This is a genomic window from Euryhalocaulis sp. (genome assembly GCF_013911995.1).
Classification (GTDB): Bacteria; Pseudomonadota; Alphaproteobacteria; order Caulobacterales; family Maricaulaceae; genus Euryhalocaulis; species Euryhalocaulis caribicus.
This window is the reverse complement of sequence record NZ_JACESD010000026.1, coordinates 1-41,472: the sequence shown is the minus strand read 5'-3', so window position 1 is coordinate 41,472 and position 41,472 is coordinate 1. Positions and strand designations below refer to the sequence as shown.

36 protein-coding genes are annotated in these 41,472 nt (G+C 65.1%); 9 read left to right on the top strand and 27 right to left on the bottom strand.

Annotated elements, in window-relative coordinates:
* Positions 1-261: 261 nt before the first annotated feature.
* Positions 262-822, top strand: a complete 561-nt coding sequence (locus H2040_RS08565) for a response regulator (protein ID WP_022697543.1) — start codon at positions 262-264, stop codon at positions 820-822.
* On the opposite strand, the gene H2040_RS08560 is transcribed toward H2040_RS08565, so the two are convergent.
* Together H2040_RS08560 and H2040_RS08555 are read right to left on the bottom strand one after the other, a co-directional pair.
* On the bottom strand, positions 819-1,670 hold the full coding sequence (locus H2040_RS08560) for a C40 family peptidase (protein WP_287156796.1): 852 nt from the start codon (positions 1,668-1,670) through the stop codon (positions 819-821). The two genes, H2040_RS08565 and H2040_RS08560, sit on opposite strands and share 4 nt — an antisense overlap.
* Positions 1,663-3,042 (bottom strand): leucyl aminopeptidase family protein, encoded by a 1,380-nt coding sequence (locus tag H2040_RS08555; protein WP_287156785.1) that lies wholly within the window; start codon positions 3,040-3,042, stop codon positions 1,663-1,665. Before H2040_RS08555 ends, H2040_RS08560 begins: the two co-directional genes overlap by 8 nt.
* A gap of 139 nt (positions 3,043-3,181) precedes the next feature.
* Between H2040_RS08555 and H2040_RS08550 the strand changes: the two genes are divergently transcribed.
* Positions 3,182-3,973, top strand: coding sequence for a tetratricopeptide repeat protein (locus tag H2040_RS08550; RefSeq protein WP_287156783.1), 792 nt, complete (start codon positions 3,182-3,184; stop codon positions 3,971-3,973).
* A gap of 914 nt (positions 3,974-4,887) precedes the next feature.
* On the opposite strand, the gene H2040_RS08545 is transcribed toward H2040_RS08550, so the two are convergent.
* The 11 genes from H2040_RS08545 to H2040_RS08495 all read right to left on the bottom strand — a co-directional run bounded on the left by H2040_RS08545 (position 4,888) and on the right by H2040_RS08495 (position 16,557).
* Positions 4,888-5,868 carry a type II secretion system F family protein gene (locus H2040_RS08545; RefSeq protein WP_022699261.1) on the bottom strand — a complete coding sequence of 327 codons (981 nt, stop codon included), beginning with the start codon at positions 5,866-5,868 and terminating at the stop codon, positions 4,888-4,890.
* Between the two features lie 9 nt (positions 5,869-5,877).
* Complete coding sequence (locus H2040_RS08540; RefSeq protein WP_022699260.1) at positions 5,878-6,873, bottom strand: type II secretion system F family protein; 996 nt, start codon at positions 6,871-6,873, stop codon at positions 5,878-5,880.
* Positions 6,874-6,879: 6 nt separating this feature from the next.
* The gene (locus H2040_RS08535; protein WP_287156777.1) at positions 6,880-8,430 is read right to left on the bottom strand and encodes a TadA family conjugal transfer-associated ATPase; all 1,551 of its coding nucleotides are present in this window, start codon (positions 8,428-8,430) and stop codon (positions 6,880-6,882) included.
* Position 8,431: 1 nt separating this feature from the next.
* On the bottom strand, positions 8,432-9,850 hold the full coding sequence (locus tag H2040_RS08530; protein WP_287156776.1) for an AAA family ATPase: 1,419 nt from the start codon (positions 9,848-9,850) through the stop codon (positions 8,432-8,434).
* Between the two features lie 9 nt (positions 9,851-9,859).
* Positions 9,860-10,552, bottom strand: coding sequence for a CpaD family pilus assembly protein (locus tag H2040_RS08525; protein WP_287156775.1), 693 nt, complete (start codon positions 10,550-10,552; stop codon positions 9,860-9,862).
* Positions 10,553-10,564: 12 nt separating this feature from the next.
* Positions 10,565-12,118: a type II and III secretion system protein family protein gene (locus tag H2040_RS08520; protein WP_022699256.1), complete on the bottom strand. Its 1,554-nt coding sequence runs from the start codon at positions 12,116-12,118 to the stop codon at positions 10,565-10,567.
* Between the two features lie 3 nt (positions 12,119-12,121).
* Positions 12,122-12,949 carry a Flp pilus assembly protein CpaB gene (gene cpaB, locus H2040_RS08515; protein WP_027068601.1) on the bottom strand — a complete coding sequence of 276 codons (828 nt, stop codon included), beginning with the start codon at positions 12,947-12,949 and terminating at the stop codon, positions 12,122-12,124.
* Positions 12,950-13,035: 86 nt separating this feature from the next.
* Positions 13,036-13,536, bottom strand: coding sequence for an A24 family peptidase (locus H2040_RS08510; RefSeq protein WP_287156773.1), 501 nt, complete (start codon positions 13,534-13,536; stop codon positions 13,036-13,038).
* A gap of 136 nt (positions 13,537-13,672) precedes the next feature.
* Positions 13,673-15,460 carry a hypothetical protein gene (locus H2040_RS08505; protein ID WP_287156772.1) on the bottom strand — a complete coding sequence of 596 codons (1,788 nt, stop codon included), beginning with the start codon at positions 15,458-15,460 and terminating at the stop codon, positions 13,673-13,675.
* Between the two features lie 101 nt (positions 15,461-15,561).
* The gene (locus H2040_RS08500; RefSeq protein WP_022699252.1) at positions 15,562-15,726 is read right to left on the bottom strand and encodes a Flp family type IVb pilin; all 165 of its coding nucleotides are present in this window, start codon (positions 15,724-15,726) and stop codon (positions 15,562-15,564) included.
* Positions 15,727-15,879: 153 nt separating this feature from the next.
* Positions 15,880-16,557: a cyclic nucleotide-binding domain-containing protein gene (locus tag H2040_RS08495; RefSeq protein ID WP_287156769.1), complete on the bottom strand. Its 678-nt coding sequence runs from the start codon at positions 16,555-16,557 to the stop codon at positions 15,880-15,882.
* Between the two features lie 188 nt (positions 16,558-16,745).
* On the opposite strand from H2040_RS08495, the gene H2040_RS08490 reads away from it, so the two are divergent.
* A complete protein-coding gene (locus H2040_RS08490; RefSeq protein WP_161624643.1) occupies positions 16,746-17,225 on the top strand; it encodes a pilus assembly protein N-terminal domain-containing protein in 480 nt (159 codons plus the stop codon).
* 80 nt (positions 17,226-17,305) lie between these two features.
* On the opposite strand, the gene H2040_RS08485 is transcribed toward H2040_RS08490, so the two are convergent.
* Entirely contained in the window at positions 17,306-18,904 is a 1,599-nt protein-coding gene (locus H2040_RS08485) for a TadE/TadG family type IV pilus assembly protein (RefSeq protein WP_287156766.1), read from the bottom strand.
* 289 nt (positions 18,905-19,193) lie between these two features.
* On the opposite strand from H2040_RS08485, the gene H2040_RS08480 reads away from it, so the two are divergent.
* Positions 19,194-19,670: a TadE family protein gene (locus H2040_RS08480; protein ID WP_287156763.1), complete on the top strand. Its 477-nt coding sequence runs from the start codon at positions 19,194-19,196 to the stop codon at positions 19,668-19,670.
* Positions 19,670-20,191 carry a TadE/TadG family type IV pilus assembly protein gene (locus H2040_RS08475; protein WP_287156762.1) on the top strand — a complete coding sequence of 174 codons (522 nt, stop codon included), beginning with the start codon at positions 19,670-19,672 and terminating at the stop codon, positions 20,189-20,191. The genes H2040_RS08480 and H2040_RS08475 overlap by 1 nt, the downstream gene beginning before the upstream one ends.
* Before the next feature lie 3 nt (positions 20,192-20,194).
* Here the strand turns inward: H2040_RS08475 and H2040_RS08470 are convergent, their stop codons facing one another.
* Genes H2040_RS08470 through H2040_RS08460 form a run of 3 tightly spaced genes read right to left on the bottom strand, consistent with a single transcriptional unit; the run spans position 20,195 to position 23,033 of the window.
* Positions 20,195-21,010 (bottom strand): aminotransferase class IV, encoded by an 816-nt coding sequence (locus H2040_RS08470; RefSeq protein ID WP_287156761.1) that lies wholly within the window; start codon positions 21,008-21,010, stop codon positions 20,195-20,197.
* Positions 21,007-22,254: an anthranilate synthase component I family protein gene (locus tag H2040_RS08465; RefSeq protein ID WP_287156759.1), complete on the bottom strand. Its 1,248-nt coding sequence runs from the start codon at positions 22,252-22,254 to the stop codon at positions 21,007-21,009. Before H2040_RS08465 ends, H2040_RS08470 begins: the two co-directional genes overlap by 4 nt.
* Entirely contained in the window at positions 22,254-23,033 is a 780-nt protein-coding gene (locus tag H2040_RS08460; RefSeq protein ID WP_022699244.1) for a tyrosine-protein phosphatase, read from the bottom strand. Before H2040_RS08460 ends, H2040_RS08465 begins: the two co-directional genes overlap by 1 nt.
* A gap of 89 nt (positions 23,034-23,122) precedes the next feature.
* On the opposite strand from H2040_RS08460, the gene H2040_RS08455 reads away from it, so the two are divergent.
* Positions 23,123-24,277, top strand: a complete 1,155-nt coding sequence (locus tag H2040_RS08455) for a type III PLP-dependent enzyme domain-containing protein (protein WP_287156756.1) — start codon at positions 23,123-23,125, stop codon at positions 24,275-24,277.
* A gap of 207 nt (positions 24,278-24,484) precedes the next feature.
* Here the strand turns inward: H2040_RS08455 and H2040_RS08450 are convergent, their stop codons facing one another.
* Positions 24,485-24,703: a hypothetical protein gene (locus H2040_RS08450; protein ID WP_022699242.1), complete on the bottom strand. Its 219-nt coding sequence runs from the start codon at positions 24,701-24,703 to the stop codon at positions 24,485-24,487.
* A gap of 251 nt (positions 24,704-24,954) precedes the next feature.
* Here H2040_RS08450 and H2040_RS08445 point away from each other — a divergent pair, with 251 nt between their 5' ends.
* Together H2040_RS08445 and H2040_RS08440 are read left to right on the top strand one after the other, a co-directional pair.
* Positions 24,955-25,989 carry a ribonucleotide-diphosphate reductase subunit beta gene (locus H2040_RS08445; protein WP_027068598.1) on the top strand — a complete coding sequence of 345 codons (1,035 nt, stop codon included), beginning with the start codon at positions 24,955-24,957 and terminating at the stop codon, positions 25,987-25,989.
* A 92-nt stretch (positions 25,990-26,081) separates the two neighbouring features.
* Positions 26,082-26,846, top strand: a complete 765-nt coding sequence (locus tag H2040_RS08440; RefSeq protein ID WP_287156752.1) for a hypothetical protein — start codon at positions 26,082-26,084, stop codon at positions 26,844-26,846.
* Positions 26,847-26,854: 8 nt separating this feature from the next.
* On the opposite strand, the gene H2040_RS08435 is transcribed toward H2040_RS08440, so the two are convergent.
* From H2040_RS08435 to rimK, 7 genes are all read right to left on the bottom strand, one after another.
* Entirely contained in the window at positions 26,855-27,502 is a 648-nt protein-coding gene (locus H2040_RS08435; protein WP_022699239.1) for a TetR/AcrR family transcriptional regulator, read from the bottom strand.
* Between the two features lie 53 nt (positions 27,503-27,555).
* Entirely contained in the window at positions 27,556-28,551 is a 996-nt protein-coding gene (locus H2040_RS08430; RefSeq protein ID WP_287156751.1) for a lipid A-modifier LpxR family protein, read from the bottom strand.
* Between the two features lie 124 nt (positions 28,552-28,675).
* Positions 28,676-29,509: a lipid A-modifier LpxR family protein gene (locus H2040_RS08425; protein ID WP_287156750.1), complete on the bottom strand. Its 834-nt coding sequence runs from the start codon at positions 29,507-29,509 to the stop codon at positions 28,676-28,678.
* Positions 29,510-29,730: 221 nt separating this feature from the next.
* Positions 29,731-31,611, bottom strand: a complete 1,881-nt coding sequence (locus H2040_RS08420) for a ribonucleoside-diphosphate reductase subunit alpha (protein WP_022699236.1) — start codon at positions 31,609-31,611, stop codon at positions 29,731-29,733.
* A 926-nt stretch (positions 31,612-32,537) separates the two neighbouring features.
* The gene (gene putA, locus H2040_RS08415; protein WP_287156748.1) at positions 32,538-35,663 is read right to left on the bottom strand and encodes a bifunctional proline dehydrogenase/L-glutamate gamma-semialdehyde dehydrogenase PutA; all 3,126 of its coding nucleotides are present in this window, start codon (positions 35,661-35,663) and stop codon (positions 32,538-32,540) included.
* 117 nt (positions 35,664-35,780) lie between these two features.
* A complete protein-coding gene (locus H2040_RS08410; protein WP_022698833.1) occupies positions 35,781-36,851 on the bottom strand; it encodes a succinylglutamate desuccinylase/aspartoacylase family protein in 1,071 nt (356 codons plus the stop codon).
* A complete protein-coding gene (gene rimK, locus H2040_RS08405) occupies positions 36,811-37,716 on the bottom strand; it encodes a 30S ribosomal protein S6--L-glutamate ligase (protein ID WP_022698832.1) in 906 nt (301 codons plus the stop codon). The genes H2040_RS08410 and rimK overlap by 41 nt, the downstream gene beginning before the upstream one ends.
* Positions 37,717-37,875: 159 nt before the next feature.
* On the opposite strand from rimK, the gene H2040_RS08400 reads away from it, so the two are divergent.
* Positions 37,876-39,012 carry a glycosyltransferase family 4 protein gene (locus H2040_RS08400; protein WP_287156747.1) on the top strand — a complete coding sequence of 379 codons (1,137 nt, stop codon included), beginning with the start codon at positions 37,876-37,878 and terminating at the stop codon, positions 39,010-39,012.
* Between the two features lie 58 nt (positions 39,013-39,070).
* On the opposite strand, the gene H2040_RS08395 is transcribed toward H2040_RS08400, so the two are convergent.
* Positions 39,071-40,225, bottom strand: coding sequence for a substrate-binding domain-containing protein (locus H2040_RS08395; protein ID WP_287156745.1), 1,155 nt, complete (start codon positions 40,223-40,225; stop codon positions 39,071-39,073).
* Positions 40,226-40,338: 113 nt separating this feature from the next.
* Positions 40,339-41,472: OprO/OprP family phosphate-selective porin (locus tag H2040_RS08390; protein ID WP_287156744.1), on the bottom strand; the 1,134-nt coding region annotated here is incomplete at its 5' end.

Sequence of the window (41,472 nt, the reverse complement as noted above, 5' to 3'; positions counted from 1 at the left end):
AAGCCGCGCTTTTCGGTAACCGTTCGGAAACGCGAAACGCATAAGATCACGGCCTTCGTCGAGAGGGCCGTGATTTTTTTTTGCGCGCGCGCGCCACTGCTCAGGGTTCTTTTCACGAAACCGCGTCGTACGGCGCGCCAACGGACAAGCGACGCCGCCCGGGTTTTGTCGTTTCGCTCTGACTGGCGGCCGGCCTTGAAACCCGTCCGCGCGAAACGCTAGCCGTGCGGCGTAGCACTATGAAATCTGGGCGGACAACCGATGGCCAACGCTTCGAAAGATCTAGACGAGAAGCTCGTTCAGAAGGGGCTGGAATCCGCCTCCGTGCTGCTCGCCGACGACAGCGCCTTCATGCTCGAACTGATGACCGCCATGCTGAAGGCCTTCGGCGTATCGCAAATCGACAAGGCGCCGGACGGCGAGCGCGCGCTGGCGATGATCAAGGAGTTCGATTTCGATCTGGTCATCGCCGACTGGCAGATGGAGCCGATGGACGGCCACGCCTTCCTCAAGACAATCCGCCACGACATGCGCGGCGCCGATCAGCGCATGCCGGTCGTCATGTGCACCGCCCACACCGACCGCAAGCGCGTCCTGATGCTGCGCGACGCGGGCGCCACGGAGATTCTCACCAAGCCGGTTTCCCCGGCCTCGGTCTATGACAAGGTGGTCAGCGCGCTGTTCAAGCCGCGCCCCTTCGTGGTCAGCGACACCTATGTCGGCCCCTGCCGCCGCCGCCGCCAGGCCCGAATCGACTTCACGGACCGCCGCCGCCGCAACCTGGCGGAGACCCCGAACCTCAAAGAGCGCCTGTTTCTCTAGACCCGCTTGATCCGGCCGAGCGGCGTTCCCTTGGCGCCGATGCGATCCACCGCCTCACGCAGGGGCTCAATCGCCGTCATCATGTGATGCGCGTTGGCGTGAATCAGACGTGTCTCGTCCAGCATGATCCCGACATGGCCCGGCCAGAACACCAGATCGCCGCGCTTCAGGCCTGACACGGCCTCATCGGTTTCCACGTCCCGGCCCAGCGCCGCTTCCTGCATGTCCGTATCGCGCGGCGCGGCCACGCCCGCGGCTTCCAGACTCATCTGCACCAGCCCCGAACAGTCCAGCCCCAGGCTCTCCTTGCCGCCCCAAAGATAGGGCGCGCCCAGGAATTGCTCGGCCACGGCGGCATGGTCGCTGACCGTCTCGTCCAGCGCCCCGGCATGCGCGGCAATAATCCAGCCCGCCTCCGCGTCGCGCACGAACCGGCCTTCTTCTTCCGCGATCGCGATTTTCGCATTCAGGCTCAACAACCTGTCGGGGCGCGACTTGATATCGGGGCGGGAGAACGCATAGGTCCGCAGGGCGGTAATCCGCCGGTCCGGCGCGGCCCCGGCCTCGCCCAGATGGCCGCTGCGGACATAGCCGACATAGGCATCGCCCGCCGCCTGCCCCCAGGCCCAGCCGTCCTTTTCCTCATAGACATCGAACCGTTCGCCGAACAGAAGCTGGTCATCCATCGCCGCCTCGCCGTCCGGCGCTTTCACGATGGGCGCGGCGGGGACCCGGCACGCCTTGCGCACAGGCTCCGCATAGCGCGCGGCCTCGACCTTTCCTTTCAGGGAGGCCGCCGCAAGATCAGCGCGGAATGGCGTGACGCGGGGGTCCAATTCTTCAGCCATAACGGGCCTTCAACATGCGATAGACCGCCCGCGGGCCCTGCGCCTCGCCGCCCGGCGGGCGGCCCGGACGGGCGTCGGGATTCCACGCATAAATATCGAAATGCATCCACGGCCCCTCGCCGGCAAACCGGCTGAGAAACAGCGCCGCGGTGATTGAGCCGGCAAACCCGCCGGAGGCGGAATTCACCATGTCCGCGATCGGGCTATCCAGCATCTCGAAATAGGGCTTGTGCAGCGGCATCCGCCATACCGGGTCGCGCATCTCGCCCGCCGCGCTTTCCAGCGCGTCCGACAGGTCCTGGAAATCGGTATAGTAAGGGGCCAGTTGCGGCCCCACCGCCACGCGCGCCGCGCCCGTCAGGGTGGCGAAATCAATGATCAGGTCCGGGTTTTCCTCCGCCGCCAGCGCCAGCGCGTCGCCCAGGACCAGCCGGCCTTCCGCGTCGGTATTATCCACCTCCACCGTCAGCCCCTTGCGGCTTGTCAGCACGTCGCCGGGGCGATAGGCGCCGCCGTCGATATTGTTCTCCACCGCCGGTATCAGCAGGCGCAACCGCACGTTCAGCCCGGCGTCCATGACCAGCCGCGCCGTGGCCAGCGCATTGGCCGACCCGCCCATATCCTTCTTCATCAGGCGGGAGGACGAGGCCGGCTTGATGTTCAGCCCGCCCGTGTCAAAGCAAACCCCCTTGCCCACCAGCGTCAGTTTCGGCGCGCTCTCATCGCCCCATTGCAAATCGATCAGGCGCGGCGCCTTGGCCTTCGCCGCCGCCCGTCCGACCGCATGGATCATCGGGAAATTCTCGGTCAGCAGATCGTCGCCAACGATGGTTGTCACCCCCGCGCCAAACTCCCTGCCCACGCGCTCCACTTCCGCCTGCAGGGCGTCCGGCCCCATATCCTCGGCCGGCGTGTTCACAAGGTCGCGCGCCAGGAAGGTCGATTTCTGCAGCCGCCGCACCTCGTCCAGGTCCGCGCCCTCCGGCGCAACCAGGCGCGGGTCTTTCCGCTCGCTCTTCTTGTAGCGGGTGAAGCGATAGGTCCCCAGCAGCCAGAAAAGCGCGATCTCGTCGGGCGTTACGCCGTCCACCGCGCCCTCGACGCGGTAATCTCCGGGCGGCAGCTCCGCCGCCGCGCCGCCAAACAGCCACGGATCGCCGCTGCTCCCCAGCCCCAGCGCCACGCGCTCCAGCGCGCCGTCCTGCGACGGGAACAGAAGGATCTCCCCCTCGCCCGCCTTGAACCCCGCGGCGCGGGCAAAGGCCGCCGCCGGGGCCGGTTGCGCGTTCAGCCAGTCTTCCAGACCGTCCTTGCGAACCGGATGGATGGGAACGGCATGGGCGGGCGCTTCGGTCAGGATGATGTCGGACAAGGGAATTGGCCTCTCGGATTGCTTGATAACCGCCATATAGGCGCCTGCGCGGACGCTTTCATTGTTAACGCATTCTTGAACCGGTTACAGCAAACTGCGCCCCGAACTCTGCAGATCGCACGACGAAAGGCGCGGTTTCATGCTTCGTATTTCGATCCTCGCTCTCAGCATGGCGCTGGCCGCCTGCGCCACCACCTCCGGCGACGAAAAAGCCTCGGCCATGCCGGAGACCGCAGCGGCGCAACAGGCCCCGGCGCCGGCCACGCCCGCCGCCCGCGCGGCGATGGAACAGCGCCCGCCGCTGGAGCGCGCCACCTTCTGGACCCGCGAATACGAACTCAATCCGGCCGACAAGCAGGCGGCGACGGAATTCTCCCGCGCCCTGCGCCAGATCGGCAATCCGGAAAAGGCCGCAAGCGTGGCCGAACAGGCTCTCGCCCTTTATCCCGGCCACGCCCCGCTGCTGCTGGCCTTCGGTTCGGCCCGGCTGGAAGAGGGCCGCGCCCCCGCCGCCATTGACCCCCTGAAACAGGCCGCCGCCGTCGCCCCCGGCGACTGGCGCCCGTGGTCGGTTCTGGGCATCGCCCATGACCTGATGGGCGATTATCCGGCCGCGCAGGACGCCTATCGCCGCGCACTGCAGCTCTCGCCCGAGAACCCGCGCATCCTCTCCAATTATGCGATGAGCTATACGCTCTCCGGCCAGCCGGCCGAGGCGGAGCGCCTCCTCCGCAAGGCCACCGCGCAGGAAAACCCGCCCGCCGAGGCGCGGCAGAATCTGGCGCTGGTCCTGGCTCTGCAAGGCAAGTTCGACGAGGCCCGCAACCTCTCCCTGATCGATGTGCCCGCCGGCACCGCCGCGGCGAATATCGACTATATCCGCTCCATGCTCACCCGCACCCGCAGCTGGGACGACATGCGCGGCGGGTAAACTCCGCCGCTTTTCCTCGGTAAACACCCGCGCTTCTGACCCCGCCTTCGAGACGCCCTTGCGGGCTCCTCAGGCTAAGGGCCGGAATAAAGTTTCTACTTTTTCAAACGCTTATATCACCCTTTCCCTGAGGAGCCGCGCCAAAGGCGCGGCGTCTCGAAGGGCCAGAAAAGCGGGCGCCCATCATTAAATATCAGACCGGGCGCCAACCTCCCCCATAATCCTCCCTGTTCGCCGTCACGAGGGGCCATGAGCTCAGGTCGCATGGGACGGATCGAACGCGGCGCTGGAGCCGGCGCGGACTTGACCCTCCGCTATTGGTCTCCAGCCTGTCGCCGGGAACTGCGGAGGAAAACGGCCGCAAACCCACCCGGTCAGGCAGGTCAAACGCCGCCCGGCGCGTGTTCGTGAGGTCGCGAACAAAAAAACACTACCCATAGGCCTGCGTCTTGCGACACGCGCCGTCCCCTCACCCTCCGGCTCGCCCGGAGGATCACCCGAACCTCCGATGGCAAGGCCATGCGGAGCTTTCGGTGTATGTCGCCTTCGCCCCGAGAGTCCCCGGAATTGGCGCAGCCAATATCCGGGGTCCAGAGACAGCGGAGACTGGGTCCCGGACATCCGCTCACGCGGATTCCGGGAGCTATTTGAAGAAGAAAAGAAGTCCCCTCGCCCCCGAGAGGGGGAGAGGGTTTTGAGCGCCCAATCTCTGATTGGCTGCGCGAAAGGGTGAGGGGGAGGCTCTCAGAACAAAGCGCCTGCCTCCAACGCCTCCCCTCATCCGGCCCTCCGGGCCACCTTCTCCCCTCCACAGGGGAGAAGGGACTTCAAATCAGCAGCGCGCTACGCCTCCCACACCCCTGACGCAAGGGCGGCGTTTTCGATGCAACTGTTTCGAGGCGGCGCGCCAGCTCTCACATCTGCTGGAAGCGGATGATGGCCGGGCCGAGGATGACGATGAACAGCACCGGCAGGAAGAACACGATCATCGGCACGGTCAGCTTGGCCGGAAGGGCCGCGGCCTTCTTCTCGGCTTCCGCCACCCGCATATCGCGGTTTTCCTTCGCCATCACGCGCAGGGCGCTGCCCAGCGGCGTGCCGTATTTCTCCGCCTGCACCAGCGCCGTCGCCACGGCCTTCACGCCGGGATGGTTGGTCCGGCGGGCCAGATTTTCGTAGGCCTTGCGGCGTTCCTGCAGATAGGCCAGCTCGGCGGTGGTCAGGTGCAGCTCCTCGGCCAGCTCCATGGACTGGCTGCCAACCTCGGAGGCCACCTTCTGGAACGCCGCCTCAATGGACATGCCCGCTTCGACGCAGATCAGCAGCAGGTCGAGGGCGTCCGGAAACGCGCCCATGATGGACTCGCGGCGCTTCTGGCCCAGATTGGTCAGCCACAACCCCGGCAGATAGAAGCCGATCCCCAGCGCCAGGATGGAGGCGCAGATGCGCAGCAGCGTCGTCAATTCGTGGCTGTTGACGAAGAACAGGTAAAACGCGGCCCCCGCGCAGAGGACAATCGGCAGAATGGCGCGCGCGAAATAGAAGGTCACGACCGGGGTTTGTCCGCGCAGCCCGGCCTGTTCCAGCTTGCCGTTCAGGCTCGGGTCTTCCAGCAGTTTCTGGAGCTGCAACCGGTCCACGATATCGCGCATCAGGCCTTTGGACTCGGCCTTCCGGATGCCGCCCTTGCGTTCCGCCTGCATCGCTTCGCGGCTCTTGCGGCGCAGTTGTTCGCGATGGGTGGAAACCGCCTTCAGGCGCCCGGCGAAACGGTCGCCCTGAAGCATCGGGCCGACAATCGTGAAAACGGTCGCGAACACCAGGATCGCGGCCAGACCGCTGATCAGGTTCGTAGGATCGGCGACGACATTGGCGAGGTCTGCGAGGAAATCCATGCCGTCTCCCTAGAACTTGAAGTTGATCATGCGCTTCATGATGAAAATGCCGATCCCCATCCAGGTCGCCCCGGCCAGCAGCATCATGTGTCCCATCCGCTCAGTGAACATCAGGCCCATATAATCGGGCGATGTCAGGTGAACGATCAGCATCACCAGCGGCGGCAGCGAACCGATGATCATGGCGGAGGCCTTGGCCTCGGACGACAGCGCCTTGATCTTCTCGCGCATCATTTTCCGCGCGCGCAGCACGACGGACAGATTGTTCAGCGTCTCGGCGAGGTTGCCGCCCGTCTTCTGCTGGATGACCAGCACGATGGAAAAGAAGTTCAGCTCCGGCAGCGGCATGCGCTCATACATGCGCGCCAGGCCTTCATCAATCGGCACGCCGACCGCGGAATTATCCACCAGACGCTTGAATTCGGAGCCCACCGGATCGGCCACTTCGGAGGCGATGATCTTCAGGCATTCGCCCAGCGGCAGGCCGGTCTTCACGCCGCGCACGATAATATCGATGGCGTTCACGAACTCGGCGCCGAACTTCTTCATGCGCCGCCCGCGCAAGAAGCCGATAACCCAGCGCGGCAGGCCCAGCGTCGCGACAAATGTCACCGCCCCGACGATCAGTAGCGGCCGGCCCTGCAGGAACAGCACCGCGGCCACCATCGCGCCAAAGCCCAGCGAGGCCAGATAGAATGTCGTGACGCTGATCCCCAGCCCTGCCTGCTCCAGCTTGGCCTTCATGGTCAGGCTGCGCTTGCGTTGTTTCTTCTGTTTTTCCTCCAGGTCCTTCAGCGTTTCCTGGACCTGCTTGCGCCGCTGCGCGGCCTGGTCCAGCGCGGAGACCTGACCCTTCTTGCGCACCACGCGGGACGTCACGTCGCCGGACACCGCCTTGACGCGCTTCTTCTGCATGCCGCCGCTATTCCCCGCGAACACCCAGCCCACTCCCGCGACCGAGAGAAAGGCCAGACCCGCGACCAGATAGAGCATCATGCCGTCCATGGCGCCTTAGCCCTCCGCCGCGTCGAGCGCCGCGGCGAGCTGTTGCTCCAGCCCGAAATAGCGCGCACGGTCCCAGAATTTCGGACGGGCAATGCCGGTCGAGCGGTGCTTGCCCTGGATATTGCCCTGAGCATCTTCGCCTTCGATTTCGTAGACGAACAGGTCCTGGGTGACGATGACGTCGCCCTCCATGCCCAGAACCTCGGTGACCTTGGTGATCTTCCGCGACCCGTCCCGCAGGCGGGCGGCCTGAATGACCACATCGATGGAGCCCACGATCATTTCCCGGATCGTCTTGGACGGCAGGTTGAACCCGCCCATCGTGATCATGGATTCCAGACGCGACAGCGCCTCGCGCGGAGAGTTGGCGTGAACCGTGCCCATCGAGCCGTCATGGCCGGTGTTCATGGCCTGCAACAGGTCGAAGGATTCCGGTCCCCGCACCTCGCCCACGATGATCCGCTCGGGACGCATCCGCAGGCAGTTCTTCACAAGATCGGTCATGGTGACCTGACCCTGCCCCTCGAGGTTGGCGGGGCGGGTTTCAAGGCGCACCACGTGTGGCTGCTGCAGCTGCAATTCGGCGGCGTCTTCGCAGGTCACGATGCGCTCGGCCGGGTCGATATAGCCGGTCATGCAGTTCAGCAGCGTCGTCTTGCCCGAGCCCGTGCCCCCGGAGATCAGCGTGTTACAGCGCGATGCGCCGATCACGCCCAGCACTTTCGCGCCCTCGGGCGAGACGGAGCCGAACTCGACAAGGTCCTTCATGCGGAGCTTGTCTTTCTTGAATTTCCGGATGGTCAGCGTCGGCCCGTCCAGCGACAGCGGCGGGGCGATGACGTTCACCCGCGATCCGTCGGCCAGACGCGCGTCGCAGATCGGCGAGCTTTCGTCGACCCGCCGGCCGACCTGGCTGACGATCCGCTGACAGATATTCATCAGCTGGCCGTTGTCGCGGAAGCGGATATTGGTCCGCTCCACCTTGCCGCCCGTCTCGATAAAGACGTGGTGCGCGCCATTGACCATGATGTCGGCGATATCGTCGCGCTCCAGCAGCGGCTCCAGCGGGCCGTAGCCGAGCACGTCATTGACGATGTCCTGCAGGAGTTGCTCCTGCTCGGCGATCGACATGACGACATTCTTGATCGAGATGATCTCGGTGACGATGTCGCGGATTTCCTCCGCCGCGGCGTCCCGGTCCAGCTGCGCCAGCGTGCCCAGATCGATGGTGTCGATCAGGGCGTTAAAGATCGTCGTCTTGATGGCGTAATATTCGTCCGAGCGCTCACCGATTTCGACGGGCTGGCGCTTGGGGCGCGGCTTGGGCGGTTCCGGCGCGATGGAGGCCCGGCGCGCGGCGGCCTTGCGTCCGCCCAGCTGCGCCGCAGGCGCCGGCGCGGCGGGTTTTCTGGGCGCAGGCGGGGCTTCCGGCGCGGGGGCCGCGGCCTTCGCCTCGGCCATCGCGTCAGCCAGCTCTTCCTTTTTTTCTTCCGGCGCGGCGGGACGCGGCGCTTCCGCCGCTGTTCCGCCCGTCGTCCCGGTCCGTTTGCCGAACATGTCAGCCCCGGCCTAGCAGCTTGGAAAACAGCGATTTCGAATTGGATTCGACATGCCGCCCGGTGATCACCCGCGCCAGGTGCAGCATGCCTTCGGCGGCCTTGGAGTCGCCGCGCATCTCGTTGACCATCTGGCCGTTATTGGCGGCCGCGCCGAAGATTGCCGGCTCATAGGGCAGCACCAGGCAGGGCTCCGCGCCCAGCGCCTCGCAGAAATCCTTCACCGGGATTTCCGGCCGCTTGGGCACGCCCACCTGGTTCAGCACAATTTTCGGCGGTCCGTCATTGGGGCGTTGCGCGCGCACCAGGTCGAACAGATTCTTGGCGTTGCGGAGCGAGGCCAGGTCCGGCGTCGCCGTCACCACGATCTCGTCCGCCGACAGCAGCGTGTTGCGGGTCCAGCGGTTCCAGCCATGCGGAATATCCAGCATGACATAGGGGACGGATCGGCGAACGGTGTCGATCACCTGCTCATAGGCCGCCGCATCCATTTCCCATTCGCGGTCCAGCGTGCCGGGCGCGGAGAACAGGGTCAGGCGGTCCGTACAGCGGGACAGAAGCCGCTCCAGCAGAACATCGTCCAGACGCTCCGGCTCGCGCAGCGCATCGGCGACGCCCTGCGTCGGGTCCTGATTGAAGTCGAGCCCCGCCGTGCCGAACGGCAGGTCCAGATCCACGATGGTGGCGTTCACATGCGCGTTCTCAGCGATGCACCAGCCGACATGGTGAGCGATGGTGGAGCTGCCCGCCCCGCCCTTCGCGCCCACAAAGGCCACGGTGCGGCCGGCGAACGGCGCTTCCGGATCGACATAGATGCCGGCGATGGAGGAGATCAGCTGAACCGGGCTGAGCGGCGGCACCAGATATTCGCTGACGCCCTTGCGCATCAGTTCGCGGTACAGGCTGATATCGTTCGCCGCGCCAATCACGATGACATTGGTTTCCGGGTCGCAGACCGAGGCCAGCTCATCCAGCTGGCTGTACAGGCCCTGCCCCTGCATGCCGGATTCGACGATGATCAGGTGCGGCGTGGACTTGTCGTGGAACGTCTCGATGGCGGTCGGAAGGCCGCCCATATTCACCGTCACCTGCGCCTTGGCCAGACGGCGGTCGCCGGCGGAGCGCTGGATCAGCTTGGCGGTCTCGGGCCGTTCGCAGAACGCCTGGATGGCGATGCGCGGCACTGGCTGGTCGGTGGGGGCGCCATTGTCGAAGCTGGACATGTCCGGCAGCACCGGATGCTCCGCCTCGCCCTGCAGGCCATCCTCGAAATCCCCGAAATCATCCAGATCCGCAGCGCCGCCCGCCCGGGCGTCGCCGTCCTCGGGCATGCCGGGATCGTACGGGTCGCGCTCATCCGATGCGTCGATATCGGCGGCTTCCAGAAGTTCGTCCGCGTCGTAGGAATATGCTTCGCTCATGGCCGGTCCCTATTCGACTGCGCTGCTGACTGTGCCGGTTTCGTTATCAGCGCGTTCGGCGCCGGTCGCCTCGCCCGCCCGGTAGGCTTCAAGCACGGCGGCGCGGCGGCCCGGATCCGGCGGCCCCATCGGCGGCGGCGGGCCGATCAAGTCGGACGGATCGGCCACCATGGCGGCGATATTGGCGTTCACCGCGCAACCGAAATTCGGGTGCGGTTCGTTCATCGCGGTCTTGGTCAGACTGGCCCAGTTGGTCCCGCATTCGGGAATTTTCGCCTCCAGCCGGGCGAACCGGATGGACATGGGCGCGCGGTTCTGGCCCGAAGCCTCATAGGGCTGGGCCTGAATATAGGCCGGATCGACGCCATAGGCGGGCGCCATGGCCCGCATCTCGGCCAGCGCCTCGGCGGCGGCCTTGGCGTTGTCGGAATTGCGCGGATAGGACACCACCATGGAGCCGCGGCCGGACTGGGCGTACATCGCCATCTGGCGCGCCACCATGGAACGGTCGGACGGGCTCATGCCCCCGGCATAGGAGGCCGGGGCGAAGTCATAGGCTTCGTCCACCTGAACCACTTGCGGGGCGTAACGGTCGGACGCGAAATCGAACTTCTGCTCGTGCACCGTGGTTTCACACGCGGCCAGACTCAGTCCGACAAGAGCGGGAACAATCAGTTTCATGCGGGAGACAGAGCGTTTCATCCTGATCTCCTCCTATTCCATTACGTAGCCGTAGGGACCGCGCCAGGCCTGACCCTCGACATCGGCGCCCGGCGCCTTGTAGACGCGGTTCAGCTGGCCCAGCAGGATCGTGTTGGCGTCCGGCGCGGTGCGATATCCATCAGCCGGGGTCTGCAGCCGGTCCGCGCTGGTCGGATTGACCAGGTACGGCGTCACGATCACCACCAGTTCGGTTTCCTGGGATTCATAGTCGCGGGAACGGAAAAGCTGCCCCAGCACCGGGATATCCTTGACGCCCGGCAGGCCTTCGAGGTTCTGCCGCGTCTCTTCCTGGATCAGCCCCGCCATCACCAGCGAACCGCCGCTGGGCAGTTCGACCGTGGTTTCCGCCCGGCGCACGTTCAGCGCCGGAATGGTCAGGCCGGGCACCACGAAGGTCTGGCCTTCGTCATTGGTCACGGTCGACCCTTGGAAGGTCAGCGCGCCCTGATTGGTCAGCTCCGACACTTCCGTAGAAATTTTCAGCGAGATGCGGTCCTCGGACACCACCAGCGGCGTAAAGCCGAGGCCAACGCCGAAGGGCTTGAATTCGATCAGGATATTGCCTTCGTCGTCACGCCCCACCGGCACCGGGAACTCCCCGCCCGCCAGAAAATTGGCGGCTTCGCCGGTGATCGCGGTCAGGTTCGGCTCGGCCAGCGTGCGGACAATGCCGACGCGTTCAAACGCATCAAGCTGCGCGCTGATGGAGCTTTGCAGGACGCCGTCGACAAAGTTTGTGGCGTTCAGCCCGGCAGCCAGCCCGCCCAGCGCGCGGCCGGCAATCGCGTAGCCATTATCCGTGCCGTAGGTCTGCTGATTGCGGAATCGGCCCGGCTGGATGACCTCCAGAATGGGATCGCCATTGGGCCCCAGTATCGGCGCGCCGGTATCGTCCATCGCCTGCGCGCGGACCGGGGGCACGAACTCCCCGAAATTCGTCGTGCTGTCGATATTCACGCCCAGCTGCTTGAGCACCGTGCGCTGCATCTCGACCACGCGGACCTTCAGCATCACCTGCTCGTTGCCGCTGATCGAGACCATGGAGAACACGCTCTCCGGCGTCTCGACCCAGCGCTGGGCCAGTTTCAGGGCCTGATCGGCGGTCGCGGCGGATTCCACCGCGCCGGTCAGGACAATCTGGTCGTCCACCGCTTCCGCGCGGACATTGCCGTTGCGGATATAGCGGTCCAGCATGGACTGGAGCTGGCTGACATCGGTCGCGACGCTGACTTCCAGGTCCAGGATCTCGTTGCCGTTGCCGTCGAAGAAGAAGACATTGGTTTTGCCCACCGTCATGCCCAGCAGGTAAACCTGCCGCGGCGTGCGGATGACGGCGTCGGCGATATTCGGATTGGCGACCAGCACATCGCGCGCATCGCGCGGCAGCTCCACCACCGCCGCCTTGTTCAGCGGCAGGTCGATGGAGTCGCTGAAAGCGCCGTCGCCCGGGCCGGTGATGCGCACGCGCATCGGCTCCTGAGCGGCGGCCACCCCGGCAAACAGTGAGGCCGCGACGAGGGCGGCGAGAATTCGGCGTACAAACATGTCCTAGTTCTCCTGCACCGACACCTGGCGGGTATTGCCGTAGCGGATCACCCGCACCGTCGGCGTAGACGCCACGCGGTTGAGGCTGTTCTCGTTGCGCATCGGGCCCGTGTAGGCGATATCGGCGACGCTGCGCAGCGACAGGGCGATGTCGCCCATCGCCTCGGCCAGCGTCAGGGTTTCGGCCTCGGCCGGCGCCAGTTCCAGCGTGGCGGTCGAACCGACCACCACCTGATCGTCGCCGACCTCCTTGAAGGTCTGGTCGATGGCCAGCACGCGCACATTCTGCAGAACCGTGCGGCTGACATGCTGCTCGCGCATGGAGCGGCCGTCATCGATCTGGGTTTGCTGGGTCAGGATCACGTCCACCCGGTCATTGGGCAGAATGAACCCGCCCGCGCCCGTTTCGGCGGAGATCGGCACGGCGATGGCGCGCATCCCCGGCTCCAGCACCGCGGCCATGAAGCCCGCCGCGCCCGGATTGACCATTTTCTTGCCGTTCAGCGGCTCGCCCTCGGCGACCTCGACGCGCACGATCGCGCCGACATAGTCTTCCTTGGCGTCCGGAAGCTGGCTCTGGGTCAGGAAGGAGCTGTGAATGGCGTCTTCCGGCCATTCGCGCCACGTCAGGTCGGCCTCGGTCACCCGGTGCCCGACTTCCATGTCGGCGGTGGAGACCAGGACGCGCGCGGTCTCGGCCTGCGGCGGCGGCGCGGCCGCCGGCTGCACAGGATCGTCGCCGCCTCCGCCCGACATGGCGCGGATCAGCACCACGGCGGCGATCGCCGACAGAGCGGCCAGCACAAGAACTGCAATACGAGCCGGCGCCATCTTTTACCCCTTACCCTCTTCAGGCCGCATGTCGGCCTTTACCCGTAAACAACAGAAATCCCTCAAGGCATGGTTAATTCCGGGTGTCATGCCGCCACCCCCGCCGCAAAAATTTCGCTGCCCGGAAACACGGTCAGCGCCCCCAGAGCCAGCGCGACGCCATAGGGAATTGCCGCATCCTGCTGGAACAGCTCGTTCGGCCATGCGCCGATCAGCCGGGGCGGCGCATATTTGCGCGCCATCAGCAGAAGCACCGTGAACAGGCCGCCAAACAGGGCGGTCACCAGCACGAAAGCCACCACGCCCGGCCAGCCGAACCACAGGGCCGCCGCGGCGAACAGCTTGGCGTCGCCGCCGCCCAGCCAGCCCAGCGCAAACATCGCCATGCCAATGAAAAGCGCGCCAAAACCGACCGCCAGATGCAGGCCGATCGCGGCCCAGCCCAGCCCGGCAAGCGGCGCGGCGACCAGGAAAACCCCGGCCAGCGCCAGCGGCATCCAGTTGGGAATGGTGTAGGAGATCGCATCGCGAACCCCCGCCGCCGCCATCAGCAGCGGAAACACCAGAACCGGTAGAAAAGACAGCATCGGCCCGCCCGAAACAGGTTTGATAAATCCTTATCCCGATTGTCCAACAGTGCAGGTTAAGATCGGATGACTAATGGCCCCGCATCCGAAGCAGTTTGTTAGATTTTGATAAGACGTTGTCGCCGCGCGGTCCGGATCAGTCTTGCAGGCGGTAAACGCGCAGGGGGCCGTCCGCCCCTCCCGCCGGCCTGACCCCCGGCGGCGTCTCGCCATTTTCCAGCCGCGGCATCAGCCCTTCAGGATAGCGCCGCCCGATCTTTCCGGATTCGCTGGCGCCGGGACAGGTCACGATATAATCGACCTCCAGCATCCGCGCGCGCTCCAGCGCCTCCGCCGGCTCCGAAGCCAGAATGGCGTAGGCGGCGATGGAGCCATCCAGATTGGTGGAATAGGGGGCGGCCAGAACGCTGTGCGGCGTATGGGTCAGCAGGAACGGGCCCAGATTGATGGGCGCCGCGATGCGGCCGGGCGGCAATTCCGCCAGATCGCTCATTGCCTCTGGCGCGACACAGGCATCATGGGCCGCCTGTTCGTCCGCCTCTCTTGTTCTTTCACTGTCAGACGCGGGCAAAACGCCGGGAAGCAGAATATAGGTCATCCCGTTCAGGGCGATGACCGCCGCCACGAGCGGAGCGTAAGCGGCGCCTTTTTGCCGCCGCGCATGGCTCAATAGATGGGTCAGGTATCCGGCCGCCGGCGGAACCGCCAGCATTTGAGAGAACATCGCGCCGCGGTTCTGGAACACGGAAATCAGGAACGCGACGCCAAGGAAAATCGCGCAGGCCATGACCTGCGGGCGCAGATCCGGCCGCGCGCGCGCCAGCAGCCCGGCCGCAACCAGCCCGGCCAGCGGGAAACCGTAAGTGATAAACAGCAGGCCATAGTCGCGCCGCGCCATCTCCGCCGCGTTCAGGGTCTCGCGGATGCCGCCCAGCCACAGCCGGGCCAGATCCCTTTCGTAACCGTCGGCGGTCAGATTGCGCCCCTCCGGCGACCAGGCCATGGCGGGACAATGCGGATAAAGCGCCAGGAAAGCCGCCAGCGCCGCCGCGCCAATCGCCGCCCCCGCGGCCAGCCGCAAGCGCCAGTCGCCAAGCCGAGGGAAAACAAAGGCGCACGCCGCGCAGCCCGCGCCCAGCAGAATCCCCGCGCTTAGATAAACATTGGAAAACGCCACGCAGGACTGCGCATGACCGGCCAGCCACAAACCGCTTTGCAGATAGAGCAGCCCCAGCGCGCCCGACAGCGTCAGGCCGTATAGCGCCAGCGTATCGCGCGAACGCCGCCCGCCATCCAGCGCGGATAGCGCCAGGATCAGCGCCGCCGCCGCCGCATAGGGAACCCCCTCCACCCCGATCGCGATGGCCACCGCGCCGGACAGCCCCGGAAGAATGGCCCAGCGCGCGCGCCGATACGCGCCCAGAACCCCGAACAGGGAAACCGCCGCCAGGACAATCTGGATATTGTGATGATCGATGCGGCCCGGATCGAACTGGTGAACGCTGCGATAGGCGGTGATCAGCAGGATCGCGGCGATCACCGGGGCGGCGCGACCCAGCCGGAACTCCGCGGCCGAGAAAGAAACCGCCAGGAAAAGAACCAGCAGCAGGATCAGCGGCCACAGCGTCACCGCCACCCCCTGCCCGCCCAGCGGCCCCAGAAACGGCGTGAACAGGAAGGTCAGCATCGCCAGCGGCAGATCCGGCAGGCGCGACCAGTGAAAAACCAGGCCATCCACGCCCAGCCGCGGCTGGGTCAGGTCCCACCATGCGCGGCCGCCCAGCCATTCCCGCAGCTGCAGCAGCCGCATCTGGTCGTCCGGCCCCGGAAGGTTGAATTGCATCGCCTTGCCCGCGCGGGCCAGCAGCAATGAAGCCGAAGCGGCCAGCCAGACGAAGATCACAGAGAGAAAGGTCAGGCGCATGACCGCAAGGCGTTACGCGGTCATCGTCTAAAATCTGCTTAACAAGCAAAAGGGCCGCCCCTTTCGGAGCGGCCCTTTCGTCAAACAATCCGGCTAAAGGATTAGCCCATGTTGTTCGCGACGCTGTTGAACGTCGTGCCGGCGTTCGTACCAACGAGGCTGACGGCCCCGATGATGGTGACCGCGATCAGAGCGGCGATGAGGCCGTACTCGATGGCGGTGGCGCCGGATTCGTCATTGGCGAACTTCGAGAAAAATTTCGTCATTTGGTCTCTCCCATGTGCAGCTAGCGACACTGTTAGGTCCAGGAGCTTTTTCCATTCATAGCCCCCCTGAACTGTCAGTCACTTTACGCAAGCCAGATTATTTCTGAGTTAAATTCGATAGTTAGCGGGCAATTAAAGTGATGCTTAAAATTTTCAGGTAACCGCTAAACGTCTTAGTGACTCATAGTCGAGGATCTCCAGACCGGGGAAATCACGCCGCGCCACGCCGGTGGAGATCAGGTGCGCCACGGCGTTGGCCGCGTCCTCTTCGCTCATGCCCGCGCCGGACGCCAGTTCGCGGTGACGGGGCATCTTGGCGATCTTCCAGAAACCGTCCGCGCCGTTCGGCTGGGCCAGCATGGCCAGCTGGCCATAAAGCTTGCGCGCCGGACTTTCGTCATCGCCGCGCTCCTCGCGGATCAGGCGGCTGGCGAACCAGGCGGCCAGCGGCGCGGCCAGCGACCGGCCGCGCGCGGCCTCGTCCGCGATCGCGGACGCCGGGATCACCGCAAAAATGGATTCATAGAGCGCCGCGCCCGCGTATGCGGGAACGCTGCGCCGGGCGACGGCCTCTTCGAGAAAGCGCATCTCGCCGCCGGGAACATCCTGAAAACGGGCCCCGCCGATCAGCCGGACCATGCCGCTGACACAGGCCAGAACCGCGTTGGCCGGCAGTTCGAACGCCTGCCCCGGCGCCACCTGGCGCCATTCGGCCGCCTGCGCCAGACGCTGGAGCGGGGCCTCGGCGGCTTCCGCAAACGGCCCGAAGGCGCGCAGCGATCCGGCGCGGTCCGCCATCGGGTCCGCTATGTTTTCCTGGGTTTGGCTCATCGTGACGCCCTCTCGATACCCGTTCGTGAGCGGCGATTAGACACGCAATCCCTTTCAGCCCGCTTAAAGGGATGCTTAAGAACGTGAACGATTTTCAGTCCGATTTAGGGTTTCCTTCACGCATGGCGCGTTATGCCTGCGCCCAAAGCAGACGTGCGGTAAAAGGACTGAAAGTCATGCGCGGGCATATGAAAACCCTCTTCACGGCCGGCCTCGCCGGCGCGGCGCTGTGCGCCGCCGCGGCCACCGCGGCCCAAGCGGCCGAGGTCCGGGTCGAAATCGACCAGGCCAAGCCGGTGCGTCTGGCCAATTCGGCCGCGACGTTGGTGATCGGCAATCCGCTGATTGCCGACGCGGTGATCCATGACGACGGATTGCTGTTCGTTTTCGGCAAGACCTACGGCCAGACGAACCTGATCGCCCTCAACGAATACGGCGAGACGATCTATTCCACCAATATCATGGTCACGCATGTCGACGACCAGGGCGCGGGCTCCGCGGTCTCGGTTCATCGCGGCCCGGTGCGCTACACCTATAGCTGCGCCGGACGGTGCGAAGACCAACCGACCATCGGCGACGACGACACCTGGTATCAGGCCCGCGTCTCGCAGCAGCAGGCCAAGGTTAGCGGCGGCGCGACCCAGGCCCAGGGCGGCGGCGAGAACTGATCCGCGCCGGCGGCTCCATCACTTGAAAAAGGGCGGCCCCGGGAGGCCGCCCTTTTTCTTTGCCTTCAATCGCGACCGGCCTAATGCGCGATGCGCAATTCGGTCAGCTGCTTGGCGATCGTCTGGAAATGCTCTTCCAGCTCCCCGTTGGAGGTGGAGTCGAAATAATATTCCGGATAGGTCGCGCAGGACCGGAACACGTCTTTCAGGTCGCCCGAGCTGAGACGGAACGTGATCGTGTAGATGGTGATCCCCTCCGCCTTGATATTCTCGCAAAGCGTGGACATGCGGTCATTGATCCGCCCCTTCGCGGTGTTCCGGTTATTGGTCCCCAGCCGCATCTCGGACAGATAGCCATATCCGGAATAGTTGGACTTGTTGTGGCTGTCCCAGCCGCCATGAATCTGGTTTTCGCCGTCCGTCATCAGGACCAGCGCCTTCTTTACATCCGGGTCGTCATAATCGCCGCCCTGGGTAAACGGCGCGGACGGCGACAAGGCCCGCCAGCTCCAGGACAGACCGATCGCGCCGTTCGTGCCGGACCCGTTCCAGGGCTGCATCGCCGAGATCTCGCCCAGAATGGCTTCCTTGTTATTGGTCAGCGGCAGCAGCGGACGCGCGCACGACATGTTCGGGCCATTGGTGTTGGACGGCCATTCATCGAAACTTGGCACGTCCAGCGAGCCATAGAAGGCGTCGACATATTTCTGAAGATTGCGCTGTTGCTCGGCCGGCGTGCTGCCATAATCGGAATCATCGCCCAGATAATTGTTGTGGTAATCGCCGCCGTTGGACGGTTCGTCCGGCCAGAAATAGGGCACGAACAGCGTGTCCGGATTGGCGGAATTGGGGGAATGGTCCGTGACGTCGAACGGCGCCGCCCGCGCTTCCACGCACCCTTTCCAGGATTGTCCCAGCGCCCCGAACAGCGCGCCGTGGGGCATCCGGTCGCCATTGCTCAGATTATAGGTATGCCCGTCGAAGCTGACGCGCGCGGGGCCGGCCGACCAGGTATCGAAATTCTCGCCGTGATGCTCCGCCCTCGCGTCCCAGTCGATCCAGCCTGAGGAATAGCCGGCGCTTTTCACATTGACGGTCGTCACATATGGCACCACCGAAATGCGCACCAGCGGGTGCTCGTCCTCGTCCCCCATCAGGATATTGACCAGGTCGGACGAAGCGTTGCGCAGCGCGCCGATCTTGCCGCCGCCGCTCATCGAACCGGTATTGTCCAGCGCCAGCGCGACTTCCAGCCGTTTCGTCTCGCGCACGATGTCCGCCTCCACGCCCAGCGGGATGCGATAGACATTGATCAGGTCCAGGATCATCGGAACCGAGGCGGCGTCGAGGTCCACATGGATGGTCTCGTCGGTCAGCGTCAGCTGCAGATTCTCGACCTGCGCATATTCGCCCGCCGTCAGATTGGCCTTCAGGAAATCATCGGCGATCCCGGTCAGCTCCTCCTCGTCATCGGACCCGCTCACCCCCGCCGCCAGACCGGCGGCGTCGACCGCGTGAACCAGCTTCTGCCGCAAGGCGTGCGCGCGGCCCAGATCCACCGCGATACCGATGAGTATGGCCATGGGAATGGCGGCCAGCGCGAACAGCACCAGCACCTGGCCGCGCTGGTCTTTTCCCGCGCGGCGAACGAAACGGGTCATCGGAAACAGGCGGCTCATGATTCTTGCGGCTCCCCCGGCAAACCAGTCGGCGCGCCGGCAGCGGCGGGCCACCGCCAAATCTGTCAGGAAGTTTCCAATAAAAATTCAAAGACTTGCGCGACGTTCTCTCTTTTCCGGCAAGGTCTGTTTAACCCTGACCTTTAAAGCGTAATTAAGCGGGATCGGGTTAGGTTGCGCCCCTCTTCGGCCAAGGGTGGGTGGTGAAGCCATGACGCGGCGCGCGTCTCTTCGACAAGCCTTCGACAAAGCAATCCGGGCGGCCCGCGACACGCGCGGGGCGACCGCCGTGGAATTCGCCATCGTGGCGGGCCCCTTCTTCCTGCTGCTGTTTGCGATTATCGAGGTCGCCATCGTCTTCTTCGTCTCCGTGACGCTGGAAAACGCCGTGGCCGAGGCTGCGCGCGACATCCGGACGGGGGAGGTTCAGAATGGCGGCGGCCAGGCGCAGTTCGAGGATACGGTCTGCAGCCTCATCCAGCCGCTGATGGAGTGCGGGGCGAACATTTCCTTCGATGTCCGCACGTTCGAGGATTTCGCCACCGCCGGCGACCTCTCCGACCCCATCGGGGATGATGACGAGCTGGACGATTCCCAGTTCGGTTTCGATCCGGGCGAGGAGCGCGAGATCGTGCTGGTGCGGGTTTATTATCAATGGACGATTTTCACGCCCATGCTGGGCCGCTCGCTGGCCAATCTCAGCGGCAACAAGCGCCTGATCGCGGCCTCGGCGGCGTTCCGCAACGAACCCTTCGGTGATTCCTGATGCTGCGCCGCTTCCTCATGGACGAAGACGGGGTGTCGGCGCTGGAATTTGCGCTGATCGCTCCGGTTTTCATCATCCTGTTTTTCGGGACGGTGGAGGTTTCCAACCTGCTTTCAGTCAACCGCAAGGTCACCCGCGTGGCCAGCACCGTCGCCGACCTGGTGGCGCAGGACTCGCTGGTGAACAAGGACGAGCTGGACGGTATTTTCGACGCCTCCGAAGCCATCGCCACGCCTTTCGACACGGACAGCCTGACCATCGTGGTTTCCAGCGTCTACAAGGATTTCGACGACGATGTCGAGGTCGAGTGGTGCTACGCCCGCAACGGATCGGGCGATGACGACGTCAATGTCCCCGATGACCTGCTGGAACAGAATTCCAGCGTCATCCTGGCGGAAGTCAGCTATGATTATCAGGCGGCCTTCTCGGTGATCCTGAACGCGAGCTACCAGCTCAGCGACGAATTCTATCTGCGCCCGCGCCGCTCGGTCCGCGTGAATTGCGAAGATTGCGACTGCTAGAGCCTAGCCGCCCGCTTTCGCCTCCGCCGTTTTCAGCTTCACCAGCATGGGATGGCCTGCGTTCAGGCTGCGCCCGCCGATGCCTGCGACCGGCCGCACCCCGGTCAGCGCATTGGTCAGGAAGGCCGCCTCCGCCGACTGCAGCGCCGCAGCCGGAAACCGGCCCGCCTCCACCGGGATTTTCAACGCGCCCGCCTGCCGCATCACGCAGGCCCGCGTGATCCCGGCCAGCGCGCCGCAACTCAGCGCGGGCGTGTAAAGCCGCCCCCCGGCGATCCAGAAAATATTGGCCGCGCTGGCGCAGGCGATATCGCCCTGCCCGTTCAGCATCACCGCGTCATCGGCGCCCAGCGCCCGCGCGCGCCGCCGCGCCTCCACATTGTCGATATAGGAGAGCGTCTTGTGGCGAGAGGACACCGCCCGCACTGATCGCGTGACATCGCTGATCACCAGACGCGCCGGGGCGTCCTGAACCTGATATGGCGCGGTCGAAAGCAGCGCCGCGGGCTCCAACGGCTCCGGCAAATCCAGCCCGCGTCCGCCCGGCCCGCGCGTCACCGTCAGGCGCGCGGCCCACAGCCCCGCTTCCCCCGTCAGCGACAGGATGCCGGCCTTCACCGCTTCGGCGCTGACTGGAACAGGCAGGTCCAGCGCCCGCGCGGAGGAGGCCAGCCGCCGCATGTGCCGGCTCAGCCGCCGCGGCGCGCCGTCTTCCACCCGGATCGTCTCGAACAGGCCATCGCCCAGCAACAGTCCCCGGTCCGCCGCGGAGATCCCTTTCGCGCGGGCAAACTCGCCGCCATTCCAGACCAGAATCATCGCCTCAAATCCCCGGTCGAGCCGCCCAGCGCACGCACGATGGAGCCCGCCTTGGCCAGCGTCTCCTCATATTCCGCCGCCGGGTCGGAATCGACGGTGATCGCGCCGCCGGAGCGGAATTGCACCCGCCAGCGCCCGTTTTCCCGCGCCAGCGCGACGGTACGGATCAGCACGGAAAACTGCGCCGCCCCGCCCCGGTCAATAAAGCCGAACGCCCCGCAATAGGGGCCGCGCGTTTCGCCCTCCAGTTCCGCGATGATCTCCAGCGCGCGGGATTTCGGCGCGCCCGTGACCGATCCCGGCGGAAACGCCGCGGCCAGCGCGTCGAACACGGTCTTGCCAGGCAACAGCCGCCCTTCGACTGTGGAGACGAGGTGGTGAACATTGGCCAGCGCCTCGGCCTCGAACAGCCGGGGCGCGCTGATCGTCCCGGCGCGGCAGACGCGGGACAGATCGTTCCGCATCAGGTCCACGATCATCAGGTTCTCGGCGCGGTCCTTCTCGCTCTCCGACAATTCCTTCTGCAGCCGCGCATCCTCGTCCGGGGTGGCGCCGCGCGGGCGCGTGCCCTTGATCGGCCGCGTGCGGATGCGGCCATCCGGCGTGGCGGACAGGAACAGCTCGGGAGAATTGGAGACCACGGCGTGATCGTCGTCCAGACGGGCATAAAGCGCGTGACTGGCCGGGCTGGCGGCGCTCAGGCGCCGGAAAAAGGCGAACGGGTTGTCGCCTTCGGCCAGCCAGGCGTCGAAGCGCTGGCTCAGATTGACCTGGAATACATCCCCGGCCCGGATATAGGCCTTCGCCTTTTCGATTTTCGCCTCATAGGCGGCGCGGCTGTCGGCGGCGCGGATCTCCGCCCCTTTCGGCGCGGGCGCAAGGGATTCCGAAGGCCCGGCGGGCCAGGATTCCACGCTGTCATAATCGGCGATCCAGTAATCGGGCCAGTTGGCGAGGGCGGGCGCGGGCGCCGGCGCGCCCTCGGTCAGCGCGCCCAGCTCATAGCCCCACAGCCCGGCCACCCCGCGGGAGAAGGCCTCCCCGCCCCGTCCGGCGAAAAACCCGGCGCGGGCGCGGAACGCCTCGTCCAGCGCGCCCGGCCCGTCCGCCCGTCCGGCTCGGATTCGTCCCGGCGCGCTCAGCGCATAGCTCATCCGCGAAGTGTCGGACCGCGCGGCGCCGGACAGCAGCAGCGCCGCGCCCGGTACGTCCGCATGCGGGGCGAACGCCGTCAGCGCGTCCATTAGTCTTCCAGAAGGGCCGCGCGCAGGGCGGCAATCGCCTCGCGGTCCTGACCCAGCGCGCTTTCCAGATAGGCCTCGACCGATCCGGCCTTCGTCTCGATCTCGTCAAAGGCGGCGTGGATATAATCACTGTCCACGCCGATCATCGGCCGCAGCGCCTCCGGCGAGGCATTGAGATTCAACGCCGCGTTCATCCGCTCGGCCACCTTGGGCAGAACGGAATCCACGCGCACCGCCTCATTGGTCATCAGATAATCTTCCAGCACCGCCTCGCGCGGCGTTCCCAGCGCCTCCAGCACCAGCGCGCACAGCACGCCCGTGCGGTCCTTGCCCGCCGCACAGTGGACCAGCGCCGCGCCCTCGCCCTTTTCCGCGGCCTCGAAGAATTGCCGGAACAGCGCCTGGTGCCCGGCCTCGAACGGGATGCGGCGATAGCTGCCCATCATGTAGCCGCGCGTCGAATCCTCTGTGATTTCGGATTCCTTGAGGAAGGTGATGTGCGGCGCCTCGCCCAGATTGGCGTCATCGCTGGCCAGCACCTGCACGCGCCAGTGTTCCGGCCAGGCTGACGGATCGCGGTCCCGCTCCGTTGAGCGGCGCAAATCGGTCACCGTTTTCACGTTCAGCGCCTCGATCTGGCTCCAGTCCGCGGCCGTCGCCGCGGAGAAATGCCCGGAGCGATACAGCCGCCCGCGCCGCACGCGCCGGCCGTCCGCCGCCTCCCAGCCGCCGAAGTCACGGAAATTGCGCACGCCTTCAAGGGGTAGAATCCGGTCCATGCCTGAAAGACTTAATGACCGGCGCGCCTGCGTCAAAGCCCTTCCGCTATCTATGGCCGAGCGGGAACAGATGGCTTAAACCGCAAATCATGACCCAGACCGATCCTTCCGCCCCCTGGTGGGCCGCCTCGCGGGAGCGCCTGATTGCGGCGCTTGAGAGCCGCGATTGCCTCTATGTCTATCACCTTCCGACCGTGCGCCAGCGTGCGGCGGAGCTGAAACAGCTGAAAGCGGTCAAACGGGTCCTGTACTCCATGAAGGCCAATTCCCATCCGCAAGTTCTGCGCGCCGCGCACGAATCGGGTCTGGGGTTCGAATGCGTGTCATGGGCGGAGGCCGAGGCCCTGTTCGAAGCCGTTCCCCATGTCGCGCCGGGCGATATCCTGTTCACGCCCAACTTCGCGCCGCGCCGCGAATACACCGCCGCGCTGGAGCGCGGCGCGCGGGTCACGGTGGACAGCCTCTATCCGCTGCAAGCCTGGCCGGAGACCTTCAACGGGCGCGAGATTTTTCTGCGCTTCAACCCGGACCGCCCGCGCGGCCATCACCGCCATGTCCACACCGCCGGCCCCAAAGCCAAGTTCGGCCTGCCCCTGCACGACGCGGAAGAGGCCGCGCGGCTGGCGCGGGCGGCCGGGGCGAAAGTGGCCGGTCTGCACGCCCATGCCGGGTCCGGCGTCGATGTCGCCACCCACTGGCATGAGCTGGCGACCGTGCTGGCGGAAGTCGGCCACCTGTTCCCGGACGCGAAAATTCTCGATGTCGGCGGCGGCGTCGGCGTGCCGCGCGAAGCGGGCGAACCGCGCATAGACCTGGCCGCGCTGGACGCGGCCCTGACCGCTTTCAGCGCGGAATTCCCGGAATACGAGCTGTGGATGGAGCCGGGCCGCTATATCTCCGCGGAATGCGGCGTGCTGCTGGCCCGCGTGACACAGGTCAAGCAGGCGCACGGCGTGCGCTTTATCGGGGCGGCGACCGGCATGAACAGCCTGATCCGCCCGGCGCTCTACGAGGCGCGGCACGAGATCGTCAATCTCACCCGTCTCGGCGAGGAGTCCGCCGGACTGGCTTCCATCGTCGGCCCGATCTGCGAGTCCGCGGATGCGCTGGGCGTCGACCGGCCCATGCCTGAAACCCGGGAAGGCGATGTTCTGCTGATCGCCAATGCCGGGGCCTATGGCCGGGTCATGGCGTCCCGCTACAACATGCGTGAGCCTGCCGGCGAGACGGCGCTGGAGGCCTGACGCCGTTCGCGCCGGTTAACATAAGTGATGATCAAGCCGGACTGACCGGGGGAACGCCGTGCGGGAGACGGCGTTCATCGCCTTGTCGAACGGTCACCTCCCCCCCGCCGACCGGCGACGAAGAACAGACCGCTCGAAGAAAGCGGACCTTGCAAGCGCCCCCTTTGACCAGGGGGCGCTTTTTTCTTTAGCAGGCGGCGGCGGGGTCTAGCCCTCGCGGCCTTCCTTGACGAAGGTCACGGAGAAGATCGGCTCGCCGTCGAACATCGCGCCCCGCTGGCCGTCATCGTCCAGCATTTCATAGCGCGCGGAATCGATCCGCCCCTCGAGGCGATAGCCCTTCTCCGCCATTTTCCCGCGATGGAATTCCAGCGCGGCGGCCGAGAACGACTTGGCGAGAATGGTGACGCGGTGCGGATCGCTCATGATGTTCGGGCTCCGTATGGCTCGGGCGGACGGCTGCCGCCCGCCCCGTTTGAAGGATTCGTCCCATGCTGGCGGCGCCGCGCCGCAATGTCGAGTGGCGCCGCGCGGCGGGTTCTCATCCCCAAGTTTTTGCGTTTTTCGCTGACACGAGGGCTAGACGTTCAGCAGGCTTTTACCACAAGATGTTGGGGTTGGGTCGCGCCGGAATCGGGCGCACCCTTTAGGGACGTAAAACACGGGGCATGAAATCCATGACTGCTGCTTCCGGCCTGCCGGGCCTTATGACGCCGAGCCATTCCTACAAGCCGTTCCGCTATCCGTGGGCGTACGACTTCTGGAAGCGCCAGCAGCAGATCCACTGGATGCCGGAAGAGGTTCCGCTGGGCGAGGACTGCAAGGACTGGGCGACCAAGCTGAACGATCAGGAGCGCAATCTCCTGACCCAGATCTTCCGCTTCTTCACCCAGTCCGACGTGGAAGTGAACGACAATTACATGGAGCGCTATGCGCGCGTGTTCAAACCGACCGAGGTCAAGATGATGCTCTCGGCGTTTTCGAACATGGAGACGATCCATATCGCCGCCTATGCGCTGCTGCTCGAAACCATCGGCATGCCGGAGTCGGAATTCTCCGCCTTCCTCGAATATGAGGAGATGGCCGACAAGCATAACTTCATGCAGGAATTCGGTGTCGAGACCGAGGCCGATATCGCCCGCACGCTCGCCATGTTCGGCGCCTTCACCGAAGGGCTGCAGCTGTTCGCCTCTTTCGCGATGCTGATGAACTTCCCGCGCTTCAACAAGATGAAGGGCATGGGCCAGATCGTCTCATGGTCGGTGCGCGACGAGTCGCTGCACTGCGAGGGCATGATCAAGATGTTCCACGCCTTCACGCGCGAAACCGACGTGCTGACCCAGAGCGTGAAGGACGACATCGTCGATTGCTGCAAGACGGTCGTGGGTCTGGAAGACAAGTTCATCGATCTCGCCTTCGAGATGGGCGAGGTCGAGGGCATGAACGCTCAGGACATCAAGAATTATATCCGCTACATCGCCGACTGGCGCCTGGGCCAGCTGGAGCTGCCGAAAGTCTATGGCGTCGAGGAACATCCGATTCCGTGGCTGACCGAGATCCTCAACGGCGTGGAGCACGCCAATTTCTTCGAGGCCCGCGCCACCGAATACACCAAGGGCGCGACCCAGGGCGACTGGCACGGCGAAACCGGCGTCTGGGCGATGTTCGACCAGATGAAGAAGAAGCGCGAGAGCGAGTCCGAAACGGTCTGAGCGACACCCCGCCACATCGGAAACATCATCCGCTGCAAGTCACGGCGCGCACCGCGATTGCCCGCGGCGCGGCGCCTGACTAGGGTCCGGCCATGTCCATCGATTTTCATATCGGGGCCCATCGCACCGGCTCCTCGGCCATCCAGTCCTTCTGCGTCCGAAACCGCGAAGAACTGGCCGCGCGCGGCGTCCACTACCCGGAAGCGCCCACCGACAAGGTGGCGATGAAGGGGGAAACCACGGCCGGCAACGCCAATCCGCTCTATCGCCACATTGCGGGCGAGCGCGATTTCCCGAAATTCTGGAACGCCCATCTGGAGGCGCTGGAGTCAGGCCGGCACCTGCTCTATTCGGCCGAGGTGTTCTGGGGCAAGGGCATGTCCGTCCTGCCCGAGATTACGCGGGGGGCCGAGACCCGCATCATCGTCTATCTGCGCCCGCAGACCGAAGTGCTCGTCTCCGCCTATGCCCGCCATGTCCGGCTGAAGAATTATCCGGGCACGCTGGATGACCTGTTCGAGAAAGTTCGCGCGCAGTTCCATTTCGAGCCTCGCCTGAAGACGCTGGAATCGATGTATTCGCAGGTCGTTGTGCGCCCTTACAACAAGCGCGCCTTCCGCGACGGCCTTCTGATGTCGGACCTGCTGGCCCAGCTTGGTCTGGACTATGACAGCGCCTTCACCGGCGCCGAGATGGTGGTGAACCGTCACGAGACCGATGCGCAGATGAGCGCAGATCTGCGCCAGCGCATGATCGCCGAATATGACGAGGAAAATCGCCGGATCTGCGAGCGGTATTTCGACGGCGCGCCGTGGCTGCTGCCCTGGAGCGAGGAAAACGCCCAGCTCAGCGCCTGACGCCCGCCTCAGCCCAGGCGCGAAGCGATCAGGGCCGCCATTTCGCGGCCAACCTCTTCCCCGCCGGTCTGCAGGAAATTGGCCGGCGAGCGGTCGGGATAGAGCGCCTTTTCCATCAGCGGCGTAATCAGGAAATAGGTCGCCCAGCGCGCCGCCCGCTTGCGTTCGGCTTCGGCGCGGTCGCCGGCGCGCTGGCGCAGCGCCGCTTCGATCGCCTGCCGCACCCCGTCCATCAAGGCCGGCATGGCGGTGTCGCAGACCGGGTTCTCCATGCGCGCCTGCTGGTGCGCCAGCCGCAGCAGATGCGACTCCCCTGACAGCACCGTCCAGGCCCGCTGGGCCACCTGCTCCAGATCGCCTTTCAGATCCCCTTCCCGGCTGAGGCGCAGCGGCCCCATTTCCCGCATCCGGTCGGCCATGCGTTGCGCCGTGACCTCCAGCAGCACCGGCACGAAGGCGTCCTTGTTCTCGAACCGGCGATAGACGGAGCCAACGGCGCAGCCCGCACGGCCGGCGATTTCCGCCACGCCGATTTCGGCGAAGGATTTTTCTTTCAGCAGGGAATCCAGCGCGCCGATCAGCTTGTCGCGCGTCTGTTTGGAGCGCGCCTGCTTGGCCTCGCGCACGCCTTCGGACTGGATCGAACCGGAACTCATATTCGCGTTTATAAGCGATTCGCGCGAAAAGCCCGCGCCCCGATCCGCCGCGCCTAGCGCCGCAGCGTCACGGAGACGGTGGCGAATTCCTCGTGATCGACAATGCCGTAATAGGGCGTGGTGTACGCGCTTTCGCTGCGCACATAGGCCAGCGCCAGGTCATAATGGCCGACCGACATCGCCACCCCGGCCTGCACGTCGCCGACAATCGTGCGGTCTTCATAGCGCAGCAGGTCCGACATGCCCTTGCCGCGCGGGTCCAGCGTGACGGCCTGCGCTTCCGCCCCGGCGAAGAAATACCAGCGCGGCGCGCCATGCACGCGCGGTCCGCTGACAAACTCGCCCAGCCGGACCAGCGCCCCGGCCCCGGCGGCGGAACCGTCCGGGCCGGCGCTGAACCCCGCGCGCGGAGTGATATCGAAATCCAGGTCGCCCGCCCGGCTGCGGATGGCGGGAATGGCGTAACGCACCGCCACGCTGCGCCGCGCCGCGCGCGGATCCGCGCCCAGCGCGGCGGCGGTCAGCGGCGCCCCCGCCTCCAGCGTGTTCAGCGGCAATGACGGATCCGCCGGGTCGTGCCAGGCGACGGTCAGCCGTCCGGCCCGGCCCAGCCCCACATCCTCATGCGTCCAGTCCCGCGCGCTCAGCCACGCCCCGGCCGAACTCAGCCCGGCGTCCGCCACGCGGTAATTCAGCCCGCTGGTCTCCCACGCGTCCGGCGCCGCGGGACCGCTCCAGTATTCCGGGCCGGCTGCAAACCCGCGCACAGGAGGGGCGGCGCCATAAGTCCGGCGCGCTTTCCTCTCCACATGATCGGGAACATTCATGCCCGCGCGTTTCGCCGCATGGACCGCCGCCGGGCGCACCGCGTCGGCGGCGCGGTCCAGCGCCGTGCGTGCGGCCTGGCGCGCCGGAGCCGGCACGAACCGGGCCAGCGGCACGCCGCACTGACCGCCCGCGCGCTCTTCCGGGCAAGGCCCGCCCGCCGTGACGCCCGCCTGAATCGCGGCCAGCGCCATCAGCGCGGCAATAAGCAAGAGTAACGGCATCCTCCCCTGCCCTCCCGTGCAGCAGCGTGATGTCGAACTTTGATAATGCCAAGTTTTCAGAGTCGCGTGTAGGTTCCGCGACGCTTACGCGAATCTTTTACGCAAGCATTCGCGTGTCGCGGGACTAGCGGCGCAGGGAAACGGACAGCGCCGCGAAGTCGTCCTTGCGGCTGATGCCATAGGACGGGCTGGAATATTCCCGCTCCTTCTGGACATAGGCCAGGGCCACGTCCGCCGGGCCCCAGTTCCAGGCCACCCCGGCCTGCGCGTCGCCCACAATGGTCTGGCCCTGCAGGCGCATGGAATCCGAGAAATCGAAGCCCTGGCGCGGGTCGATGGTCAGCGCCTCGGCGTCCGCTCCGGCGAAGAAATACCAGCTCGGCTCATCCTCGCGCTTTTTCTCGAGATTCTGGCCGATCCGCGCAATCGCGCCGGCCCCGGCGACAGAGCCGTCCGGACCTTGCGAATAGACCGCGCGCGGGCTCAGCGAGAAATCGTAATCCCCGCCCGAGAACCGCACCAGGTCCTTCTCGTAATTGATCGCGACCGAAGGCGTCAGCGCGTTCGGCGTCGCCGCCAGCTCCGCCGCGGTCAGCGGCGCGCCGGCATTGATGCCGTTCAGCGGCAGGCGCGGATCCGCGGGATCATAAATGGAAACCGACAGGCGCGAGGTCTCGCTCAGCGCCACGCGGCTGCCGCGCCAGTCCCGGGCGCGCAGCGAGGCGGCCAGCGCCGGGCGCGACGCATCGGCGACCCGCAGCGCGGAACTGCCCAGCAGCGCGTCCGCGGAAACGGTCTGCAGCGGCGCGCGCGTCTGATCTGATTCAACTGTCAGGGAATAGGCGGAGGCGTTCAGCGGGGCGCCCTGACTTTCGTCATAGCCTTGCTGCGCGGCTTCCCCTTGCGGAGACGCCGCGGCCAGTTGCGCTAACGCAAAGGCTGCGACCAGTCCTGCCATGTGCGAGCCCCGTTCCTCCCTAAACGTCGAAGCCCTTGTTTGCCCGCATTATATGCGAATCTTTTCAGGCCCGATGCAGATTTTCAGTCACGGTCATGAAGATTCTTTTGACCGGACCCCCGATTTTTCAATCAACTCGCAAAAGAAGAGCCGGTTCCCGTATTTATAACGGAAACCGGCTTCAAATTCATTGATATGGGTTAGAAATCCTCAGCGCGCCTCTATTGGCAGGCGAGGCATTCCTCGTAATCGGTGGGCGCGGCCGCCTCCATGGACTTCTCCATGTCGGTTTTCTTGCCATTGGCGTAGGAGGCCCGCTGCACGGACTTGGAGCGGCAATAATAGAGCGACTTCACGCCCCGCTCCCACGCCGACCAGTGCAGCATGTGCAGGTCCCACTTATTGATGTCGCCCGGCAGGAAAACGTTCAGCGACTGCGACTGGCAGACATAGGGCGTGCGGTCGGCCGCATGCTCGATGACCCAGCGCTGGTCCAGCTCAAACGCCGTCTTGTAGACGTCCTTCTCTTCCTGCGTCAGGCAGTCCAGATGCTGGACCGAACCTTCATGCTCAAGGATGGAGGCCCAGACGGACGGCTTGTTCTCGCCCTTCTCCTCCAGCAGCGCCTCCAGCATCGGGTTCTTCACCGTGAAGCTGCCCGACAGGGTCTTGTGCGTGTAGATATTGGCCGGGATCGGCTCGATCCCCGCGCTGGTGCCGCCGCAGATGATGGAGATGGAGGCCGTGGGCGCGATGGCCAGCTTGTGGCTGAAACGCGCCTTCATGCCGCGCTCCTCGGCGTCCTCGCAGGCGCCGCGCTCCTCGGCCAGCGTGACCGAGGCCTGATCGGCGCCGCGGCGGATATGCTTGAACATCCGCATGTTCCAGGACTTCGCCATGGCGGATTCGAACGGCACGTTCTGGCTCTGCAGGAAGGAATGGAAACCCATCAGGCCCAGACCGACCGAACGCTCGCGCTTGGCGGAATAGACCGCATTGGCCATTTCCGGCGGCGCGCGGTCGATGAAGTCCTGAAGGACATTGTCCAGGAAGCGGAAGATGTCTTCCAGGAACAGCTCGTCGTCCTTCCACTCCAGATATTTCTCGGCGTTCAGCGAGGACAGGCAGCAGACCGCCGTGCGGTCCTCGCCATTATGGTCGCGGCCCGTCGCCAGCGTGATTTCGCTGCACAGATTGGACTGGCGCACGCTCATGCCCAGCTCCCGCTGGTGCTTGGGCAGCGCCTTGTTCACCGTGTCGGTGAACAGCAGGTACGGCTCGCCGGTCTGCAGGCGCAGCTCCAGGATCTTGGTCCACAGCTTGCGCGCCGGAACGGTGCGGATGACTTCCTTGGTTTTCGGGCTGCGCAGGCCGAACTCGGCGTCGTCGCGCACCGCTTCCATGAACTCGTCGGTGATATTGATGCCGTGATGTAGGTTCAGGGACTTGCGGTTGAAGTCGCCCGACGCCTTGCGGATCTCCAGGAATTCCTCGATTTCCGGATGGTGCACGTCCAGATAGCAAGCCGCCGAGCCGCGCCGCAGCGAGCCCTGGCTGATCGCCAGCGTCAGCGAATCCATGACCCGGATGAACGGAATGATGCCCGACGTCGCGCCGTTATCGCCGACCTTCTCGCCGATGGAGCGCACATCGCCCCAATAGGTGCCGATGCCGCCGCCATTGGAGGCCAGCCAGACATTCTCGTTCCAGATGCCGACGATGGAATCCAGCGAATCGGAGACCGAGTTCAGGAAGCAGGAGATCGGCAGGCCGCGGCTGGCGCCGCCATTGGACAGCACGGGCGTGGCCGGCATGAACCAGAGATTCGACATGTAGTCGTAGAGCCGCTGGGCGTGCTCCAGATCATCGGCATAGGCGCGGGACACGCGGGCGAACATGTCCTGGAACGTCTCGCCGGTCAGAAGGTAGCGGTCTTCGAGCGTCTTCTTGCCGAACTCGGTCAGATTGGCGTCGCGGGAGGCGTCGGTGCGGATCGATTCCACAACCCGCAGGTGTGCCGTCTTGGGCTTGCCGCGATGCGGTTTGGCCTGAGCCTTCGCTTCGGTTTTGATCGCTTTCGCTGCGGCGTCGTACGGCGACATTTAAACTCTCCTCCAGCCCTGGAATCAGGCAAACTCGTGCTGTTCGCGCAAAGGCGTTACGCCCCGCGCGCCCCGAACTCTGACAAATTGTCTGTTTGGCGGGCTTTTCGCCCTAACCCCAAGATATAGTGATTTAGGCCGTCCTCAGGGTCAACATCTTTGAGCTTCATTCCGTCATTTTTTCGTTAAGGAGGTCTTAACCGCCTCTCCCGGTTACTGAATTTGGTTAACTCTTGGCCGTTCCGCCCTTCCGGCGCGGACCCCGCCAAACAGCGCCGCCTCGCCTTCCCGGACGGGCAATTTCACCCGTTTTCAGCCCTCCAGAGCCGCCGGTCCGGCGATCTGCCCACTCTATCAAATCCGACTCGCAATTCGCCCGCCGCGCGATTCTTTTTCGGGGATAAACAGAGAATCGCTGAGGACAGATTGTGAATCATCTCCCCCGCGGAAACCGCGCGGATTTTCCAGAGGAAAGTCCGCGCTTTCTGAAGTCCGCCTTCGAGACGCCCTCCCGGGCTCATCAGGCTAAGGTTCAGGTTGGGAAGCTGTTGCTCTTACTCCCCCTGCGGCGAACGCGCCGCGGAGCCAAATGCGCAACGGAAGATATCAACCAAACCCGTCATCCTCCGACGGAGCGCAGCGGAGATCGGAGGACCCAGTTGAAGTCTTTGCGCCCCACGATCCCCTGGATCCTCCGGTCAAGCCGGAGGATGACGTGAAGGGAGGTGGAGAGTGAAAGAGAAAAAAACCCCTCGCCCCCGCGAGGGGGAGAGGGCTTGAGCGTCCAATCTGTGATTGGCTGCGCGAAAGGGTGAGGGGGCGGGTCTCAGGATAAAGCGCGCCCTTCAACGCCTCCCCTCATCCGGTCCTCCGGACCACCTTCTCCCCTCCATAGGGGAGAAGGGACTGATAGCCGCACACCCCCCCTAAGTCAGGCTCAGCAGCTCCGGGTCGCCGCCCTGGGCGGTGATGTTCACCGTGATGACGCGTTCGGCCGCGAAGCGGGGCAGGTAGTGCGGGCCGCCGGCCTTGGGGCCGGTGCCCGACAGGCGTTCGCCGCCGAAGGGCTGCACGCCGACCACCGCGCCGACCATGTTGCGGTTCACATAGACATTGCCCGCCGGCACCAGCCGCCGCACCGTATCGGCGAAGGATTGCAGGCGGGAATGGACGCCCAGCGTCAGGCCGTAATTTTTCGCCGCCAGTTGCCGCGCCGTCTCTTCCAGCTTCGCCGGCTTGTAGCGGACGATGTGCAGGATCGGGCCGAACACTTCGCGGTCCAGCTGGTCCATCGATTCCAGCTCGACCATGGCCGGGCCGAAGAAGGTCCCCTGCTCGTGCAGATCGCCGATCTCCACCTGTTTGAGGATCTTCGCTTCCTTGCCCATGCGCTCCATGTGCTTTTCCAGCACGTCCCGCGCTTCCTCATCGATGATCGGGCCGATATCGACGTCGGTGCGCGAGGGATCGCCCAGCTTCAGGGCGTCCATCGCGCCCTTGATGCCCTCGATCATGAAGTCGGCGGTATCTTCCGGCAGGAACAGGACGCGCAGCGCCGAACAGCGCTGGCCCGCCGAGTAGAAGGCCGAAGTCATGACATCGTCGATCACCTGTTCGCGCAGCGCGGTGGTGTCGACGAACATGCCGTTCAGCCCGCCCGTCTCGGCGATCAGCACGCCGATGGGGCCGTCGCGCTCGGCCAGCGTCCGGTTGATCAGGCGCGCCGTCTCCGTCGAGCCCGTGAACGCCACCCCGGCGATGCGCGGATCGCCGGTCAGCGCGGGGCCGACCGTGCCGCCCTCGCCCGGAATCAGGTGCAGCACGTCTGCGGGCACGCCCGCCTCGTGGAACAGCTTGGTCGCCTCATAGGCGATCAGCGTCGTCTGCTCGGCCGGTTTGGCCAGCACGGCGTTGCCCGCGGCCAGCGCCGCGGCGACCTGGCCGGTGAAGATGGCCAGCGGGAAGTTCCAGGGCGAGATACAGGTGAACACGCCCTTGCCCTGCAACAGGATCTCGTTGGTCTCGCCCGTCGGCCCGGGAAGGCGCGTGGGCGTGTTGAAATGCTCTTCGGCCTGGTTGGCGTAATAGCGGCAGAAATCCACCGCCTCGCGCACTTCCGCGATGCCGTCGATCAGCGACTTGCCGCCCTCGCGCGACATGATCGCCATCAGGCGGTCGGTGTTCTCTTCCAGCTTGTCGGCCATGGCGCGGATCACCGCCGCCCGGCCGGCGCCGCCCATCACGTCCCAGAGGCCCTGCGCCTTTTCGGCCGCCTCGATGGCCGTATTGACGTCCTCTTCGGTCCCTTCCAGCACCGTGCCGATCTCTCGCGACCGGTCGACCGGGCTGAAAATCGCCGCGCCGCCCTTGGTCGACGCCTTGCCGGAAATGATCGGCCCGGCGGCGATGGGTTCGAAACCCTCCATCGCCTTGACGATGTCGTCACGCTCGGACTTTCGGGCCAGGTCCATGCCCGCCGAGTTCAGCCGGCTGGCGCCGAAAATGTTCAGCGGGGTCGGGATCGCCGGATGGCGGGCGATATTTTCGATATTCTCGAACGGGTCGGACGCCACGGTTTCCGGCGGCACGTCATCGTCCAGGAAAGCGTGCACGAAGGACGTATTCGCTCCGTTTTCCAGCAGCCGCCGCACGAGATAGGGCAGCAGGTCTTCATGGCTGCCGACCGGCGCATAAACGCGGCGCTTGACCGGGCCATAGATATCGTCGGCCGCGCGATAGAGCGGCGTGCCCATGCCGTGCAGGCGCTGGAACTCGATCTCGCTGGCGCGCTCGCCCGCCATCTCGCGGATCGCGGCCAGGGTGTGGGCGTTGTGCGTGGCGAACTGGCAATAGATCGCGTCGGGGGCGTCCAGCATGGCGCGGGCGCAGGCCAGATAGCTCATGTCGGTCGCCGGCTTGGTCGTCCAGACCGGGAAGTCCGGCATGCCCGCCACCTGCGACAGCTTGATCTCGGTGTCCCAGTAGGCGCCCTTCACCAGACGGACCAGGAAGCGCTTGCCGCTGGATTTGGACAGCTCGGTCAGCTTCTGGATCACGCCATAGGCGCGCTTCTGATAAGCCTGCACGGCAAGGCCCAGACCCTGCCAGTCCTTCAGCGACTCCTCGTGCGCCAGCTTCTCCAGAAGCTTCATCTGCAGGACAAGGCGGTCCACTTCCTCGGCGTCCAGGCACAGATTCAGGTCATATCTGGCGGCCGCCTCGACGATGGTTTTCAGGCGCGGATACAGCACCTCGAAAACCTCGTCCTCCTTCTCCGCCTCATAGCGCGGATAAAGGGCGGACAGTTTGACGGAGATGCCGTGAACATCCTCCGGCGCGCCTTCCTCGCGCGTCTCGCCCACCGCCTCGATGGCGTGCATGTAGCGGTCGAAATAGCGCTTGGCGTCGGCTTCGGTGCGCGCCGCCTCGCCTAGCATGTCATAGCTGTAGAGCGTGTTGCGCTCGCCGGAGATGCGCTGGGCGCGCTTGATGGCCGCCTCAATGGAGCGGCCGAGCACGAACTGCTCGCCCATGATGCGCATGGCCTGCATCATGGCGGTGCGGATCACCGGCTCGCCCAGCCGGGTCACAAGGCCGCGCATGAAACCGGCCGGGTCGCGGCGGATTTCCGGGTCGATCTTCACCACGCCGCCGGTCAGCATCAGGCCCCATGTGGAGGCGTTCACCAGCCAGGAATCGGCGCGGCCCGCATGGGAGCCCCAGTTTCCGGAGCGGATTTTCTCGGCGATCAACTGGTCGGCGGTCTCCGCGTCCGGCACGCGCAGCAGCGCCTCGGCCAGACACATCAGAGCCAGGCCTTCCTTGTTGGAAAGCCCGAACTCCTCAAGGAAGGATTCCATCAGACCCTTGCGGGTGGCCCGTTCGCGGGCCCGGCGGACAAGCTGCACGGCTGTGTCGCGCACTTCGCCGCGCACCGGTTCCGAATCCAGGCCGATCTTGCCGATCAACTCACGGATTTTCGCGTTCTCGTCCGCAAACTTGTCAGCGTCGAGATCATCCCAGTCGATCGTGAACGTTTCCAGCCGCCCCATAGAGCCCTCTCCTCATTCGCGCGAGGGTTCGCGATATCGCCGCTTGACGCGCGGTGCAAGCGAACCGTGCGGCGGCAAGTGCGGACAAATCGCGGTCGCAGCGTGGCAACGCGCGTGTCAGGTCTGGGAGCCTTCCTCCCAGAGGATCGGCGCCTGCATCATCTCTTCGGCGAACGTATCGATATGCGCGGAGGTCTGACCGGCGTCGCGGACTTGCGCCACATGGAACAGCGCATCGCCCTGATTGACCACGGGAAGCGCGGACAGGCCGACGACAATGCCGTCGCGGTCCGCAACAACCCAGGACGGATCATCGCCAAAAGCATCGGCGACATAGCCCAGCTCCTGCCCGCTGCGCACATGATCGCCCAGCCGCACGGAATTGCGCAGGATTCCGGCCGACGGCGCGCGCAGCCATTTGGAGGAGCGCGCAATTTCCGGCTGGCGTTTCAGCGGTTTGTGAACCTTGGCGATCATGCCCAGCGTTTCCATCACCCGCATGACGCCGACCGTGCCGGCGCGGATCGCGCGCTCGTCAAAGCGCAGCGCCTCGCCGCCCTCATAGGTCATCACCGGCACGCCGGCATCCGCCGCGGAATGGCGCAGGCTGCCGTCCAGCAATCCGGCGTCCAGCGCCATCGGCGCGCCGAAGGCCAGCGCCAGTTCTTTCAGCCGCTCATCTTCCAGATTGGCGCGGATCTGCGGCAGGTTGCGGCGGTGCACCGCGCCGGTATGCAGATCGATCCCGTAATCGGACGCCTCGATCACGTGCTGCATCATCGCGTTGGCGATCTGGGCGGCCAGCGATCCGCCGGCCGATCCGGGAAAGGACCGGTTCAGGTCCCGCCGGTCCGGCAGGTAGCGGCTGTGCGACATGAAGCCGAACACATTGACCACCGGCACGAGGATCAGCCGTCCGCGCAGGCGGGACAGCGCCCGGATGCGCGACAGGCGGGCGATGATCTCCACCCCGTTGATCTCGTCGCCATGGATCGCCGAGCAGACAAACAGCGTCGGCCCCGGCTTTCGGCCCACCAGCACTTCCGCCTCCAGCGCGACCGGCGCGCCGAAGGACAGGTGGGAAATCGGGATTTCGATGCGGCGGCGCTGACCGGGCGCGATCGTGTGCCCGGCAAACTCGAAGGGTTCAGCCTTTTCCGCGGGTTTTTGTTCGGCCTTCTTTGGCATGCTTCTCTATGAATTCGATGATTGCGCCGCCTACGTCGCGGCCGGTTGCGTTCTCGATACCTTCCAGACCGGGGGAGGAATTGACCTCCATCACCACCGGCCCGTGATTGGAGCGAAGAATGTCCACGCCGCAGACATTCAGGCCCATCGCCTTGGCCGCGCGCTTGGCGGTGGAGCGTTCCTCCGGCGTGATGCGCACGGTGGAGGCGGTGCCGCCGCGATGCAGATTGGAGCGGAAATCGCCATCCGCGCCCTTGCGCTTCATGGCACCCACCACCTTGTCGCCCACCACGAAGATGCGGAAATCCTCGCCGCCCGCCTCCTTGATGAATTCCTGCACAAGGATCTGAACATTGGCGCCGCGGAACGCCTCGATGACCGAGCGTGCGGAATTATGCGTCTCGCCCAGCACCACGCCGATGCCCTGCGTGCCCTCCAGCAGCTTGATGACCACCGGCGCGCCGCCCGCCATCTCGATCAGCTCGTCCGCCTGCTTGGCCGAATGGGCGAAACAGGTCACCGGCAGGCCGATGCCCCGACGCGCCAGGATCTGCATGGAGCGCAGCTTGTCGCGCGAGCGGCCGATGGCGACCGACTCGTTCAACGGCCACACGCCCATCATCTCGAACTGCCGCAACACGGCCAGACCATAGAAGGTCACCGAGGAGCCGATGCGCGGAATCACCGCGTCATAGCCGCTCAGTTTCTCGCCGCGATAGAAGATTTCCGGCCTGTGCGAGGTGATATTCATGTAGCACTGAAGCGTGTCGAGAATTTCGAGCTCATGCCCGCGCGCTTCCGCGGCTTCAACGATGCGCTTGTGCGAATACAGGTTCGGATTGCGAGCAAGCATCGCAAATTTCATATGAAACAGCTCCAGACAGGGGCGGCTTGGAATTTAAGGCTGACCTTATTGACCCGCAGGCGTTTTGACCATGTTGCGCCGCGGCGCGCTTGGCCAAACGGTCCGAACGTGTCAATCAGACGCCAACTGCGCCCGCATGAAGGAAAAGGCCAGAAGAAAATGCGTATCACGCTGGTGACAGACGCCTGGGAGCCGCAGATGAACGGCGTTGTGCGGACGCTTTCGCGCGTCGTGCAGGAATGCCGTGAAATGGGGCATGAGGTGGATGTCATATCCCCCGCCGACGGCTTCAAGACGATCCCCCTGCCCACCTATAACGAGATTGAACTGGCGCTGGGCGCGCGCGACCAGATCGCCAAGCGCATAACCGATTTCGAGCCGGACGCGATTCACATCGCGACCGAAGGCACGCTGGGCATGACCGCGCGGTCGATCTGCCTGAAATGGGGCTGGCCGTTCACCACCAGCTACCACACGAAGTTCCCGGAATACGTCAATGCGCGCTTCCCCTTCGTGCCGCACAAGGCGGGCTACGCCTTCATGCGCTGGTTCCACAATGCCGGCGACCGCCTGATGGTCGCCACGCCCTCCATGCGCGAGGAGCTGGAGAAGCGCGGCTTCACCCATATCGTCGCCTGGGCGCGCGGCGTGGACACCGAAATGTTCCATCCGTCAAAGCGCGCCGCGACGGATGAAGACAGCGTCTATGCCGGGCTGCAGCGCCCGGTCATCGTCAATGTCGGCCGTGTCGCGGTCGAGAAAAATCTGGAAGCCTTCCTGAAGCTGGACCTGCCCGGAACCAAGGTGATCGTCGGGCACGGCCCGCAGCTGGAAGAGCTGCAGGAGCATTATCCGGACGTTGTCTTTACCGGCTCCAAGTTCGGCGAGGAGCTGGCCCGCTATTTCGCCGATGCGGACGCCTTTGTCTTTCCCAGCTGGACGGACACGTTCGGGCTGGTGATCCTGGAATCCATGGCGGCGGGCACGCCGGTGGCCGCGTTCCCGGCGCACGGACCGAAAGACATCATCCCCGGCTCCAACGCCGGATCGGTCAGCGAGGATTTGCGGCAAGCGGTCATGGATTGCCTGGACCTCGACCGCGAGGTGGTGCGCGCCTATGCGGAGCAATTCAGCTGGCGGCGCTGCGCGGAGGATTTCGTCAGCAATCTGGAAGTGCCGCCCAAGCCGCGGCGGCGCGCCTTCTGGCGGCGGCTGCGCAAGCTGGGCGGACGGGCGGTGCCCAATATCCCCGCCCCGGTCCGCCGCCGCATCAGCGCGGTCCTGCGGAAGCGGTAGAAACAAAAAAGCTCCCCGGAAACCGGGGAGCTTTTTCATGTCGGTCCGGCAATCTCGCCTATTCGGACGGCGGGCCGGCCATCGGCTCCAGCGCGCGGGACGCGGCGCGGACTTCCTCCACGCGATCGGCCGGCAGCGGGATCAGGCCTTTTTCGGTCAGGTAACCGAACTCGCCCATCGCCTCTTCGGACGTGTACTCGTTCACGAACTCCTGGAAGCCCGGAACCAGCTCTGCATGCTGGCCTTTCGCATAGACGAAAAGCGTACGCGAGATCGGATAATCGCCGCTGGCGATATTGTCGAAGCTCGGCTCCACGCCATCCACCATCGCGCCCTGCAGACGGTTCTGGTTCTGCTCCAGGAAGGAATAACCGAAAACGCCAAAGGCGGTCGGGGTCTTGGTCAGGGTCTGGACGATGGCGTTGTCATTTTCGCCGGCGTCGATCCAGCGCTGGTCTTCGCGCAGGGTGTGCGCGATGGCCTCGAACCGGTCGCCGTCGGACTCTTCCATCTCGGCCAGACAGGCATAACCGGCCGCGCCCTTGGCCATGCCCAGTTCGACGAAGGCGTCGCGCGTGCCGGACGTCGGAGGCGGGCCATAAACCTCGATCGTTTCATCGGGGAGGGCCGGGTCGATTTCAGACCAGTTCGTATAGGGATTGTCCTGCATGGTGCAGTCATCGTCGGAGGCCGGAATTTGCTTGGCCAGCGCCGTGAAAAGCTGCTTGGACGTGATGTCCATCGCCGGGGAGGACTTCACGTTGGAAATGACGATGCCGTCATAACCGACCGGGATTTCCACCACGGAACTGACGCCGTTTTCCTGGCACATCTCGAACTCGCTGGCCTTGATGCGGCGGGACGCGTTGGTGAAGTCCGGCTCGCTGGAGCCGACGCCGGCGCAGAACAGCTTCATGCCGCCGCCCGTGCCCGTGGACTCGACGATCGGGGTCGAGAAAGCGGTCCGTGCGCCAAACTGTTCGGCGACCGCGGTCGTGAACGGATAGACCGTGGAGGAGCCGACGATCTGGATCGTCTGGCCGGAGGTCACCCCGGTCGACTGGCCGATGGCTTCGGACTGGCCGGCGGTTTCGGACGCGGCCGGGGCGGCGGTTTCGGCGCCGGTGTCAGAGGCGGGTCCGGATTCAGAACCGCAAGCCGCCAGCGCGGCGGCGCAAATCGTGGAAACGAGAAAGATACGGTGGTTCGCCATCTGGATTACCTCTTGATGCAACAAACACTTGGGGAGGGTGAAATCTGGGGCACGGCTACAGCGGCCATGTAACAGTTTGACGACAATTGAGCGACAAACATCGGTCCGCGGGCCTACCAGTCGATCTGCGCGCGAAGCTGCACGACCTCGGAGTCGCCGTCGCCAAACGGGCCGTCATCTATGTCGGCGGCGACGTAATTGGCCATGAAGCGAACGCGCGCGGTCGGATACCAGTTGACGCCGAGGGTGAGACTGTCCTGCTGGCCGCCGGTGACGGGGCCGTCCGTCAGGTCAACCGTATCGAAGCGGGCCGCCAGCTCCACCGCCCCGAACCCGCCACGGCCGATCGCGCGCAGGGGCTTGGTGCGGTCGAACGCGCCCTTGCCCGGCTTGTAGGCGCGGCTTTCGCCGGTGAGGAACCAGCCGGCCTGAATATAGGCGCTGTTGAAATCCGCATCCGCCGCGGCGCCGTCGGCGGACTGTCGCGCAGCCTCGGCCTGGACATGCAGCGGGCCGCGAACGGCCGCGGCTTCCACGCCGGTCAGGAAATCGGTATCGGCGAAACGCGGCGTGGCGACATAGCGGTCGGCCAGGTGCGCCAGTGGGCGCTGACGGTAGCGCAGGCTATCGCCATTGATGCTGGAGTCGCTGCGATATCGGCCGAAAGCGCCAAGATGGACAAAGGTCTGCGCTTCCTTGTCGGCCACAGGCGCGAACGTGGCCCGGGACGAAACCGACCAGGTGTCGTCCAGATCGAACTCGTCCATCACGCCGCCATGAAGGCCGGTGGACCACGTCCAGTTATCGCCGCCGGTCAGGACGGAAACGCCGATGCGGCGGTCAATGGAAAACGCGTCGGTGAGGGAGCCGCGCTCCATGAAGGTCGTGAACCGGCTGGAGGTCTGCTCGTCCAGTGAAGCGTGTTCCTTGTAGTGACCCGCCTGGATGGTCACGCGGTCCCCGGGCTTGAACTGAACCAGCACGTCCTTGGGCTGGACCTTGTCGTCGATGAAGTCGAACTCCGCCTTCATCTTGACCGCGCCGGCGTCGACTTCCGCCCCAAGGCGGAGCGTGCGGGTCTCGGTATCCGTGACGCCGGGAACCGGAGAAGCAAAATCATTATCGATATTGGCGTAGTCGTAATAGGCGCGGCCACGCAGCTTGAACGTGATGTCCTCCCCGACGGTCCATTCCGGAGCGCCGTCATAGAGCGGATTATAGCCCTTATCGGCGGGCTGGGCGGCAGC

Excerpts from the sequence above, each read along its gene's own strand:
- H2040_RS08425 (WP_287156750.1), bottom strand. The coding sequence starts at position 29,509 with ATGGCAGGACTGGTCGCAGCCTTTGCGTTAGCGCAACTGGCCGCGGCG.
- H2040_RS08505 (WP_287156772.1), bottom strand. The coding sequence starts at position 15,460 with ATGCGCCTGACCTTTCTCTCTGTGATCTTCGTCTGGCTGGCCGCTTCG.
- H2040_RS08520 (WP_022699256.1), bottom strand. The coding sequence starts at position 12,118 with ATGTTTGTACGCCGAATTCTCGCCGCCCTCGTCGCGGCCTCACTGTTT.
- cpaB (WP_027068601.1), bottom strand. The coding sequence starts at position 12,949 with ATGGCGCCGGCTCGTATTGCAGTTCTTGTGCTGGCCGCTCTGTCGGCG.
- H2040_RS08460 (WP_022699244.1), bottom strand. The coding sequence starts at position 23,033 with ATGGACCGGATTCTACCCCTTGAAGGCGTGCGCAATTTCCGTGACTTC.
- H2040_RS08435 (WP_022699239.1), bottom strand. The coding sequence starts at position 27,502 with ATGAGTTCCGGTTCGATCCAGTCCGAAGGCGTGCGCGAGGCCAAGCAG.
- H2040_RS08485 (WP_287156766.1), bottom strand. The coding sequence starts at position 18,904 with ATGAGCCGCCTGTTTCCGATGACCCGTTTCGTTCGCCGCGCGGGAAAA.
- H2040_RS08500 (WP_022699252.1), bottom strand. The coding sequence starts at position 15,726 with ATGACGAAATTTTTCTCGAAGTTCGCCAATGACGAATCCGGCGCCACC.
- H2040_RS08420 (WP_022699236.1), bottom strand. The coding sequence starts at position 31,611 with ATGTCGCCGTACGACGCCGCAGCGAAAGCGATCAAAACCGAAGCGAAG.
- H2040_RS08465 (WP_287156759.1), bottom strand. The coding sequence starts at position 22,254 with ATGGACGCGCTGACGGCGTTCGCCCCGCATGCGGACGTACCGGGCGCG.
- H2040_RS08510 (WP_287156773.1), bottom strand. The coding sequence starts at position 13,536 with ATGCTGTCTTTTCTACCGGTTCTGGTGTTTCCGCTGCTGATGGCGGCG.
- rimK (WP_022698832.1), bottom strand. The coding sequence starts at position 37,716 with ATGAAATTTGCGATGCTTGCTCGCAATCCGAACCTGTATTCGCACAAG.
- H2040_RS08455 (WP_287156756.1), top strand. The coding sequence starts at position 23,123 with ATGACCCAGACCGATCCTTCCGCCCCCTGGTGGGCCGCCTCGCGGGAG.
- H2040_RS08395 (WP_287156745.1), bottom strand. The coding sequence starts at position 40,225 with ATGGCGAACCACCGTATCTTTCTCGTTTCCACGATTTGCGCCGCCGCG.
- H2040_RS08535 (WP_287156777.1), bottom strand. The coding sequence starts at position 8,430 with ATGTTCGGCAAACGGACCGGGACGACGGGCGGAACAGCGGCGGAAGCG.
- H2040_RS08430 (WP_287156751.1), bottom strand. The coding sequence starts at position 28,551 with ATGCCGTTACTCTTGCTTATTGCCGCGCTGATGGCGCTGGCCGCGATT.
- H2040_RS08565 (WP_022697543.1), top strand. The coding sequence starts at position 262 with ATGGCCAACGCTTCGAAAGATCTAGACGAGAAGCTCGTTCAGAAGGGG.
- H2040_RS08550 (WP_287156783.1), top strand. The coding sequence starts at position 3,182 with ATGCTTCGTATTTCGATCCTCGCTCTCAGCATGGCGCTGGCCGCCTGC.
- H2040_RS08540 (WP_022699260.1), bottom strand. The coding sequence starts at position 6,873 with ATGGACGGCATGATGCTCTATCTGGTCGCGGGTCTGGCCTTTCTCTCG.
- H2040_RS08490 (WP_161624643.1), top strand. The coding sequence starts at position 16,746 with ATGAAAACCCTCTTCACGGCCGGCCTCGCCGGCGCGGCGCTGTGCGCC.
- H2040_RS08560 (WP_287156796.1), bottom strand. The coding sequence starts at position 1,670 with ATGGCTGAAGAATTGGACCCCCGCGTCACGCCATTCCGCGCTGATCTT.
- H2040_RS08545 (WP_022699261.1), bottom strand. The coding sequence starts at position 5,868 with ATGGATTTCCTCGCAGACCTCGCCAATGTCGTCGCCGATCCTACGAAC.
- H2040_RS08525 (WP_287156775.1), bottom strand. The coding sequence starts at position 10,552 with ATGAAACGCTCTGTCTCCCGCATGAAACTGATTGTTCCCGCTCTTGTC.
- H2040_RS08495 (WP_287156769.1), bottom strand. The coding sequence starts at position 16,557 with ATGAGCCAAACCCAGGAAAACATAGCGGACCCGATGGCGGACCGCGCC.
- H2040_RS08400 (WP_287156747.1), top strand. The coding sequence starts at position 37,876 with ATGCGTATCACGCTGGTGACAGACGCCTGGGAGCCGCAGATGAACGGC.
- putA (WP_287156748.1), bottom strand. The coding sequence starts at position 35,663 with ATGGGGCGGCTGGAAACGTTCACGATCGACTGGGATGATCTCGACGCT.
- H2040_RS08530 (WP_287156776.1), bottom strand. The coding sequence starts at position 9,850 with ATGAGCGAAGCATATTCCTACGACGCGGACGAACTTCTGGAAGCCGCC.
- H2040_RS08440 (WP_287156752.1), top strand. The coding sequence starts at position 26,082 with ATGTCCATCGATTTTCATATCGGGGCCCATCGCACCGGCTCCTCGGCC.
- H2040_RS08470 (WP_287156761.1), bottom strand. The coding sequence starts at position 21,010 with ATGATTCTGGTCTGGAATGGCGGCGAGTTTGCCCGCGCGAAAGGGATC.
- H2040_RS08410 (WP_022698833.1), bottom strand. The coding sequence starts at position 36,851 with ATGCCAAAGAAGGCCGAACAAAAACCCGCGGAAAAGGCTGAACCCTTC.
- H2040_RS08475 (WP_287156762.1), top strand. The coding sequence starts at position 19,670 with ATGCTGCGCCGCTTCCTCATGGACGAAGACGGGGTGTCGGCGCTGGAA.
- H2040_RS08450 (WP_022699242.1), bottom strand. The coding sequence starts at position 24,703 with ATGAGCGATCCGCACCGCGTCACCATTCTCGCCAAGTCGTTCTCGGCC.
- H2040_RS08445 (WP_027068598.1), top strand. The coding sequence starts at position 24,955 with ATGACTGCTGCTTCCGGCCTGCCGGGCCTTATGACGCCGAGCCATTCC.